Below are 56,758 nucleotides of genomic sequence, written 5' to 3' on the forward strand. Positions count from 1 at the left end.
CTGGGCCGCAGCCATTTACCGGCCGAATTGGCCAGCGTGGTCTGGACTGAAGTCGAGCATCAACCGATTTACTCCATTCTCGAGTCGATCACTGGCATGGCGGTCACCCGAGCCGATCTGGCGATCCGCGCGCAAGAAGCCGATAAACACCTGGCCAGTGCCTTGCACATCAAACGTGGCGCGGCACTGCTGGTCATGGAGCGCACCTCCTGGTTTGCCGACGGCCGCTGCTGCGACCGTACGACCTTCTACATCCGCCCGGAACGTTATGCCTTTGTCTTGAGTGGTGTCTTCAAGTCCAGACCCGCCAGCTGAATCAGTGCACCCGCAGGAATGCCCGCCTCAATCGCCAATTCAACCCGACGCATGGCGGTCAATGGGGTTTCCATCGCCGGTTTGATTCTCACCGTGCCGTGGGTTTCATTGGCCCGGGAGCTCAAGGTTTTTGAGAAAGCCTGCGACCAGCGCGTTGAACGCCTCGCCTTGATCATCGTGTACATAGTGACTGGCGCCTGCGACCTCCACCGTCTGGACGTACGGATTGCTGGCGCTCATCGCCTGCAGCATCGCGGGTGGCAGAAAGTCCGAGCGGCCGCCGCGAATGAACAGGGTCGGGCAATCCAGCGCGCGCACCGCCGGCCATAGGTCCGTCGGCTCGATACTCAGGCGCGCCTCGGCAATACCCTGCTGATCATGGCGCCAGGTGATCACGCCATCGCTCTCTTTCATCGAATGAGTGAGCCTTGATGCCAGGCCCTGTTCCGACAACCCAGGGCGCGAAGCCTGCCAGAATGTGCGGGCCGCCTCCCAGCTATCGAACTGCAAAGGCGTCTGGCTCATTTCGCGGCGAATACGCGCGGCGCCATCGCCCTGGATTGAGGAGCCGGGGCCGATGTCCTCGATCATCAAGCCAACCAATCGCCCCGGGTTTTGCCGCGCATATTCAAGGGCGTTGGCGCCCCCTAATGAGTGCCCCAGCAATACAAAACGCGACAAGCCAACATGGGCGACCAAGTCCTCGAGGTCCTCGACATACGACTGCGTGTGGTAGCTGCCGGGCGCGGCCCAGTCACTCAGTCCTCGACCGCGCTGGTCCAGGGCATAGACGCAGTAGCCTGCACCCAGAGATTGCACCAGCGATTCCCAGGTTTGGGCGTAGGCCCGCAAGCCATGTAATAGCACCAGGGGCACGCCGGTGGATTCACCCCAGCGCAAAAAGTGCAGGCGCAAGCCAGAACGGTTGGTAAAGAAACAGCTGTCAGAAGGCATCGTTTGGTTCCTTATATGCGTGGCTTCGACCGACCTAGAAACGATCGAACCGATAAGGGCTTGGATCAATGATCGGCGCATGACCGCTGACAAGATCCGCGGCGAGGTGACCTGCCGCCGGCGACGTGCCGAAGCCGTGCCCCGAGAAGCCGGTGGCCACGGTCAGCCCCGGAATCTGCGCGACCGGCCCAATGACCGGGTTGGAATCCGGCGTGACGTCAATAGTGCCTGCCCAGGCCTGGGCGATCCGCGCCTGTTCAAACACCGGCCAGGCCGCAATGAGGTTGTTCATCGCATCGTTATTGAGCCGCGGGTTGGCGGCCGGGTCCTGCACCCTGACGCGCTCGAACGGGCTGACACTGTCGGATTTCCAACGCCGGGCAAGCGCCAGGTCATTGAAAAAAGGCTTGCCCAACGACACGTTCAGAACGCTGCGTTGCGCACGGAACTGCGGCATGTATTGCTTGGCAAGCAACAGGTGGTCGAGGGTCAGGAAGGCATCCAGTTTGCCGCGCTGGGTAATGATGAAGCCGCCGTCCTTGTGCTTGCGAAACGAAAAATCCGGTGCGCCGACAGCAATTTCCGTCGGCCCCTCCATTGGGTGAGTACGTAGCACCGAGCAGGTCAAGGGCAAGGTCGGCAACGACACACCGAGGTTGCCCAGAAAACGCCGTGACCACATCCCCCCAGCCAGCAGCACATGATCACAGCGAATCTCACCTTGCTCGGTGACCACGCCACTGACCGTGCCGGCGGACATTTGCAGCGTCCGTACCGCGCACTGCTCGATAATCACCACACCCAGGGCCATGGCGGCCTTGGCGATAGCGCTGCTTGCCAGCGTCGGTTCGGCACGCGCATCGGACGGCGTGAAGATGCCACCGGCCCACTCACCCACGCCGCCCGGAACCAGCGCGTCAATCTCGCGCTTGCTGAGCAGCCGTGAATCCAGCGACAAATGCTCCACCGACTTGAGCCATCCCTCGTGCATCGCCATCTGCGATGGGCTGCGGCCCACGAACATGATGCCTTCCTGGCGATACCCGACATCCGCCCCTACCCGCTCAGGCATCTTTGCCCACAAGCGGTCCGCGGCGAGGGCCAGAGGGATATCGGCCGCGTGGCGGCTGGTCTTGCGTACCCAGCCCAGGTTGCGTGACGACTGCTCGCCGGCGATACGACCTTTTTCCAGCACCACCACCGCAATATTGCGTTCGGCCAATGTCAACGCTGCAGTCAGGCCGATAATCCCGCCGCCAATGATGACGACGGAGGTTGCGGAGGGAAACACGGTAGACGTTTTCACGGGCGCTATAGTGGGTGCCATGATCAAGACTCGGTAAACGAATGAGGTAGGCCACGCCTGCGCATGGCCGCGTGACAGTTACTGCGACAGTCGAATGACTTCAACTTGCGCCTTCGACGCGTTGCGATACGCCGTCACTTCCAGCTCCACCTTGTAGACCGTCGACCCCAAGGGCGGACAGGTGACGGTGCTGGCTGGATCAACGCCGCGAAACTTTTCGCCGATCAGGGCCATCACGGCAGGTACGTCCTTGGGGTCCTGGATGAACACCCGCGAACACACCACATCAGCCAGGCTCGCATCGACCGCCGCCAGGGCCGCCTCGATGTTGGCAAACACTTGATGCGTCTGCTCGAGGATACCTTCCGGAATCAGCTTGGTTTGTGGGTTGCGGCCTGCGGTGTTGGACACGTAGATCCAGTTGTCCACGACCACCAGGCGCGAATAGCTGGCCTGATCTTCAAACGGGGAACCGGTCTTGAGCTTGATGATTTTTGTCATGTGGAATGCCTCGTCAATATTAGTGATGGCTGGCTTAGCGCAGAACCGGGGTTTCCCACAGGTTCAAGGTGACGCCGATGCCTTTTTCGATGGCGTTGCGGTAAACCACCGTGCCCCAGGCCACGTCTTCCACGGGCATTCCGCCCACCGACATGATGATGATTTCTTCATCGTTCTTACGGCCTTGCGCGGCCCCGGCGATGATCTTGCCAATGTCCTCGACGTCTTCGAGCCGCATCTTGCCTTCGACAATCATGTCCATGAAGCGCACGCCAATCACCGGCACGCAGTGATGCGCAGGCTTGGGCAGTTCTTCAAACCAGGCTTGGTAGAGACCGGTGTTGTCCAGCACCTTGCGTACGTCGCGCTGTTCCATCCCGTCGTCAAGGGAGCAAGATGCAGGCATCGCGAGGAAGGCACCTGGCTTGACCCACTCGCGCTTCACAATTGGGTAGGTTGTGGGATCACCCACCTCACCGGAGCTACAATAAGTAACAAGGTCGGAGTCACGAACCACCGCTTCAAGTGTGTCGACCACTTCGATCGTGGTGACCTGCGGATAGGTTTCCTTGACCCAGGCGATAAAGTTATCGAGGCTCTTCTGGCCACGACCCTTGATCTTCAGTGTGTCGATATGCGGGCATACCGCGATGAATGCCGCCAGTGTGGTCTTGCCCATCACACCCGGGCCGAGCAGGCCGACGACTTTCGAGTCCTTGCGTGCCAGGTGGCGCGCGCCCACGCCGGGAATCGCACCGGTGCGGTACGCGGACAGCAGGTTGGCCGACATATGGGCCAGCGGTGCGCCGGTGTCGGGGTCGTTCAAGGTAAACATCAGAATCGAGCGCGGCAGGCCTTTTTCGCGGTTGGCGATATTGGAGCCGTACCATTTCACGCCTGCGGTGCAAAAGCTGCCGCCCAGGTAGGCAGGCATGGCCATCATGCGTCGGTCAGCCGTGGGCTTGGGCATGTTCGGGAAGGGTGAATCCTGCGGGAAGATCACCATCGCGCCATGGGAGTCATTGTTCGGACCGGCCATGCGATAGTCACCGGCATAGAGCAGGCCGAACATCTCCTCCATAGTGTTCACGCACGCCAGCATGTCAGTCACGCCCGCGCGGATCATGTCCTGCTCGGAGAGGTAGATGAAGTCGATTTTTGTATTTGTAGACATAGTTATTCTCGGGCTGAAGGTGATATCGCTGCGGTAGGCGCAGCTCCACGCTGTCGACCTCGAGTATCAGGGCGCGTTTTTCGGCGGTATTGTAAATTTCGGACATGCCCGATTGACCGGCGCGCAACAGTTGGCGTGATTAATGCGTGAAAACTTCCGTATCGCTGCTCATCGAAGGTGCAACCATGATCAAACAGTGCGCGCCGCCTCCCAGGCACCACACTGCGAACGAACAGCCCTGGTTCGTGCTCAACTCTTCACGGTATTCGGTCATGCCCTCCGAACACCCGGCGATCTCGCATTTCTATGCCTTCGATGTGGCTCAGTCAGCCAACCTGCTGGCCGTGCCGGACGGTTGCGTGGATATTGTTTTCGACTGTGATGCAACACGCCCTACCGCCCGGATCTGTGGCACGCCGCTGGCTGCCCAAGCGGTCGAGTTACACCAGAACCATCACTACTTCGGCGTGCGCTTTTCACCGGGCGTCATTCCCGGATTTATCAATGTGCTGGCCGAGGAATTGACCGAACGGGAACTCGACCTGCTGGAGGTCTCGGGGTTCGCCCAGCGCATCTTCGAAAATATCGTTCAAGCACCACTGCTGGGCGATCAGATGCGGCTGTTCAACGACTACCTCGCCCCCCGCCTGATGGGTAGAACGTCAGCACTCACGGCCATGGTCATTCAGCAGGCGCTGCGCCACCGCGGTGATATTCGTATTCAGCAACTGGAAGAGCTCAGCGGGTACACCAGTCGCACGCTGCACCGACAGTTCAGCCAGGACACCGGCATATCACCCAAGACCTTTTGCCGAATCATCCGCTGCCAGGCAGCTCTGGACACCCTCAATACCCAACACGATGTATCGTTTTCGGAGCTGGCCCTCGACCTGGGCTTTTCCGATCAATCGCACTTCCTGCGCGACTTCAAGAAACTGGTCAGTACAACGCCTTGCGACTATCAACGCCAAATGACCCAGAACGCCTACACCGACCGGATCAACTACGCCTGACCCTCCCTTTCAAAAACAAACGCGCGCCTTCATCCCCCCTGGGTAACTCCCTGTGTTTCGAATACGGCAAGGCATATCCAGCGAGCCGAGTTGCCAGCTTCGCGCAGCGAAACCAACAATTCACGAGCGCTTGAATATCAGCCTGGAAAAGGAAATCGGGTGGGAGGACAGCGTCAGCCGCACATGAGGTCTTTAGCGCATAGCCCTGAGCGTTTCAGACGGTGACTCGCCGAACAATTGCCGGTAATGCGCGGCAAAGTGGCTCAGATGAAAAAAGCCCATCGCCATCGCGATCTCACTGATGTTGTGAGTGCAGGCAGAGGTTGTGATCAAGCGGCGTCGCACCGCGTTGAGGCGTAGATTGCGCAGGTATTCGACCGGACGCATTCCGGTCACTGCCTGAAAACTGTTCTGCAGGGTCCGGCGACTCACCCGCAGGTGCTCGCACAGGTCGAGAATGCTCAGTGGTGTATCACCACTGGCATCGATCAGCTCTTGGCAACGCTTCACCAGGTAAGCACTCACGGCGAAATTACCGCGACGACAACGTACCTCATCGGTGGCGTGGCTGAACAAATCGAGGAACGCGCCGAGCAGTTCTTCCTCCAGCATCTTCTCGGCGGTTGAGTTGATAGCGTCCGTCTGTTCCAAAAGGTGATGAAACAGCGGGTGGATACGCTGACGTATTCGCAACAGTAACGCGTCATCCACGCTGAGTTGGGACGTGGTCTTCAGGCGCTTGAGCTGATCGTCAGACAATTCGAAGGCCGCCAGTTTGGCGAAGCGTACCGCGTCGATATTGAGCGCAAAGAAGTGCATGCCTTCAGGGGCGTGCAACACAAACTCCTCGCCGTCACGCAACAGTACCACGCTGTGAGTGCCCACCTGTTGCCCCTGCACCACCGGCGCGCAGCCTAACGACATGGCTGCGCACAGCCGACCTTTGGGCGCATAGCCGCGCTGTACCACGCGTTTGTCCAGCACTTCCTGGAAGATTTGAAAGCGGTCAGAGGACAACTGCCGCAGCTCACTGGTCAGGCAGCCACGGCCGAGTTGGTCATACACTTGTCGCCAGCCCTGGATGGAGCCAGCGTGTTGTTGAGGGTCATTGAAGGTTCGAACTTCAGCAAGCATGGTCGTCGTTCCTCGGTGGCCCCGTTTGTTTATCGGCCTGAAAGGGACTCAGTCATCCGTGACGGCAGCTATCGTTCACACCGGGGCGGCGTCCGCCGTGAAAACCAAAGCCAGTTCCATGCCAAGCATGTGCAGGCAGTACGTGGCGGGCTGGATATTCATCGGCGGCAACAACGCTCCGGACAACACGACCTGCCCAGCCTCCACAGGTTGACCGTCGGCCAACAGACGCCGAATCAGCCAGCACAGATTGGCCAGCGGGCTGTCCTCCCGATCACGCGTATCACCGTTACCGCAGAGCACGCCGTCGCACTCCAGGCGATACGCTAGTTTGACGTGGTGTACAGGATCGAACGGGATACGCGGTCCGAGACAATAAAGCCCCGCCGCCGCGTTGTCGGCAAGAAAGGCGCCCACTCCGAAATCCCAGCCCTGCCAACGGCAGTCGGCGATCTCGAACGCGGGCGCTACGTCGCCGATGGCGGCCAGAATATCCTCGTCACGGTAATCCCCCGGCGCCAGGGTACGCCCCAATACAAACGCCAATTCGATCTCCAGCTTGGGCTGGATCAATCGCGAGAACGCCACCGCCGTACCCGGCTCGACGATCATGCTATCCATCAGGCCGCCATACACCGGCTCGTCAAGGCCAAAGCGTTTTTGCGCGGCGCTGCCGGCGAAGGCGACCTTCCACCCGCTCAGTCGCTCGCCTGCGGCTTGTTGGTGATCCAGCGCCTGGCGTTGCAGCGCATAACCCGCAAGCCGATCTATCGCCTCGGGGGCCAGTGGCGCAATGGCTTGCACCGTGCGCGTTGCCTGATGTAGCCGGTTAAGTAGCGCGTTGCCGCTGTTCATGACAGTTGCTCCGCCAGTTTGCGCAGCACACCTTCAAGCCTCTCTGGTGTGGTAATGGCGGCGACAAACCGGTCAGGACGCACCACCACGATGCAGTCACGCACCCTGGAGAACCATTCACCCAGGCGATTATCCACGTCCTCCACGCTGATGGCGTCCAAGGCCGTCAACGGCTGGCCACGTCCGATGCCGCTGCGCGAACGATTGACCTGAATAAAACGCGTGTCCCAGCGCGCCCAATAAGCGGCCATTTCCTCGCTGAGTTGCTCGCGCGGGTTCACCCGATAACCCAGCACCGCATAGGAATTGCCAAGCACTTCGTCCAGGCGACGACGCTGCCCCTGGGCGTCTTCGATATGCGGCTGTACAAACAGCTGGCCGACCAGGTCGTCCTCGCGCAACTCGGCCCGCTCGTGATAGACCAAGCCCTTGGTGATGGTGGCCTTGGGTTTGAATTTGAACTCCAGCAGGTGCGAGCGCAGGTTGTCGACACTGTTCACCGCTTGGAACAGCCAGTCGCGCACGCCGGCCATCAGCGGGTTGGTCATTCCCAGTACCGCGCCCATGTTGTCGGCCAGGGCTACCAGCTCGGTGGCATGCCCACGGCGCTCCTGGTCGTAGCTGGCGAGGATCGAGTGCGAGGCACGGCCCTGGACGATCGCCGCCAGTTTCCAGGCCACGTTGGCCACGTCCCTCAGCCCGGAATTGAGGCCCTGCCCGGCCCAGGGTGGAGAAATATGCGCGGCATCACCCACCAGCGCCACACGCCCTTCGACAAACCGCACCGCGACCCGGGAGTGGTGGGTATAGGCTCGGATGCGGATGATGTTCAACTGATCGACCGCGTTGCCGATATGCCCACGGATCAAGTCGCGAATGGTGCTTTCCTCACACATCCTCGCTTCATCTTCGCCCTCCAGGAGCATGAATTCCCAGCGGCGTTGCTGGTACGGCAGATAGATGCACACGAAGGGCCGCTCCGGGTCGGCATGCAGTGCGGTGTAGGGTGCATCGAGGGTGTCATTGGCCGTATCGACCACCACCCATTTGCGCGCATGTGTCAGCCCCGACAGCTCGATACCGAGCTTTTTACGCACCGTGGAGCGTCCGCCATCGGCGCCGATGACATAGTCAGCCCGCAGTTGATAAATCTCGCCTTGAGCATCGCGCACCTGCAATGTCACGCCCTGCCCGTCCTGCTCGAGTTCGAGCATTTCGTGGCCTTGGCGCAACACAACGCTGGCACGCTGTCCCAGGGTTTCGCGCAACGTGCCTTCCAGCAACTGCTGCATGAAAATATTACGCATTGGCCAGCCGTAATGTGCGGTACTCGGCTTGACCTCGGCGAAGCACACACCGCGTGCATTGTAATAGCGCAGCGGTACATCACAGATCATGTCGCGTACAGCGAGATCGGCGATGCCGATCCCCTGCAGCACGCGCAGTGCTTCATCATCCATGCCCACCGCGCGCGGGTAAGGCAGTACGCCGTCGGCAAGCTCAAGGACGACGCAGTCGATACCGTACATCCCCATATAGTGTGCGGCCGTGATCCCGTTAGGGCCGCCGCCGACAATGACAACTTGGGTCTTCTCCTGCTTCATCGCTATTCACCGCTTTCTTGTTGTGTTTTTAATCCGACGCCGCTAAAGCCATGCGCCTGAAATCAGTGCAGCCCATCAATACCTTTGACGTCTGCCGCCTGCAGACCGCCCAGCCGCGCATGCAAGCGCCCGCGCGTGGCGAAGGCCCAGATCACGATTACCTCATCCGGCGCGGGGCCGTCGCCAAACATCAGGGACATGCTGTCGTAATGGGAGCGTACATACAGTGCATCCTTGTGGGCCAACGGCACATCGATGGTTGAACCCGGGGCGCCCCGTTTGCCGGTGGACGGCACCCAGGATTTGCCCCCGCCCAGCGCCAGGCGCACCGGATCGGCAGCCGGGTTGGTCAGGAACGCATTGCCGTGTTCGTATTCGCCCTGGCTGCCCACCATGCAAGCTTTACCGTAGCTGACAATATCCCGCGAGCCGGCCAGCGCCTGAATGCGACGACCGAACTCTTCGCCCAGCAGCGGCGACGGTTCTACCAGCTCTGTCAGCGACTCGCTGTAGCGACCGGCATAGGGGTTGGCGATCACGGCGGCGACGGCATATTTGAACAGCGGCTCGCCATCGGCTAACTGGCCACTTTCGTTGGCCAGGGTTTCTTCGACAAAGCTGTACCACTTGCGGATGTGATACGAAGCAAAATTCGCGGTTTTCATCTGGGTGGCCTCAAAGCGGGTCTAGTGGGTCTAGTGGGTCTAGATTGAAATGTCGGCTTGGCGCGCCAGCGGCCTTGAACCGGGCCTTGCCGCGCGCATCGTCGTGTTCGGTCTCAAGGAAAAATTCCATGCGATTACCGTCAGGGTCGTTGAAATACACACCATGGCCGATTTCGTGATCGGTGATCTTCACCACCTCGACGCCCTTGCCCAGCAACATGCCGTAGAGCTGGCGCAAGGTGGTCATGTCCCCGGCGATTTCCAATCCATAGTGTTGCAACCCCAACCCGCCCTGATGGGCGCCGGGCTCTGCACGAAGCAAGGCGATGTCGTGATGTTTGGTGCCAAACGCCATCATGACCCAGCTTTCGCCCCGGGCACTTTCATGCATGCCCAGGATGTCGGCGTACCAGCGTGCCGACACATCAGGATCACTTACCGAGAGCGATAAGTGAGTACGAAGGATTTCGACTTTCATCGCGTGATACCTCAGCTTTTTTTGACCACGGATTGATGCCCTGCCTTGATCTGCGCCACTGCGGGGGTCCAGAGCACGTCAGCGATCTCACTGAATTCGCGCCACTGTTTCTGCCAGCCATCACCGCCATTCCCGGAGGTGAACAAGTGCCCGTACTTGGTTCCCGCAACGATCTGTCGCGGATTTTCCGGGTTGAAGGCAATGGCCCAGACGCAGGAATTGGGTTGTTGCGGCAGGGGCAGCACTTCCCAGCTGAGCGCAGCATCACGGGACACCAGGATCTTGCTGGTGGTACCGGGCGTGCCATCGGAAATACTCAGGTACAGGTCGCTTTGCGTGCCCAACGGCGCGTTCATGGCGCGCATGTAGTACAGGCCGAACGCTTCTCGACCGATAATGCCAGTCCAGGTCAGCCCCTCATCCAGGCTGCGGTAGACGGCGTTGACGCAGACCACCACGATGACTTTCTGACCATGATTGGGCAGTACCAGAATGTTGTGGACATCCGAGTTGTAGTCCCACAGCAGCCGATCATCGACGCGCGTCCAGCTGTCGCCACCGTCACGGGAGTGGAATAACCCACCCTCTTCAAGACCGAACCATAGCTGGTTGCGGTCGGTCGGGTCATAGGTGAAAGCCAGCAGCCGTGGGCGGCTGACTCCGTCGCAGAACTCCGGAATCTCCACCGGCGCACGGTCCCAACTGAGACCACCGTCCAGGGTCCGCCACAGTACGGCGCGCGAAGGTGCACCGGTGCCGACGAAGATCCGTTGCGCGTCCTGCGGATCGACGGCGACTTTCCAGACCGTCTGCCCGTTGAACGGCGAATCGACCCGCTGCCAATGGCCGCCGGTGTCGCGGCTGACACACAAACCTACGTCCGTGCCGGCGTAGATCACCTCAGGCTCGCCGGGGTGCACGCTCAAGGATCGAGTGATCGCGTCGAACTCCAGATCCTGGCCCAGGCCCAGGCGATGCCAGGTCCGACCCTCGTCGGCGCTGCGGATCACCGCCTGCCCTACCGTGGCCACTAACAGGGTTCCGTTACTCATCGCTGGTGCTCCTCAGATGTAGATACCGCGGGTCAAACCGCCGTCGATGCCGATGGATTCTCCGGTCACCGCGCCAGCCTTCGGCGACGCCAGGAAACCAATCAGCCAGCCCATTTCAATCGGTGCCAGGGTGCGGCGAATCGGCGTCGCGTCGATGTAGGCCTGCTCAACCTGTTCCGAAGTCTTGCCTTGCTTGACCGCTTCGCGTTCGTACAGCTCCTGGATGTGCGGGGTATCCACCACGCCGGGATGGATCAGGTTGACCGTGATGCCCGAAGGGCCCAACTGGTCGGAGAGGGTTTTGGTCATGTGGGCGATCGCCAGGTTGCGCATCCCCGAGAGGACTTTGCTGCTGCGCCCGGTGAGGCCGCCGATGTTGATGATGCGACCGAAACCGCCGGCCTTCATGTGCGGGGTCACTGCCTTGGCGCAACGGAAGTAGCCGATCACCTTGGTGTTGAGATCCGACAGCAACTCGTCGTCGCCGGCATGTTCGATGTCATTGCGCACCACGCCGGACGGCGCTGCGGCACCGTTGACCAGGATGTCGATGCGGCCGAAGTGTTTGTGCGCGGCTTCGACCATGTCAGACACGGCCGACATCTGATTGGTGTCGCAGTACAGCGGCAGCACTTCGTTGCCGGTCTGAGCCGTGATCTCTTCGGCAGCCTGTTGGAGAAACTCCATGCGGCGTGCGCAGATCACCACCTTGCAGCCCTCTTCGGACAGAAAACGTGCGACTTCCTTGCCGATACCCATACCGCCGCCGGTGACGATGGCCACGCGGCCTTTCAATTCCAGATCCATAGCATTTCCTCTTGTGATTATTCGGTTCAGGCGAGATCGACGAAGACGCTCTTGGTCTCGGTGTAGGCATCGATCACGTTTTTACCCATTTCCCGGCCCCAGCCAGATTGCTTGTACCCGCCGAACGGCGAAGCCGCGTCGACCACGTTCCAGCAGTTGATCCACACCGAGCCCGCCTTGAGCTGCGCTGCCACGCGATGCGCCGAGCGCAGGTCGCGGGTCCACAGGCCTGCTGCGAGGCCATAAGGCGAATCGTTGGCGCGCAGCACCAGGTCGTCGATTTCGGTCCAGCTCATGACGGTCAGCACCGGACCGAAGATCTCTTCACGGGCGACACAGGCACGTTCGGCGCGATCAAGGAACACGCTGGGCGCAATGAAGTGGCCGCGCTCCAGGTGGGGGGGACGGCCGCCACCGCAGATCAGTTCGGCACCCTCCTCCTGACCACGTTGCAGGTAGCCTTTGACCGTGCTCAATTGGCGGCCCGACACGAGTGGGCCCATGCTGGTAGCCGGGTCCAAACCATTACCGAGCACGTGGGCGGTGGCATGCCGCTCAAGTTCTTCGAGCACCTGATCGAGCACACTGGCGTGTACGTATAAACGTGAGGCAGCCGTGCACACCTGGCCCTGGTTGTAGAAGATGCCATCGGCGGCACCTTTGGCGGCGCGCACGATATCGGCGTCTGGCAAGATGATGTTCGGCGACTTGCCGCCCAATTCCAGCGAGACCTTTTTCATGTTGCTGGTGGCCGCCTGAGCGATCAGCCGACCGACCTGGGTCGAGCCGGTAAAGGCAATTTTGTCCACGTCGGGATGCTGCGCCAGCGGCGCGCCAGTTTCAGCGCCAAGGCCGGTGATCAGGTTGACCACCCCCGGTGGAAACCCGGCGGCCTCGATCAACTGCACCAGTCGAATCGCAACCAGCGGCGTTTGCTCGGCGGGCTTGAGCACCGCGACACAACCTGTCGCCAGCGCCGGGCCAAGCTTCCACACGCACATGTTCAACGGGAAGTTCCACGGTACGATCAGCGCGCACACACCCACCGGTTCACGCAAGGTGTAGTTGAGCATCGGCGCACCGCTGGCCGGCGATACAGGCAACGTGCTGCCTTCGATCTTGGTCGGCCAGCCGGCGAAGTAGCGAATGATGGTCGCCGCACTGGCCGCTTCACCTCGAGCGGCCGAGATGGGCTTGCCGTTCTCCAGCGTGATCAACTGCGCCAGCTCCTCGCGGTGCTGATCCAACAGGTCCGCCAGTCGAAACAGCAGCAGACCGCGCTGGGCGGGAGACTGCAGCGCCCAGGCGCCGTTGAACGCTGCGCGGGCTGCCGCAACGGCCGCATCTACGTCACTCGCGTCACCTTGGGCCACTTCCGTCAGGGTTTCTTCAGTTGCCGGGTTTTCCACGGCAAACCGTCGGCCAGCGGCGGCGTCCTGCCAACTGCCACCGATAAACAGGCGGCCAGGCTGGGACAGAAAATGTTGCACAGCAGGTAGCACTTCGAACTGTTTCATCATCGACTCCTTCACAGCGCCATTTCGATCAGGCAAGGACCACCGTCGGCATTGGCATTGGCCAGCGCCTGTTGCAGTTCGGCATTGGTGTGCACCGTGCAGGCCGGCACACCGTAGCCCTTGGCCAGAGCCTTCCAGTCAATCCGCGGGCTATCGAGCACCGTCAGGCGCAGGGCTTCGGGCCCCATTTCAGTCATGCCGAAGCGGCGCAGTTCGTTCTGCAAAATGGCGTAGCGATGGTTGGCGGCAATCAGGATCACCACCGGCACCTGCTCACGGGCGATGCTCCACAGGGTTTGGATGGTGTACTGGGCACTGCCGTCGGATTGCAGGCAGAACACGCGATTGCCCCGCTCCGCCAAGGCGGCGCCGAACCCCACCGGAATGCCCTGGCCGATCGCGCCACCGGTATTGGTCAACACCCGGTGCCGCGCGGCGCTAGCAGAGGCGGTGAAAAACGGATAGCCACAAGTGCCGCCTTCCACGGAGACAATGCTGTCGTCCGGCAGCGATGCGGCTAAAACCTGGCCGATGGACTGAGGTGTGAGCTCGGCATGGCCTGGCGGCAGTTCGATGCCCATCGGTGTCGGCACGTAGGCCGGTGCATTGAGGGCATCGGCCAGCGCCGTCAGCGCGCCGGCTACATCGTCACCGACATCGGCCAGCGTCAGCAGACGCTCACGCTCGGCGAGGCGCGACGGGATGCCTTCGTAGCCAAAATAACTGATGGGCTCCGGCACCCCGGCACACACGACCTGGTCGTACTGTTCAAGGATTTCAATGGCCACTTCCGGGAAGTACGGCAGGCGATCCAGATCCGGCAAACCACCACCACGGTAGCTGAGCCGTGGAAAGGTCTCGGCAAACAGGCGCACGCCAGGCAGTTGGGCCAGGCGCCCCGCTGCTTCCAGACCCGCAACCGACAACCCCTCATCCCCGACAATAAACACCAGGCGCTGCCCGTCACGCAGTGCCTGTGCCACCGTCTCGACCCGGTCACCGGCAAACCGGCGAATCGGCGCCCGCATCGGAGCGAACACGCCGTTGTGCGTCACTGCGCTGGCTTGCAGGTCCATGGGCAGAATCAGGCTGGCGATCTGCCCTTTGGCCTGCCAGGCCGACCGCACCGCTTCCTGCAAATCTTCGCCGATACCCGACGCTGTGCGCGAGGTGCGCACCCAACCGGAGACAGTCCCGGCCAAGGCCTGGATGTCACTGGCCAGCGGCGGATCGTAGTTGACATGCCATGACGCGTGATCACCGATCACGTTGACGATAGGGGTATTGGCACGACGTGCGTTGTGCAGGTTGGCGATGCCATTGGCAAACCCGGGGCCCAGGTGCGTCAGGGTCATCGCCGGCTTGCCGGCAATCCGGCCATACCCATCCGCCGCCCCCGTGCACACCCCTTCGAACAACGACAACACCGGCTTCAGTGCTGGTGCGCTGGCCATGGCCGCCACCAATGGAATTTCGGTGGTTCCGGGGTTGGCGAAGCAGTATTCGATACCGCTTGCCGCTGCCGCATTCACTATCAGTTGCGCACCATTCATTTTCAGCCCTCTTGCTTGAGCATTTGCAGTGATGAGATTTATCACACACAAATACTCAACCAACAAGCATTAAATTCGTATTTGTCTCGTTTTGTGAGATTTATGCTATTTTATTTGCACCAGAAAGACTGCCGAGATTGCGTTTTTCTCTCACTGAGGTAGTGTTGCGCCAGCGCTTGGCGCTTCTGCGGGATGTCTGGTCTACGCCGGAACGAAGCACGCGCCCTCCCCCCGTCTTTAGGAACAAAATGAGTAGCCTGAGCAAATTGCTGAGTGTCCTGGACCTGTTCGGTCCACAGACATTGAAAATCGACCCCGACACCATTGCCGAGCGCATGGGCCTGTCACGTGCGACCGTGTACCGCTACGTCAAGGATTTGTGCGACGCCGGCCTGCTGACCCGCGTGGACGCCGGCAGTTATGGCTTGGGACCGCGAGTCATCGAACTGGACTGGATGATGCGTCAGTACGACCCTATCCTCGTTGCCGGGCGCGAGTTGATGCACGAGCTGTCCGCGCAAACCGGCCTGGCCGTGTTTGCGAGCGTCTTTTATGACGGTCGCATCATCAACACCTACATCGCCGAACCCACCGACACCTACCACTTTGCGTTCGGGCGCGGGCAACCGCTGCCGTTCTTTCGCGGCGCGCAATCCAAGGTGTTGATCGCCTTTCAGAAAGGTCGCCGTTTGCAACGCTTGTTCGACGAGCATATGGCCAACGACCCGGACTGCCCTTATGACTGGTCAAGCTTCTCCAAGGCCGCGAAAAAGATTCGCAAGGACGGTTACTGCCTCACCCATGATGAACTCAACCTGGGCTTGACCGGCATCGCCGCGCCGATCATCCAGACGGACATCGACGAAGTGGTTGGCAGCCTGTCCGCCGTCGGCAGCACGCAGAGCTTCAAGCTGCTGCGCCAGGAAACCGTGATCGAAATGGTCATGGATACCACTCGGCGCATCGCCGAAAACATGCGTAATCAGTCGAACACCACCACGCCCTAGCCTATGGACAAGCCGCCGGTCCCTTACCGGGGACGCGGCGGATGTGCGGTCAGAACGGAACAGCCACCGTCAATTGGCTGTACAGGTTGGTGCCATTGCCGCCGACTTGATTGCCACCCGTGGTTGAGTCCTGATCGGGTTTGTAGAGGCCAATCAGCGGGGTAATGATCAAGTGCGGGTTGGCTGCCCATTCGGCGTAGATATCCAGCTCACGGGCATTGAGGTTCAGCGCGTTGTTTTTACGCACCGTATCGAAATCGAAATACAGCGCGCCCAAGGTCAGGTTTTCCAGCGGAGTGGCCTTCAGACCGACGTGCTGAATGCTGGTATTGCTGTTGAACGGCCCGGCGTAGTTTCCGGCGACTTCGCCCTGGAACCAGGTGCCGTAGCCCATGCTCAAGCCAGTGAACAGCGGATCCCATTTCTGTGAATAGCGGGTATAGCGATAGGTCACCTTGGGCGCCCAGGCGGTATCGGCGAAGGTGTAGCCCGCTTCGCCGTACCAGGCTTTCTCAGGCCCGGCGTCCTTGTCCTGCCAGGCGTATTCGAACGCCAGGCTGACGTTCTCGATGCCCGCATCGCCTTCACCGCGAACGCTGTAGACGTTCATGCCTTTGCGCTGGCGTTGAAAGTCGGTGGCCCATTGATCGCTCACGTCGATGCCGTGTACCCAGGTCAATCCGATCGTACCCGGCTGGGTGGTGTAATCCAGCGTGCCGGCGGCCAGTTCGGTTTCGGCCTGGACGCGGTTGTCGGATTTGAGCCACACCAGACTGCCGTGCAGGCCATCTTGCCCACCCAGGCGCAACAGCGCGGTTTGATCGAACGCATGCCGTGCAGCCAGGTAATAAGCGCCCCCACGGTTCATAGTGCCATTGGCCGGACCCTCGCCCGGGTTCAGTCCGTCATCGTTGATCAGGAACCCTCGGCCCAGCTTGACCACCTGGCGCCCGCCGGAAATATCAACCCCGTCCTTGCCTAACGCAGGGAACAGGTCGCCGGAGCGCCAGCCCAGGTAGGCGTCTTCGATCTTTGTTGTGCGCTCGGTTCCCAGGGAATTGCCGCCTGGGTCGCCGTCGCCCCAGGTGGCGGAACTGACCAGGGCGAATGCCCCATATGCAGTGCCATTGCCCGCCAGGGACTGGTCGCCACTCAAGCCGTATTTGATAAAGCCTTCGCGCCAGGTAGATCCACCGGGTGTGCCGTCGTAGTTCTTGCGACTGTTGAACTGGCCGAACACGGCGGTCATGTCTGCGTTGAGGTGACGGCCCTCATCACTGTACAACTCATAGGCCTGGGCCTGATTGATGGCGCATAGCACCAATGTGCACACAAGCGTGCTACCAAACACGGGATGGCGTGATGGATTGCGCATGGCTCAAGCTCCTTGTGGTGCGCCTTTAAAAGGGCGGACAAACAGCAGTTGCTGGCCAGTGAACTCCAGCAGCCCCTCAAGGCCGAACTCGACGCCAAACCCGGACATCTTGCTGCCGCCAAACGGTGTGTTCGGCTGAATCTGCGCGTGGCAATTGACCCAGGCAACGCCGCTTTCCAGGCGGCTGGCCAGTGCCTGGGCCCGCTCGACATCCGGCCCCCAGACCGATCCGCCCAGCCCCATGTCGCCGGCATTGGCGCGCCGCAGTACATCCTCGACATCCCGGTACGCGATCAAGGGCAACACGGGACCGAACTGTTCTTCGTCGACCAGGCGCTGGCCATCTGTCACGTCCGCGACCAGGGTCGGCGGATAAAAGAAACCGGGGCGATCCAGACGCGCGCCGCCGCACAGCACGCGTGCGCCTTGTGCCCGCGCGTCAGCGACCAGCGCGTCGACAAGCTCCAATTGCTCAAGGTTTTGCACCGGTCCAAAGGTGACGCCAGCTTCCAGGCCATCGCCCACCACTTGGCGCGTCGCAATCAGGGTCAGCGCATCAGCGAAGGCCTGGTACTGCGATTCATGGATATACAGACGCTTGAGGGCCGCGCAGGTCTGGCCCATGTTGAGAAACGCCGCCTGGAAAATCTCCTCGACCACCGCCTCAACCGGCGTACCGGGCAGAACGATTGCCGCGTCGTTACCACCCAGCTCCAGCGTCAGGCGCTTGAGATTGTTGGCGGCGCCGCGCATGACGCTTTGTCCGGTGGCGGTCGAGCCGGTGAACACAATCTTCTGAATGCCGGTGTGCGAAGTGATTGCGCTGCCGAAACCTTGCTCACCCGTCAGGCAATTGATCACGCCGTGAGGCACATGGCGGGCGATGATCTCCACCAGGCGCAAGGTGCTCAGCGGGGTCAGGCTCGACGGTTTGCTGATCACACAGTTACCGGCTCGCAGCGCCGGCATGATGTGCCAGACGGCGATCATGAATGGCCAGTTCCACGGCGTGATCGACGCCACCACACCCAAAGGCTTGCGATGCAACTCGATCCGCTGGGTGGGGGTTTCCTCCACCAGCTCCACGGCAATCTCCTGCCCGGCCGCATAGCGGGTCCAGGCGGCGGACCCCATGACTTCGGAAAACGCCAGTTCCAGTGGTTTACCTTGTTCCAGCACAATCAGTCGGGCCAGTGACTCTGCCTCCCGCTCGATATCCGCCGCAACCGCCAACAGGCGCTCGCAACGGTCTGCGTGGGTGCTGTGCCGCCAGCTTTTGAACGCCGCTTGTGCAGCGTCGACCGCCTGGTCGAGTTGCGCCAGCGAGCCGGCGGGGCATTGGGCGAATGCAGCACCGGTGGCCGGGTTGATCACATCAAACTGGCCCTGTTCACCGGCGACCTGAACGCCATTGATGAGCATCTTGTAGTTGTGCATTTGAAACCTTCCTTTCACACACTGACGAGCCATGCCGGGCAACGGCAGGCTGGAATTGTCTGGTTAGTCGAGCTGTAACGAGTGCGGCCTTAAAGCTTGTGGCTGCCCAAGGCAAGAAACCGTTGCGGGGAGATCTTTCGCAAGCGCGCGGCGAGCATGACGCCGATGATCAGGGCCGCGGGAATGATGGCGCAGAGTCCGTAGGACAATAGCTGGCTGGCCCCGGTCAACACGTCGAAATGCACCACCGCCAGCCCCAGCACGAGCACCAATGCCAGGGAGGAGAAAACAGGCAGGATGCGCCCGCGCCATATCCCGACGTTAAGCTCGGGATGACGCTGAAAGTAGACGCAGACCGCTACCGACGTCAGCGCCATCAGTAAAATGACGCAGAGGGTGGCGAGGTTGGAGAACCAGGCGAACAGTTGCAAGATCGGGTCCGCATCCAATGCAGCGAAAATCAGTACCACCACAGCAGCAATCAGGCTCTGCAACACCGAACCCATATGGGGGCTCTGATGCACGCGGTGAGTGGTGCCCAACAGACTGTGCAACAGGCCATCACGGCCGATCGCGTAAAAATAACGCGCGGCGGCGTTATGAAAGGCCAGGAGGCCGGCATAGATACTCACCATGAACAGCACCCGGATAATCTGAGTCAGCCAGGGGCCGACAAAGTGATCGGACATGCCGTAGATAAACGTCGTGGGATCCTGCAAGGCCTGCAGCATCGGCACGATCTTGTCCGCACCCACGCCCACCACCATTGACCATACCGACAGCGCGTAGAACCCACCGATCAGCAACACCGAACTGTAGGTGGCAATCGGGATAGTACGTTGCGGGTTCTTGGCCTCTTCGCCGTAAATAGTCGTCGCCTCAAAGCCGATGAATGCCGCAAAACAGAACAGCAGGCCGATGGACGGGGTACCGCCGAGCACATGGGTGCGGTCGAACGCATCAAGGTTGATGCCGCTGTCGCCGCCGGATTTGAGGATGGCAAAATCCAGGATCAGGATCGCCAGGTACTCGGCGATTACCACCACCGACAGCACCCGCGCAGAAAGGTCGATCTTGCGATAGCCCAGAATCGCAATGCTCGCCATCGCCATCAGCGAGTAGGACCACCACGGCAACACCAGCCCAAATACACTTTCCATGGTGCCACTGACGACCCCACCGAACATGCCATACAACCCGACCTGAAGAATGTTATAGGCAAACATCGCCAACACCCCGGCCGCGCCGCCTGCCAGGCCACCCAAACCACGTGAGGTGAACGCATAAAAACCGCCGGCATTGGTCAGGTGCCGGGACATGGTGGTGTAACCCACCGAGAACGCGAGCAGCACCAGCAACGCCAGGATCAGCAACGCCGGCGTGCCGGCGCCATTGCCCAGCATGATGCCAATCGGGAAGCCACCGGCGATCACACTTAAAGGACTCGCCGCCGACACCACAAAGAAGATGATGAACCCGACGCCCAGGGCGCCACGCTTGAGCTCCGTGGAGCTGTTGATCGAGATAGGTACACTCATGTTGTTGACCTTATTGTATGAGGCAGTCGCTGTTGGGGTGGCCCGATTGAATTCCATCGGCACCAATTAGCGTTTTGTTTTAGTTGCGCGCTGAACTCGATCCTATGCCCGCCCCTGAACCGCTCGCTATCCCAAATCGGTAGCATCCGAGGCGCCGCCCCAAAACAGGTCGATGCGGCACCCGCAATCCGGCAGTCCTTGCCGATTCGGGATAACCGGCTGGCCGTTCCCTCCCGCATGCTAGCGTCACCCGCTCTATACCCAGATGCCGGCACCGATAATAAAAGCGAGGGCCTGGTCCACAGCCCATCGCAGCCAAGCCCTCTGCAGGAAGTCCCAGTCATGCGTTTAGCTCATCTCACTATCCAATGGCGGATCACACTCCTGAGCGGACTGTGCCTGCTGGCTGTCGTCGGCGCGCTGGTAGGCACCTCGGTGTACCAGAACCAACAAAGTGCAAAATTGCTGAAGGAGCAGAGCAGTCACCTGCTCGGGCAAGCCGCCGTGGAGCGCTTGCAAGCCCAGGCCGCTGCCCATGGCCAACAGGTCGAACGCTTTTTCAACGAAACGGCGCTGTATAGCGAAGGGTTCGCGCAACAGGTTCTGCAACTGCGCGATCAAACGCTCAATGGACGCCTCACGGCTGGGCAATTGCGCGAAGCGCTGATCAGCGTGACCCGTCAGACACTGCTCAACCGCGAAAAAGTGCTCGGCCTGTACGTCATCCTTCTGCCTGACGCGTTGGCGGGCGCAGACGCTAATTTCGTCGGGCAACGTGCACTGGCGAGCAACGAAAAAGGTCGTTTTGCGCTGTATTGGTCACAGAGCCAGCCGGGACAATTGGTCCAGGATGTGCTCACCGAGGCGCAAATCTTCACCAACACAGCGCCCCCCGGCAGCGAACCGACAAACGTCTGGTACACCTGCCCTCAAGCTCAAAGGCGCACTTGCGTGGTGGAGCCCTACACCAGTGAGGTGGAAGGCCAGAAAGTCCTGATGAGCAGCATTTCTGTCCCTCTGATCGCCAACGGCAAGATCCTCGGCGTGGTCGGCATGGACATTGGCCTCGACACGCTGCAAAAGCTGGCTGCCGACCTCGGCCAGGACCTGTATCAAGGCAACAGCGAAGTGGCCATTGTGTCGGCCTCCGGCCAGGTGGCAGGACGCAGCGGCGAAGTCTCCGGGACCACCCTCGATATACGCCAGGCTCTGCAACCCGTGGCAGGCAATCCACTCTGGCAACTGGAGATCAAGGTTCCCCAAGCCCTGGTGCAGGCACCCGCCCGGCAAATGCAAAGCGAACTGGACGACAAAAGCCGCCAGGCCAACTGGCTCAACCTTTGCCTGGGGGTATTGGCCAGTTGCCTCGGCATGTTGCTGATCTGGCTGGCCGCCTACGGGGTGACACGCCCGCTGCTGAAGGTGGCAGGCCTGCTTGATGCCATCGTCGATGGCGATGGTGACCTTACCCAACGCCTGCCCGCCGGACGACGCGACGAATTGGGCCAATTAGCCAATGGGTTCAACCGTTTTCTGGACAAGTTGCAGCCAATTATTCGCGACATTCAAACCGCCTCCCTGGATACCCGCAACAGCGCCAATACCTCGTCGGGGATTGCCCGGGAAGTCAGCGCAGGGATGCAACGCCAGTACCGCGAAGTGGAGCTGGCCGCGACCGCGCTGCACGAAATGAGTGCCAGTGCCCAGCAAGTGGCGCGCCATTCCCACGGTGCCGCCGACGCAGCGACAGCCGCCGAAAGCGCGAGCCGATCAGGTCAAGCGGTGTTCTCCATCGCCGAAAGCAGCATCGAAAGCCTCGATCAGCGTCTGGACACCACCCTTAAGCAAGTGCATGCCCTCGCCGATAGCAGCACCCAGATCGGCCAGGTGCTGGACGTCATCAGCACCATCGCGCAGCAGACCAACTTGCTGGCGTTGAATGCGGCCATCGAAGCGGCCAGAGCGGGCGAACAGGGGCGCGGCTTCGCGGTGGTAGCCGATGAAGTCAGGCACCTGGCCAGCAACACCCAGAGCTCGGTCGAACAGGTCCGCACGGTGATAGAAATGTTGCAGCAGTTGAGCCAGGAGGTGGTGCACAGTACCCAGCTGAGCCGCGAGCAAGCCGGCAACAGCGTGATCCAGGTGCAACAGACCCGTGCGGCGCTGGAGAATATTTCCCAGGCCGTGGATGTGATCGAGCAGATGAATCAGCAGATCGCCAGCGCAGCCCTGGAGCAAAGCACGGTCGTGGAAGATATCAACCATCGGGTCAGTGGCATTCGCAGCATCAGCGAAACACTGACCAAACGGATGAGCGATGCCTCAACGGCCAGTGACTCACTCCATGAAATGGCCAACCATCAACAGCATCTTGTCGGCCATTTTCGAGTGTAAAGGGGCACGGCAGGCTACCTGCCGGTGCTGACGTCTTGACTGAGTGACAGTTGCCGGCTTTCGACCATCGTTCATCGAGCCCCCCCATGATGCCCCCACGTCGTTGGCTGATCCTGGCCATTATTTCCAGCGCATTGCTGCTGATCGTCATTGATATGACGGTGTTGTACACCGCCCTGCCGACACTGACCCGTGAGCTCGATGCCTCGGCCTCGCAAAAGCTCTGGATCATCAACATCTATGCATTGATCGCTGCCGGGCTGCTGTTGGGCATGGGCACACTCGGTGACCGCCTCGGGCACAAACGCCTGTTTATCGGCGGGCTGAGTGTGTTTGGCCTGTTCTCGCTGATCGCGGCCTTCTCGCCATCGGCCAGCGTATTGATCGGTGCCCGCGGCTTTCTGGCTGTCGGCGCGGCGATGATGATGCCGGCTACGCTGGCCATCGTGCGGTTGACGTTCGCCGACCCGCGCGAGCAGGCGATGGCATTCGGCATCTGGGCATCGGTTGCCTCAGGGGGCGCCGCGTTCGGCCCGGTGGTGGGCGGCCTGCTGCTGGAGCACTTCTGGTGGGGCTCGGTATTTCTGATCAACGTGCCTATTGTGCTGGTGGCATTGGTCCTCGGCGCGGTGTTGATCCCGAATCACCCGGGGGATGCCAAAAAAGCGATGGGACTGGCTGGGCTCGCTGCAGGTCATGATCGGGTTGATCAGCCTGGCGTATGCCGTCAAGGAACTCGGTAAACGGGCGCCCTCCTTCGACGGCATGCTGGTGGCGGTCGTGCTGGGTGCGCTATTTCTGACACTGTTCATTCGACGCCAACGCCGTGCCGCACAGCCGATGCTCGATCTGGCGCTGTTCACTGCACCGGGCTTCAGAAATGCCGTCATTTCAGCAGTCGTGTCGGCCGCTGCGTTGATCGGCATGGAACTGGTGTTCAGCCAGCGCCTGCAACTGGTACTCGGCATGTCGCCGCTGGAGGCGGCATTGTTCATCCTTCCCCTCCCACTGGGCTCCTTCGTCGCAGGGCCGCTTGCCGGTTACTACCTGCCGCGCCTGGGAAACCGGCGGATGCTGTGCTGGACGTTGCTGCTGTCGTCAGCCGCGATGCTGAGTTATCTCTTGCTGTACAACGCTGCGGTTTACCTGCAAGTCGCCAGCCTTGCCCTATTGGGCTTGACGATTGGCGCTGCACTGACCGTTTCGTCCAGCACCATCATGCTCAGCGTGCCCGCCGATAAAGCCGGCATGGCCGCCTCCATCGAGGAAGTGTCCTTTGAACTGGGCGGTGCTGTGGGTGTGACGCTGGCGGGCAGTCTGTCATCGGCGATTTATGCGTATTCGGCGGGCCTGATGATTCCGGCATGGCTGACCCTGAACCCCGCGACATTCGAGAGTCTCGACGACGCGTTGGTCGTCGCCGAGACGTTGTCACCCGAAGGCCGCGCGATGCTGAGCGCATTCGCCCGTGCGGCGTTCGATGCAGGCTTTGTTGCCGTGCTGGCAGCGTCGGCAGTCCTGCTGTTGATCGCCTCACTGCTGGTCAAGTTGAGCAGTCAGGCGCAGCCGCGCGAGGTCGCAGACCATCCTTGGTAAGCAACACGCAGATTTGGTTGAACGGTTCTGCGTGGGGCCTTAAAGCTTGTGGCTACCCAATGCCTGGTACCGCTGCGGCGACGCCTTGCGAAGTCGAGCCGCCAGGAACACGCCACCCAGCAGGGCCGCGGGAATGATCGCGCAGAGACTGTATGACAAGGCCAGGCTGGCGCCCGTCAGTACATCGAAATGCACCACCGCGAGTACCAGGACCGCCAATAGGGCAACGCAAGAGAAACCGGGGAAAATCCGCCCACGCCAGATCCCCACCTTGAGTTCGGGGTGACGCCGGAAAAAGAAGATTACCGCTGCGGACGTGAGCGCCATCAACAAAATCACGCACAGCGTGGCCAAGTTGGACAGCCAGGCAAACAGCTGCAGGATCGGATCGGCATCCATGGCGGCGAAAATCAGTACCACCACCGCCGAGATAAGGCTCTGCAACGCCGACCCCATATGAGGACTCTGGTGCACGCGATGGGTAGTACCCAAGCGGTGCGGCAACAGGCCGTCACGCCCAATCGCGTAGAAGTAACGGGCCGCGGCGTTATGAAACGCCAGCAGGCCGGCATAGATACTGACCATGAACAGCACCCGGATAATCTGAGTCAGCCAGGGGCCGACAAAGTGGTCGGACATGCCGTAGATAAACGTCGTCGGGTCCTGCAAGGACTGCAGCATCGGCACGATTTTGTCCGCACCCACGCCCACCACCATCGACCATACCGACAGTGCGTAGAAACCACCGATCAGCAACACCGAGCAGTAGGTGGCAATCGGGATAGTACGCTGCGGGTTCTTGGCCTCTTCGCCGTAAATAGTCGTCGCCTCGAAGCCGATAAATGCCGCGAAGCAGAACAGCAAGCCGATTGACGGTGTGCCGCTGAACACATGACCGCGATCAAACGCATCAAGGTTGATGCCGCTGTCGCCGCCGGATTTGAGGATGGAAAAATCCAGGATCAGGATCGCCAGGTACTCGGCGATCACCATCACCGACAGCAGCCGCGCCGACAGGTCGATCTTGCGATACCCCAGAATCGCAATGCTCGCCATCGCCATCAGCGAGTAAGACCACCACGGCAGCACCAGTGCGAACATGCTTTCCATGGTGCCACTGACCACCCCGCCGAACATGCCATACAACCCGACCTGAAGAATGTTATAGGCAAACATCGCCAACACCCCGGCCGCCCCGCCTGCCAGGCCACCCAAACCACGTGAGGTGAACGCATAAAAACCGCCGGCATTGGTCAGGTGCCGGGACATGGTGGTGTAACCCACCGAGAACGCGAGCAGCACCAGCAACGCCAGGATCAGCAACGCTGGCGTGCCGGCGCCATTGCCCAGCATGATGCCAATCGGGAAGCCACCGGCGATGACACTTAACGGGCTCGCCGCCGACACCACGAAGAAGATGATGAAACCAACACCCAGGGCACCACGCTTCAACTCCGTCGAACTGTTGATCGGGATAGATACGCTCATGTTCTTGACCTTATTGTATGAGGCAGTCGCTGTAGGATCGGTGCAGCAAGCCGTTCACCATCACCGATAGAGCTTGTCGCTTTTATCGCACGCTGGATTCGATCCTATGCCTCACCGTGAACGCCCCGGTATCCCAAATCGGTAACCTGTTACGCCATCACCTGAACAGCGCCATCCGCCTGCCTGACCTCACTGCGAAGCGAGACGCGCCGTCAGTTCTGACGCCGCGCCGGTCACCAGGTCGCACAGATAGCCTTGCTGAAACGCACCGAACCGCTCACTGCGCCCCACCAGGGTCATGCTCCCTAGGACGCGCTGCTTTTCGTCGAAGATCGGCGCCGCGACGCCACTGCGTCCTGGGTGCAGCTCGCTTTCGCTGATGCAGTAGCCCTGCTTGCGGATGGCGAGCAGGCTCTTGATGAACGGCTTCCACTCCAGCCCCAGATGCTGCAATTCGGATGGGTTCACGTGCGCGTCGTAAACACGTCGGATTTGGCGCGGAAGCAGATAAGCCAGTACGACCCGGGAGGTCGCGCTGTGGAAAAGATCGATCGACCGCCCCCTGCCGCTACCGACCGGTCCAGCATCGGAGCCACGATGGATCAGCACGTTGACCACGGAGTCGCCATGCCACTCGCTGACCAGCGCGTCCAGGCCGGTGTCGACGACCAGGTTGTCGACCAGATCCCGGCTGCATGCCAACAACGGATCGTAGTTCGTCATCAGATGCTCCAGCGTGACGATTCGCGGGCCGAGCGCGTAACCGCGCGGCAATCGCTTCAAAAAGCCCGCGTCGCCCAGTTCGCGCAGATAACGATAGGCGGTGGCGGACGTGTAGCCGAGCTCCCGGCAAATGATGTCCACATCGATGACCGGTTGTTCCGGGCGAAACAGGTCGAAGACCATGAGCAGACGGCGCAGGCTATTCATCTTTCTCTACATCCTTGTGAAGCCAACGGTCACCCCACACTGCTTTCAGCGGGCGGGTGTTCAGGCATGAGCGCAACCGGTGATGGCTGCGCGGGGGGTATGGGACGGCAACTCTGCGAACAACTCCTGGTACTCCGCCGCAAAATGGCTGAGGTGAAAGAAGCCCCATTGGGCAGCGGCATCGCCGATCGAGAGATGCGACGCGCGGGTGGACATCAAGGTCCGGCGTACACCGTTGAGCCTCACAGAGCGCAAGTAATTCAGCGGCGTCGTCTCGGCAACCGAGCGAAAGCTGTTCTGCACGGTACGCCGACTGACCTGGAGTCGCTGGCACAACTCGATCACGCTGGGCACGTCGATCATCTCCGCGGTCGCCAGACGGTGGCATTTCTCGACAATGAAGCTGCGCGTGGAGCTTGCGGAGCGTTGTTGCTTGTCGCATGCCGGGTCGGTCATGAGTTGCAGCAACTCGCCGAGCATCGCCTGTTCCAGCGCCAGCTCCCGCTCCCGATCTCGCGTGCTGTCGAGTTCTTCGTACACCAGGGCCTGGGAGAACATCGCCAGCAATCGGCGACGAGCGTCTGCAAAGCGCGGCGTGGAAACCCTGATCACCGGCTGACGCAGCAACAGGCTGACCTCCTTCGCCGAAGCCGTTTGCGCCAACGCCTGCTCGAACAATTCACGTTCGAAGGTGATCGACAGCAGCTCCATGCCCATCGGCATATGGAACATGAACTCCTCGCCACCGTGAAGAAAGAACAGGCTGCTATCGTCCGCCTCCCGTCCCTGCATCCGAATCGAACCCGGGGTGGTGATCGGCACGGCAAAGCACATCTTGCCTCGGGGAGCCACGCCGTGCTGCACGACACGCTGGTTGATCTGCTCGAGAAAGACGTGGACACCCGCCGTCGACAACTGCATCAGCGAACTCTCAGTCGAGCCTGCCGTTAGCTGACTGTAGTCCTGGCTCCACTCCTGGACGGTGGCCGCATGGACATGGACGTCTCTGAAATGGCTGATAGTCTGATTTTTCATGATGTCGAAAGCCTCTGCCAATATTCTTGTTTTTAGATCGCCTTCCTATGCGATATTCGCACATAGTGAGAATTTTGCACAATTCTTTATGAGATTTTAAATTCACTGGACAGTGCGCTCAGGGCGGTCCACTCATATGCCAATTCGGGCTACCGGCCATACACACACCACGGAGATGATCAGCACACTTAAATCGACATCCAGAGTGAACGTCATGAGTGAAGCCAAACTTGAATCCCTCCATTTCGCGGATGCCCCGCGAATTACCTCCAGCACACTTCCCGGCCCCAAAACCAGCGAGGCCCTGGCGTTGTCGGCGCGTACCGAGTCGATGGCGCGCGGCGGCGGACGCATGCCGGTGGCCATGGATCGTGCCTTTGGCGCTACCTTCAAGGACCCCGATGGCAACACCTACATCGATTTGTCCGCCGGCGTGGGCGTCAGCAGCGTAGGCCGCTGCCATCCGAAGGTGGTGCAGGCGATCCGCGAACAGTCCGAAGTGCTGATGCATGCCCTGGAGGTCAACAGCACCCGGCGCACCGAGCTGGCGGCCAAGCTCTCCGAGATCGCGCCCGACGGCTTGCGTGGCGACTGCATCACCTTCTTCACGCAAAGCGGCAGCGATGCGCTTGAAGCAGCCATCAAGTTCGCCAAACGCATCACCGGGAGGCACCAGATCATCGCCTTTCATGGAGGCTACCACGGCGTGTGGAACGCCTCGGGTTCCCTGACGACAGGTACGGCATACCGCAAGGGTTACGGAGCCCAAATGGGCGGGGTGATTCACGCCCCCTACCCTTACGCCTACCGTTTCCCTTTCGACACCACTCACAAAAGCGCCGAGCAGATCGCCGGCGAATATGTGGACTACCTGTTGAACACCCCCTACACCGCCGCCGATGACGTGGCTGCCGTTATCGTGGAGCCGGTGCAGGGCGAAGGCGGCTACGTGCCTCCTTCACCAGAATTCCTGCAGCTGTTGCGCAAAGCATGCGACCGTAGCGGCACGCTGCTGATCGTCGATGAAGTGCAATCCGGCGCAGGGCGCACCGGCAAGATGTGGGCGGTCGAGCACTCGGGCGTGAAGCCGGACATGCTCACGTTCGGCAAAGGCATCGGCAGCGACCTGCCAATGGCGGGCCTGATCATGCGTTCGGACCTGGCGGCCGCGATTCCTGACGGATCGATGCCCAACACCTTTGCCGCCAACTCGTTGTCCGCGGCGGTGGCGCTGACCAACATCAGCATCCTGCAGGACCCGGAGCTCGATCTGCTCAACCGCGCGCACACCCTGGGGTTGGAGGCGCAGGAACGTATCCGTGGCTTCAACAGCCCGTTCGTCGCTGAAGTCCGCGGCCGCGGCCTGATGATCGGTATCGAACTGGTTGAAGACCCAGCCACCAAGGCTCCCCTGGCGCCCGAAAAAATCGGCCAGCTCATGGGCTACCTGCTGAACCACGGCGTGCTGATGATTCCCTGTGGTCGCTATAGCAACGTGATGCGAGTCATGCCGTCGCTGACGATCTCGCGCTCTCTGTTCTTCAAGGCACTGGACATCTTCGGCGACGCCCTGGCTTCCCTTGAGGCATGACCCGACCACTGCACATCACTTATGGACCGCAAAATGACTGAGCACTTGAATCACTTCATCGAAGGCGCGTCCTTCGAAGCCTCCGACGGTCGTCGCATAAACCTCGTCAACCCCGTGACAGAACAGGTGTACGGCAGTTCCGCACAGGGCACGACTGAGGACGTGGACCGCGCAGTGGGGGCCGCACACCGCCAACTTGAGGGTGGCGCCTGGAGCCAGCTCGACGGCGCCCAGCGCGGTCGACTGCTATCTAAACTCGCTGACCTGGTTGAACGCGACAGCGAATTGCTGGCCGATCTGGACGCCAACGCCATCGGTCGCTCACCCATCGAACCGCGCCGGATGGACTTGCCCAACGCGATCGCCAACCTGCGTGCCGCTGCTGGCTGGGCCAACCAGCTGGAAGGTCGCACCATTCCCACCGGTGGCTACTTCGGCACCAAGACTCTTTCGTACACGGTACGCGAGCCCGTGGGTGTGGTCGGCGCCATCGTTCCCTGGAATTCGCCGTTGATGATCACCGTCTGGAAGCTCGCCGCGTTGCTGGCGGCAGGCTGCACCGTGGTCATCAAACCTTCGGAAGAGACGCCGCAGTCTGCCCTGCACCTGGCGGTGCTGGCTCAGGAAGCGGGCTTCCCTGACGGTGTGATCAACGTGGTCACCGGCTACGGCAATGAGGTGGGTCGCGCCTTGTGCGAACACCCGCTCGTTGCCAAGATCAGCTTCACCGGCAGCCCCGAGGCCGGACGCGAAATCCAGCGCACCGCCGGTGTGCTGTTCAAGCGCGTGGCATTGGAACTGGGCGGCAAAAGCCCCCAGATTGTCTTCGACGATGCCTCTTTCGAAGACGCGCTGCGCGGGTGTGCGCTCGGCCTGTTCGCCAACCAGGGCCAGGTCTGTGCGGCCGGCTCGCGCATCCTGGTGCACCGCAGCATCGCAGATCGCTTCGGCGCAGCGCTGGCCGATGCCGCAGAGGCAGTCAACGTGGGCGACCCTCGCCAGCCCGGTGTACAGATGGGACCGGTGGCCAAGAAAGCGCAATTCGATCGCGTTAACCGATACATCCAACTGGGAATAGACCAAGGCGCCTCGCTGCTGGCCGGTGGTGTATCGACGCCTGAACAGGGCTGGTTTGTCCGGCCGACGATCTTCACCAACGCGAACAACGCCATGGCGATCGCCCAAGACGAAATCTTCGGGCCCGTCGGCACGCTGATCACGTTCGACAGCGAAGAGGAAGCTATCGCACTGGCCAATGACTCCTCCTACGGCCTGGCGGCCACGGTCTGGACGACCGACCTGGTGCGAGCGCACCGCGTAGCCGCTGCGGTGAAGGCCGGTGCCGTGGGTATCAACTGCTGGAGTCCGCTGGACGCCAACCTGCCCTGGGGTGGCGTAAAGACCAGCGGTATCGGCCGTGAAGGCGGGTTTGCCGGCGCGGTGGCCTACACCGAGGAGAAAGTCATCACCGTGCTGCTACCTTCCTGAGCACGATCCCTGTCCTGACCGAATAACCCTCCGGCCCCTGTGCCGCGAGGGTTAGCGTTCAAAAGTGCATCCCTGATGCCGTTGATAATCAATGGAGAGACTGCGATGAACCCGATAGATCAACAAACAACCGATCGGTATCCGACGTCCCTGCGAATGTTGCACTGGGTGCGTGCCGCACTCATCGCAGGCCTCCTCTGGGCAGGCTGGCATATGACCGGTCTGAATGACGAAGTGGCGAGCAAGTACGAGCTCTATTACCCGTGGCACAAATCCTTTGGGCTGTTGGTGTTTCTGGTTGTCCTGACCCAGATCGCCCTGCGCTTTCGGACCCCCGTGCTTCCGCAGCCGCTGGAAACGCTGGCAAGTTATGAAAGGTTCCTGTCAAGGCTTACGCAGCGTGTCATGTATGCGCTCGTCGTGATCGTGCCGTTGATGGGCTACTCAATGTCGAGCACTTACACGATGAGCGACGGGGTGTTCTTTTTTGGGGTCAACCTGCCGGAGCTCCTTCCGAAAAATGACAATTGGTTCGTCGTCTTCCAATGGCTGCACAAAGTGCTCGCCTACACCCTGCTCGGACTGATCCTGTTGCATGTCGTAGGCGCCCTCAAACACCGGTTTTACGACCGGGACCCTCGAAACGACGTCCTGCGCCGCATGCTGTAACTTGATGAGGCGTGGGCGCAAGATGTCCACGCCTTCGTGGCTCTGACCTGAGGGGGCCCGGTACAGTCACTTGCGTACGGGGTTCTTGAAGTTTTCAGTTCTGTTGTGCTTACCTGCTATCAGTTTGGCCCAGGTCTGACGAGGTGAGCCCGCCATGCTGAAATCACTCGCAGTTATCGCCGTTGGTGCGTCACTTGGTGCCTGGTTGCGCTGGCTCCTGGGCATGAAGCTGAACGCCCTGTTCCCCACGATTCCCCCGGGCACGGTGGTCGCGAACATGGTCGGGGGCTACATCATTGGCCTGGCTATCGCGTTTTTGGCCGCCTCCCCCACCTTGAGTCCTGAGTGGCGCCTGCTGATCATCACGGGTTTCTGCGGTGGGCTTACCACCTTTTCTACGTTTTCCGCCGAAACAGTTGCCCTGATCCAGGAAGGCAGACTGCTCTGGGCGCTCGGCTCAATTTCATTGCACGTCGTAGGCTCGTTGGTGATGACCGCTGCCGGGCTTTTGTCCTATCAAATCATTGGCATGCGATGAGGAGATGAAAATGAAAGGTTTTCTGGTGATTTTCTTCACTCAACAGAACCGCCGTTATCAGGGAAAGATGCTTGGCGAATGGATCGTCGATGTGGCCAAGGAGATGGGGCTGCGTGGTGCGACTCTCTCTACGGCTATCGAGGGTTTTGGACACACCGGTCGACTGCACTCTTCGCATTTTTTTGAACTCGCGGATCAGCCTACGGAGATTCGCATGGCTATCACCGAGGACGAATCCGAAAGGTTGCTCAAGAGGCTGGAGGCTGAGGAAATCTCTGTGTTCTACATAAAGACCCCAATCGAGATGGGCTTCGTCGGCAAAAAAACCACCTAGCCTGGCCCCTCCTCGATCGTCTGTTGCCTGGCGACCTCCCATCGGGAATGCGCCACCGCGGGTGGCGCCCCCGATCAAGATACCGGCAACAAACCTTCGTCGTTACGGCGTGAGCGGCGACTCAGAACGTCATCCACACGATGAACTGGAAGTAAGTGTTCGTTGATGCGCTCCCGCTCTGCAGACCACCGTCCCCGAGCCACTTTTCGGGCTTGTAGAAGCCGACCAGAGGCGAGAGTGTGACGTTATCCGTCACCATCCAATCCAGAAAAAGGTCGACCTCACGTGCAGCGAAGTCCTGCTCATGCGTACGGGAGAGCTGGTGGTAGTTGAAGGCCATTGCGTTAAGGGTCAATTTATCGGTCGGCTTGACTGAGAGGAGCACGTCGTTGATCGCCATGTTCGAGGTCACTGAACCTGCGTAATTGGCGGCGACTTCACCCTGGTATCGCTTGCGAAAACCTCCCTGGAACAGAAAGTCGTAACCTTCGGAATAGCGCGAATATCGATAGCTCACCGTCGGTTGCCATTGGGTGTCGGCAAAGGTGTAGCCCGCTTCGAAGAACATCGCCCGCTGTGAGCCCGAGCGTTTTTCCTGACGTGCCACCTCGAACGCAAAGTCGGCATTCTCGATCCCGGCATTGCCCTGCCCACGAATGCTGTAGACGTTCATACCCTTGCGCTCAAGCCGATCGCCAAAGGCATATCGCTCGTCAACATCCAGGCCGTGCACGTACGTCGAACCGATCGAGCCGACGGGCGTCGTGTAGTCGAGGGTGGCGGCAGCCACTTCGGTCTTCGACTGCCCGGGGTTATCGGATTTGAGCCATATCAGGCTACCGTGCAGGCCCTCCTGACCACCCAGTTTCAAGACTGCCGTATTCCCGAACGCCAACCGCGGGCCAAGGTAAAAGGCGCCACCGCGATTGAACCGGCCATCCCTTACGCCCTCGATAGGGCTGAAGGCCTTCCCGGGGGCGAACCCGTCGTCAGTGATCAGGAAGCCGTCCACCGTAACGAGCTGCCGGCCAAAAGAGAAATCAACGCCGTCCTTGCCCAGCGCAGGAATCAGGTCACCTGACTTCCAGCCCAGGTAGGCGTCTTCCACAGCCGTTCTTCTTTCATCCCCGACGGTGAGTCCTCCCGCGTCCCCATCGCCAAATGATCCCGTGCTGATCCAGCTGAGTCCGCCATAGACGGAACCAGCATTGATCTTGTTTGTCGTGCCGTTGAGACCGTACTTGGCGAAGCCTTCTTGCCAGCGCATCCTGCCAGGCTCCCTCTCAGGGTCGCCAATGTAGTTTTTCTCGCTGCCGAACCAGCCAAACGCCGCCGACAGGTCGGCGTTCAGGACGGTTCCGCCATCGTCTTCGTTGTAGAGCTGGTAGGCGTGTACCTGCGGCTCAAATGTACAGAGTGCGACCAGCGAAAGTAATGGGGCGTAACTGAGGGTGCGCATGACGTCTCTCCTGTTTTTATATTTATGAGGCGAGCCATGAGTGTTCCGGCTTGGGTCGCGCAAGCGGTAACCCAAATCAGCACTTTCAAGGGGCTGGCCGCCCATCCCCTCGCGCGATACCTCCCCCGCTGCAAAACATCCTCAGCGCCTCGAATGGTTGCCGTTTTGGGCTACGGCCTCTGAGCGCACTCCCCCTATGCTGGGCCCATAAGAACCATAAGAACCGAGGCACCTGTCATGACCCCTTTGTCACCCTCCCCGCTGTTACGTCAGGGGCTTTGTCTTCTGACCCTCTTCGCCTGCAGTGCCCTGGCACCTGTTGCCAGTGCTCACCATTCGTTCGCGCTTTTCGACCAGACCCAGACCGTCTCGATCAAGGGTGTCGTCGAGCGCTTTGCCTGGAGCAATCCTCACATCACGATTTACCTCGATACACCCGGCCCGCCGGCCCAGCGATTCAAGATCGAAACGGGCAGTGTCAACGCGTTACAGCGCACGGGCTGGACCGCTGAGTCGATCAAGGCCGGCGAGACTGCCGAGGTGTCCTTCAAACCGTTGAAAAACGGTGAGCCAGGAGGGCTGCTCGTGGAGATCAAGATCGGTGACGTCGTACTCACGGGCGGCGGATGAGAAATCCTTCCCTGGCTTCATGACGACCTAACCGACCGGACCAGACCAGCAGCGTGGAGACGTTTCAATGAAACCGACACGAACCTTGAACACGGCAATGATCGTCCTGGGCATCGCCCTCGTGACTGTCGCCGGGATGTGCAACGCCGCTACACCTTCCAAACCTCTAAGCGACAAATACAGCGTCAGCGCACGCCCCGACATCAGCGGCACCTGGGAACGAACCCCGGACGACTGGTTCGGTGAGAACCCCGACAACCCGGTGCACCCAGGCGGACCGATGGACCTGAAGGCGCCCTATGCCGACGAATACGTCGCGCTGAAGAAGAAACAAGCCGCTGCGAACGAGGCTGGAACACCGTTGGCCACAACAAGTTCCAGATGCCTGCCCGAGGGAATGCCAACGTTGATGGCGGCGCTTTTTCCGATCCAGATCATTCACGACGACAAGCAAGTGATTGTCCTCGGTGAGTATCTCCAGCAGGTCCGCCGGATTCTCTTGAACGAAGCGATGCCTGCAAAAGAGACCCTGGACCCTAAATATCAAGGCCATTCACGCGGCCATTGGGAAGGCGACACGCTCGTCGTGGAAACACAACGGGTGCGAACGGACGTGAGTTTCTACGACGTTCCACACGGCAAGGACATGAAGATCACCGAACGCATCAGGCTGACGGCGCCGGATCACCTGGAGAACCAGGTCGTGATCGAGGACCCACAGGTGCTCAAGACCCCGTATCGCTTCACGTTCGAGTACAAACGGTCCAACTACGCCATTCAAGAGTATGTCTGCGAGAACAATCAGATCGTGATCGATAAAGAGGGCAAGGCATCCCTCAGTCTCGAGTGAAGTCGCCATTAATCGCCATCGGAGCTGACCAAATGGAAAGACTGACAACCATCAGCATCCTGCGGCCGACGCTGCAAAGCGCCCTGCTGTTGCTGATCCTCACGTCGAACACATTCGCCGAGGTGCCCCGAATGCCCACGGCCATCGCGGTGCCGCCCTCCGGCAAGCCACCGCTCTCGTCGGCGAAACGCCCGGGCACCGAATACAGCGACCTCGACAAGTACGGCTACATCGAGGAGGAGTTTTACCTGCAAGGCGTTGCCCCGGCCATTACCGCCTCGGGCAAAACCCTGTTGGAGGCGCCTTACACCACACGCATTCTGGTGCGCAAACCGGCTGACCCCGCGCGCTTCAATGGCACGGTCGTGATCGAGCCGTTCAGCTGGTTCGGCGAACGCGCCGCGGGATGGATCCTGACCCGCGACTATTTGCTGCGTCGCGGCTACGCGTACGTCGGGTACACGCTGAATGTGAACAAGCCGCCAGTCGATCCCAAGTTCATCTCGGACACCCCGGCTGCCGAGGCCGAGCAGATCGCCCAGTACGGACGGATCGTGAACTTCGAGTTCATGCGCCGCTTCGACTTTGCACGCTACGCGCCGCTGGGCACCTATTACGACCCGGAACACTTCACCCGCGGTGAAGCTCCCGATCCGTTCGCTCCACAGTCCCAGGGCATCGGGGCGCAACTGGCGTTGCTGCTGAAAACCAATGCAGCGCAAAGCCCGTTGGCCGGTCTCGATGTTCAACGCATCTACGTCAATAGCTGGGCCGTGACTGCGCAAGTCTGGATGGACTACCTCGACCAGGGCCGGCACCAGCAATGGCGTATGCCCGACGCAAGGCCGCTGATCGATGCCTACATGACCGGCCGCATGGCCTACGGAGAAGTGGGCGGCGACGTCATCCGGGTGCCGCGCCATACGCCCGATGGCGTGCCGTTCGTGACCGTCTACAGCCAGTCCGAACTGATGCACGACGTGATCGAAGGCATCAACCTGCCGCCGGACACCGACAGCCCGCAGATTCGCTACTACGAAGTGACCGGCATGCCGCACCTGCGGCTGGCCGACCTCGGTACGGAGCATACCGAAAAGCTCGCTGCCGACATCGGCAAGGGCGACGACCCACGGTGCCGGACGCTGTACGACGAACCGGCGGAGCTGGTCGTCTCGGCGCTCCTGGATCGCATGGACCAATGGGTGCGCCAAGGCAAACCCATGCCGAATGCTCCGCGGGTCGCCCGCGATGGCAAGACCGCCGCGCGCGACCCTGTTACCGGCAACCTGCAAGGGGGCGTACGCCCACCGTGGATCCAGGTGCCCAGTGCGACCTACCTCACGGATCAGGAGACCGGCTGCGGACTGATCTACGACACCAAGGTGCCTTACTCCAGGGAAGTCCTTGGCCAGCGTTATGGAAGCTTCAGCAACTACGAACAGAAATTCGAAGACGCCAAGGCCCTTTCGATCAAGGAAGGCTACCTACTGCCGGAGGATGCGGCGGGTCTGCGCTCGATCGCAAAACCTCAAGACTTCTAACCCATTGGGAAGAACAGCAAATGTCATCATCACTCATCATTGCCTGGATCTATGCGTCACCTTTGAGCACAGCCATCCGGGACATTCTCTGGATCATACCCACCGTCCAGAGCATTCATATCCTCGCTATCACAGTGCTCTTCGGCTCTGCGGTCATCTCCGATCTTCGGCTGGCGGGTGTGTTCGCCACGGACGAGCCCTTGCGTGGCGTCGTTCGCCGGTACTACCCGTGGATGCGCAATGCGCTCCTCGTCCTGCTCTTCACGGGGTTGATCATGATCATCGCCGAGCCTGATCGCGTACTCGTCAACTCGACCTTCTGGCTGAAGATGGCCCTGGTCGTGAGTGCGTTCACGCTGACCTTGCTTTTACGGCGCCCCCTTCTGCGCCCTGCCGACGATGCACAACGTGATGACAAGCCTCCTCTTGTCAAGGCGCTAGCCTGGCTGTCGATTGGCTTGTGGTGCGTCGTCATCATCTGTGGTCGCTGGATCGCCTACGCGATCTAAGCGTTTTCAAACGAAAGCTCCCAGGTATTCGCCATGGACATTCAACCAACACTACAAGCCCTCCAGGACACCTCTGTCGCCACCTTCATCCGAGAGTCGGGCTCCGCTTTTCCAACCCTTGAATCGGTGCATGTGATCGGCATCGCCCTTGTGTTCGGGACCATCGCCGTCGTCGATTTGCGTCTGCTCGGCGTTGCCTCCCATCGCCGCAGCGCGCTACGGCTGATAAAAGATTTGCTGCCGTTCACCTGGGTCGCTTTCGTGGCTTGCGTGATCACCGGCCTGCTCATGTTCGCCGCCAATGCCACGACCTATGCCGAGAACACCGCGTTCTTGTGCAAGATGGGCGTGTTACTGCTGGCGGGGCTCAACATGGGGGTATTCCACTTGGGCGTCTTTCGCCGCATTGCCGAATGGGACACAACGCTAACGCCTCCCAGCCAGGCGCGTGTCGCAGGGTTCAGTTCGTTGGCATTGTGGGCGGGCGTGGTGTTCCTCGGCCGCTGGATCGCGTTTCTCTGATGGCTCGTCTATCGCCGCGTCGCGCATCTGGTGCAGCTATGCCCAGCGATCACGCAAACAGCGCAATCAAGGTGGTGCGCCCGGTATCCGGCCGATGGGAATCGCTGGCACTGTTGCTTGCGGCCCTGGCAGTCATCGCCAGCGTGGCAGGCTATATAACGCTGCGCCCCCAGAAAGTCGGCCCACCGATAACCTTGAGCTGGCAGGTGCGTTCCTTCGATGGCCTGGGTACGGTCGATCAGGCGATTCACAGCGCTCTGCTGCCGGCCGGTGAAGAAATCATCTGGTTCAACAACGATACCGGCGGCTGGATCACGCTGGAGCGTGCGCAGAAAATCTTGCTGCCGCCCTTCTACCGTGACGCCTTCTGGAAGACCAATGGCGAGGTGCAGTGGCAATTGATTCTGCCTGGCACTCACCTGCCGCATGCCGCTTCCGGCGACGTGCACGCCGATGCGCCTGTCACCCCGCCGGACCAGACCGCCAACAAGGTGTCGCAAGCCACCCAGGGCCAGGGCGCTACGGTCTATTACGGCTCGGGCGGCCGCGCGCCGGGCCAGAGCGCCTACCTGCTCGTCATCGGTCACGCGCATGCCGGTGTCATGTGGGCCAACCAAGCGACGATCTGGGTCCACCGCGACCCGAACGCGCCCTACCCTGGCATCGTCAAGCCCGAATCGCTGGTCGGCGATGGCTGGCGCCAGGTCATCCCTTACAACGGTGCCAGCGAAGTCGAACGCGTAAAAGGAACCCAGCCATGACCGTTTCTACGAAACACCGCGCACTGTGGCGCCGATGCATCGCGCTATTGCTGCTGATACCCGCCATCGCACTCGCCAGCCCGGCTCCCTCTTCGGGCAAGAAGCTCAAGATCGGCGTCACACTGCATCCCTACTACAGCTTCGTGGCAAATATCGTTGGAGATCGGGCGGAGGTCGTTGCGCTCATCCCGGCGGAGGCGAATCCGCACAACTACCAGCCGCAGCCCGATGACATCACCCGCGCGATGAATATCGATGTTCTGGTCGTCAACGGCATCGGACACGATGAATGGGCCTTCCAGATCATCAAGGCCGCTGGCCGCGGGGCGACCCTGCCGATCATCCAGGCCAATGCCTCGGTTGCGCTCATTCCAATCGGCGGCGGCCAGGACGGCGTCAAGGTGGTCAATCCGCATACCTTCGTATCCACCACGGCAGCGATACAACAGGTCTTCGAGATCACTCGCCGGTTGGGGGAGCTGGACCCGGACAACGCTGCGGCGTATCGACAAAACGCCCTGGCGTATGCCGCGCGTATCCGGGCGCTAAGGGCCGGCTTCATGACCCGTTTCGCCGCGCTGGATTTGTCTTCCTTCCGGTGCGCGACAACGCACGCTGGCTACGACTACATGATGCAAGAGTTCGGCCTGTTCGTGAGTGCGGTGATCGAGCCGCGTCACGGCGTCGCGCCGACTGCACGCCAGTTGGCCAACACCATCGACGCGATCAAGAAGGCCAATGTGCGTGTGCTTTTTGCCGAGAAGAATTTCTCCCTCGACCTGGCCAAGCCTATCGAGGCAGCCACCGGCGTGAAGGTGTTCGCGCTGTCTCACATCACCGGCAATACCTACAGCCCGGACGAATTCGAGGTAGCAATGCGCGAAAACCTAGAGACCTTGGCCGAAGCCGTTGAGTTTACGCAGCGATGAACGCGATGAAGGAGGAACAAGCGATGCGCGGCCCCGCCATAGTGTTCGATAACGTCTCCCTGCAATTGGGAGGTACGCAAGTGCTCGACAAAGTGAGCTTCCGGGTAGAAGCCGGTGCGCTGCACTGCCTGGTAGGCCCGAACGGCGGCGGCAAGACTTCACTGGTGCGCGCGCTGCTGGGCCAGATGCCGCATTCGGGGACGGTCCGGTTCGAAGGCGAGGTCACGACACCCATGGGGTATGTCCCGCAATTGCCGGACTTCGACCGCAACGTGCCGATGACGGTCAACGACATCATGGCCCTTCTCGGTCAACGCAGGCCGGCCTTCTTTGGCTCAAGCCGATCTGCCAAGGCGGCCAATGCCCAAGCGCTGGAGCGCACCGGCGTGGCCGGAATGGGCGCAAAACCTTTTGGCAGCCTGTCCGGTGGCCAGCGTCAGCGAGTGCTGCTGGCGCAGGCGATCAGCCCGGCGCCCTGGCTACTGATCCTTGACGAACCGACCGCCGGCATCGACGAACCGGGTGTGCGACTGGTGGAGGCGCTGGTGGCCGAGCTGAACGGCCGCGGCGTCACCATCCTCTGGATCAACCATGACCTGGAACAGGTCAGGCGCATCGCGCAATCGGTGACCGTTATCAACCGGCGGGTGCTGTTCCATGGTTCGCCCGACCAGGTCGCCTACCCTCTGGAGGCTACCCAATGAGTGCCCTGTACGAATTGATTCGCAACCAGCTCCAGGCGCTTGCCGCGAGTGGCATCCTGCCGCAACCGTTCGAGTACGAGTTCGTGATCAATGCGCTGCTCTGTGCAGTGCTCATCGGACCGCTACTAGGCGTGCTGGGCTCGATGGTGATGATCAAGCGCATGGCATTCTTCAGTCAGGCCGTCGGTAATGCGGCGATGACCGGCGTTGCCATTGGCGTGCTGATCGGCGAGTCCTACACCTCCCCCTACTTCTCAATGTTCGGCTTCTGCCTGCTGTTCGCCCTGACGCTGAAGTACACGCAGCACCGCACCACGCTGGCCAATGACACGCTGATCGGCGTGTTCTTGTCCATCTCGCTGGCGGTCGGGGCCTCGTTGCTGCTGTTCGTGTCGGCGAAGATCAACACGCACGTAATGGAAAGCGTGCTGTTCGGTTCCATCCTGGCGGTCGACTACACCGACATGAACGTGCTGCTTGTGGTAACGGCGACGTGTGCTCTGCTCGGACTGCCGATGTACAACGGCATGCTGTTGGCCAGCCTCAATCCGAGCCTGGCACATGCTCGCGGCGTGCGCGTGCGAAGCGTCGAGTACCTGTTTGTCGTACTGGTCACCCTGGTGACGGTAGCCTGCCTGAAAATCATCGGCGCAGTACTCGTCGAAGCCCTTCTGCTCATACCGGCCGCGGCAGCACGCAACATCAGCCATTCGCTCCCGGGGCTGGTCGTGCGCGCCATCCTGATCGCGACTTTTTCCTGCGTGGTCGGCATCCTGGCACCCATGCAATTTCACATTCCCGTACCGACAGGCGGCGCAATCGTGATCGTCGCCGCCCTGGTGTTCGTCGTCACCACCGTCATCCGCGCTACCGGGGCCCGGTTCAGAGGTGCCAGCGTATGAAATGGCTTTGCATGTCACGTCGACCCTGGCTAGCGATGCTGGTACTGCTGCTGGGCAATCCGCTTTCTGCCTTCGCGGATACCGGCAGGCAGCAGGTGCTTGTCGCACTGCCGGCGGTGTATGCGCTCACCTCGACGCTCAGCGACGGCACAACCCTCAAGGTCGTCCGCCTTCCGGCAGACGCTGCCGTGCCCATGGAAAGCCAGGCCAACGCGCTGTCGCGCCTGGAGCCCGCCGTGTTCCAGCAGGCCACCGCCGTGGTTACCCTGGGCAACCTCTGGCGCGCGGATCCGCTTTACACCACGGCACGTCGCCACAATCTGCGAATCGTCGAGATCGATGCCTCGCACTCATGGGACACCGTCAAGCCCGGAGTGGCCGTGGCCCGCGTGCAATCGAACGACGTTCCCTGGGCAACCGAACGCGACGTCGATGGCGGACTGTCGCCGTACGCCTGGCTCGGCCCCGTCAACGCCATGCGCATGTCGGCGATTATCGCTACCGACCTGGCACGCCTGTCTCCCCCCGATGCGCCTCGGATAGAGCGCAACCTCGCCGCACTCGAAGGCCGATTGCGCCAGCTCAAGGCCAACTACGGTGCCCGACTGCTGGCAGTGCCGGATCTGCGCGTGCTGTCGCTGGCCGATGAGTTCACCTACTTGTTCGGCGAGTTCGGGATTTTTGTCGACGGCTGGTTCATCCGACAGGACATCGACTGGAGCGACGCCGACTGCACCGCACTGACCCGATACCTGCGCGAGCGTGACATCCACGTGGTGGTCCACAAGTGGGCACCGGACGCCAGGATTGCCAAGGCCATCGAGGACGGCGGCGCACGGTTGTTGATACTGGACGCCGGCAACCCCGGAATGCTCGCCGACGCGGCCGACGGGTACGAAGCACTCCTGAGTTCGAACCTGGATTCCTTACTGACGGCCTTCGCGCCACCTGGCCCGAATACGAGCGGCGATCACAAATCGCCGCTCCAATGATCAACCTCGACCGTGGAGATCGAAGACCTTATGAAACCCCCAGGTTCAGCACATCGGATACTGATCGCCGGCGCCCTGGTGTTCTGCCAGGCAGCCTTCGCTCATGGCCCCGTCTTCGACTGCTACATCGAGAGCGATGATCTGGTGAAGTGCGAGGCGGGTTACACCGACGGCAGCTCCGCCGCTGGCAGAAAAATCCATGTCCAGGACACCAGCAACAAGGTGTTGCTCGAAGGAAGCGTCGATAAAGACAACAGCTACACCTTCCAGCCCCCCGCCGGAAAATACTCCGTTGTGTTCATGGGCGGAGACAACCATCAAGCCACGATTCAGTCATCCGACATTTCCAGGTGAAATCGACAATGCCGATCAAACGACGACTGCTCCAAGCACTTGCCGCCGTAACATTAGGCTGCCTGACAGGCGCTGCACAGGCCCATTTCCAGATGCTCTACGTCGAGGAAACGGCGCTGCCGCGTGCGGATAAACTGGAGTTCGCGCTGGTGTTCACGCATCCCTTCTCCGGCGGCCCCACCATGACCATGGATGAACCCCGCGCCTTTAGCCACATCAGCTCGCACGGCGGGGAAAAAATCGATCTGCGCCAATACTTGCGCCCTGTCCAGTGGCAGAGTCGCGATAACCAAACGACTGCCTATCGTGCGTCGATTCCGCGGGAGTTGGTTCGCTCACTGGGTGACCATATCTTCGTACTCGAGCCCGAGCCCTACCTGGAAACCGAGGAAGACGTCTACATCCAACAGTTCACCAAGCTGATCGTGAACGTGGGCGGCGTACCCGGCAACTGGGCAGAACCACAAGGGTTGCCGGTTGAGATCCAGCCACTGAACAAGCCTTATGCAAACTGGACAGGCGGAGTGTTCCGCGCCTTGGTGCTGGCCGATGGCAAGCCCGTTCCGTTCGCCGAAATCGAAATCGAATACATCAACCATTCCGTCGATATCGAGAAAAACGCCTTCGGCCAGCAAGACTATGTAACGGCACCTCAAGCTTCATTCAAATCCCTGAGCTCCTACACGGACGCCCAGGGCATCGTGACCATCGGCCTGCCCCGGGCCGGCTGGTGGGGTATTGCAGCGCTCGACATCGGTACAACGAAAACCCACAAGGGCAAACCCTTGTCGCAAGACGCGGTGCTGTGGGTGCAGGCCAGGGATATGAAATGAAAAGCGCATAAAGCAACCGCGCCTGACAGGCCTCACGAAAAGCGCCCTACCCCCTCAGAAACGGATAGATATCGCCTCGAATCCGGATAGATGCACCGCACAGAAAGGCTTTCAATCAGGTCGTGCCTAAAACTACAAAAAGGGTGTACCTGATGAACAGCTCTAGAAGCATTGCGCAGTGGCAAGATTACATTCAGGGTTGCCTGGATTTTCGGCCGGCCGAAGGTATTTACCGCGTCGCCCGTGACATGTTCACAGAGCCGGAACTGTTCGACCTGGAGATGGAGCTGATCTTCGAGAAGAACTGGATCTACGCCTGCCACGAGAGTGAAATCGCCAATCCCAATGATTTCCTGACGATGCGCGCAGGTCGTCAGCCGATGATCATCACCCGCGATGGAAGCAATCAGCTCCACGCGCTGATCAACGCTTGCCAGCACCGGGGCGCGACCCTGACTCGCGTCAGCAAAGGTAACCAATCTACCTTCACCTGTCCGTTCCACGCCTGGTGTTACAAAAGTGATGGCCGCCTGGTCAAGGTCAAGGCTCCGGGGGAATACCCGGAAGGTTTCGACAAAGCAACCCGCGGCCTGAAGAAGGCCCGGATCGAGAGCTACAAGGGTTTCGTCTTTATCAGTCTGGACGTCAATGGCAGCGACTCGCTGGAAGACTACCTCGGCGATGCCAAAGTGTTCTTCGACATGATGGTCGCGCAGTCTCCGACCGGCGAACTGGAAGTACTGCCCGGCAAGTCGACCTATAGCTATGACGGCAACTGGAAACTGCAGCACGAAAACGGCCTGGATGGTTATCACGTCAGCACCGTGCACTACAACTACGTCTCCACGGTGCAGCATCGCCAGCAAGTCAATGCGGCCAAGGGCGGTGGTTCCGACACGCTGGACTACAGCAAGTTGGGCGCCGGCGATGCCGAAACCGACGACGGCTGGTTCTCGTTCAAGAATGGCCACAGCCTCTTGTTCAGCGACATGCCCAACCCGACTGTACGCGCCGGGTATGCCAGCGTCATGCCGCGTCTGGTGAAGGAATACGGCCAGCAACAAGCCGAGTGGATGATGCATCGTCTACGCAATCTCAACATCTACCCAAGCCTGTTCTTCATGGATCAGATCAGCTCGCAGCTGCGTATCGTGCGCCCAGTGGCCTGGAACAAGACCGAGATCACCAGCCAGTGCATCGGCGTCAAGGGTGAGTCCGACGCAGATCGGGAAAACCGGATCCGCCAGTTCGAGGACTTCTTCAACGTTTCAGGCATGGGCACTCCCGACGACCTGGTGGAGTTTCGCGAAGCCCAACGCGGATTCCAGGCCCGCCTCGAGCGCTGGAACGAAGTGTCCCGCGGCAGTGAGAAATGGGTCGAAGGCCCCACCCCGAACAGCGAGGTTCTGGGCATCAACCCGGTACTGACCGGCACCGAGTTCACGCATGAGGGGCTCTACATCAATCAGCACGGATCCTGGCAGCGCTTCCTTCTGCAAGGTCTGGCACAAAAAGCCCTGAAGTTGAAGGAGGTGTGAAATGAGCGCACTACAACATTCCGTCGAACAATTCCTCTACCGCAAAGCCGAGCTGTGTGATCAGCAGGATTGGGACGCCTACATCGCCCTGTTTGATGAACAGAGCGAATTCCACCTGCCGCAATGGGAGTCGGAGCATGTGTACACCACCGATCCCAAGCGCGGCATGTCGCTGATTTACTACTCGAACCGCTCCGGTTTGGAAGACCGGGTATTTCGTCTGCGCACAGGCAAGTCGGCGGCTTCAAACCCGATGCCGCGCACCTTGCATCAAATCAGCAATGTGCGAATCAAGGAGATCGATAACGGCTTGCTTGAAGTCAAGGCCGCCTGGGTCACGCTCTACACCCGGCAAGGGCTGTCCGAGCAGTTCTACGGCCATGTGACCTACCACCTCAAAGCGGACGCAGACAGCTGGAAGATCACTCGCAAGCACATCGTGCTGCTCAACGACACGATCAACTCAGTGCTTGATTTCTATCACCTGTGAACTGTGGGGCACGCTGTCATGAACCATAAAGTCGCTTTCAGCTTCGCAGATGGCAAGACCTCGTTCTTCGAGGTCAAGCCCAACGAACTGCTGCTCGACGCCGCGCTACGCAATGGCGTGAACATCCCGCTGGACTGTCGCGAAGGTGTCTGTGGCACTTGCCAGGGTCGCTGCGAATCAGGCCAATTCACTCAAGACTACGTCGATGAAGAGGCTCTTTCCGAGCAGGATCTGGCGCAACGCAAAATGCTCTCTTGCCAGACCCGCGTGCAATCGGATGCGTCGTTCTATTTCGACTTCGATTCGAGCTTGTGCAACGCTGGCGCAACCCGGTTACTGCAAACGGTGATCACCGGTGTAGAACAGGTGTCGGCCACCACGGCGATCCTTCATCTGGACGCTTGCGGCCACCAGCAGCAATTGGACTTTCTTCCGGGGCAATACGCTCGACTGCATGTACCGGGCACCAGTGAGTGGCGCTCCTACTCATTCGCCAACCGCCCCAACCCCACCAACCAATTGCAGTTTCTCATCAGGCTCCTGCCTGATGGCGTGATGAGCAACTTCATCCGTGAGCATTGCCGTCCCGGTCAAGTACTCGAGCTCGAGGCCCCATTGGGAAGCTTTTATCTACGTCAGGTGACCAAACCTCTCGTACTGGTGGCAGGAGGAACCGGCCTGTCGGCCTTCCTCGGGATGCTTGATAACATTGCAGAAAAAGGTGGCTGCGGGCACCCGATCCAACTGTTCTATGGCGTCACGCAGGACAATGACCTGTGCGAAACTCAACGCCTGGCTGCTTATCGCGACCGCATCGCCGACTTCGACTATCACCTTGTGGTTTCGAAACCCTCCGTGGATTGGCAAGGTAAAACCGGGTGGATTCCTGATCACTTCGACCGTCAGTCGTTCGACGCCAACCCATTCGACATCTACCTGTGCGGTCCTCCGCCCATGGTCGACGCGATTAAAACCTGGTTCAACGATCAGAAGATCGAGCAGTTCCAGATGTATTACGAGAAGTTTATCGATAGCAATTCCAAACATTGAGCAACAGGGAAATATCCGGAGAAGCATCCAGATATTTCCCTGTTTTTTTATCTTCTGACTACGTCGCAGCCAATCTCACTTCCTCAAAGAATCTGCGAGGTTTGGCGCGCACTAGACACCATCATCCGCTGTCTTGTCTGTGACGATGAGGGGCTCGATGCCCCAGTCTCCAGACAAATACCAATCTTCTCCGAACATCTCGGCCGGATGCATCGTACGGTCGGAGCCATTGCCGCATGCCAGGGACTTGGCCGGACAATACCGGTCGCACCCCCAACAGATCCGCTCGGGGTGCTTGGGGTTGACGGGGAAGTTCTTGGCCATTTCGATCTCCGGTCATTGAGAGATGTTCTTGCAACCTACAGCCATTGTGCAAAACCATCCTTGATGGATATCAAGAATCGACATCTAGCGACTGCTCTCCCTATCGCGATCCTGGAGCTAAGCTTCTAACGGTTTAATTGATCAAAACTTGATAACAATCATTATTGTTCGCAGCAAAGCTTCCTAGACTCGGGTTCCTACTCGTCAGTGCTCAGGAAGACATTATGCGTACCCACCTCTCACTCGCCCTGCTCTTGCTCGTACCGCTGGCTCACGCAAAGGAATACCCGATCGGGGAACCACAGCTGTGTCAGGGACTGGAAGTCGGGGCGGTGTATCTGCAACCGATCGAGATGGCCCCGGCTGGCATGATGCGGGCTACTGTCGATTCTGATGTTCACCTGGAAGCCGACATTCGGGCCACCGCGGACAATCGACAGGGTTTTCAGGAAGGCAGTTTCGTGCCTTACCTCAATGTCTCGTTCAACTTGAGCAGAGCGGGTAACCCGGACGAAATCAAGGGTGACTTCCATGCCATGGTCGCCAATGACGGCCCGCACTATGGCGACAATGTGAAGCTGCTGGGGCCGGGCAAATATCGGCTGACGTTCACCGTGCTACCACCCACCGGTCACGGCTCCCTCGGGCGTCACACCGATAAGGAAACCGGTGTGGCGCCCTGGTTCGAACGCTGCGAACTGCACTACGAGTTCATCTACGCCGGCATCGGTAAAAAAGGCGGCTATTGAATGAAGCGCCTGCATCTTGCCTGGCTGATCGTGGCCGCAACAGTTGCGCCGTTGACGGCCCATGCCGAGTTGCCGAGCTTTGAGCTGACCCTGCGCGATGGCCACTTCTCCCCTGCCTTGCTTGAGGTCCCGGCCGGACAGCGCTTCAAGATCGTCCTGAAAAATAGCGGTCAGGGGCCGGCCGAGTTCGAGAGCACGCCGTTGCGGGTTGAAAAGGTACTGTCGCCGGGCGTGACAACCTTCGTCGTCATTCACCCGCTCAGGCCCGGCCACTATCCCTTTTTCGACGAGTTCAATCCGCAATTGCCCGAGGGCGGCATCCTCGCGAAATAACCTGTTAGCGCACGGAGCTTCCATGAATCAATCAATGTTCATCGTCTGGCGCGAAAGCGTCGAGGCGTTGCTGGTGATCGGCATTCTCCAGGCCTGGGCCAGCCAGCAAGGCCAACGTCATCGTTTGGTCAAATACCTGTGGGCGGGTGTGGTGCTGGGGTTGATGCTCTCGGGCCTGCTGGCGGTGTTGATTCTGTTTGCCGGTGAGGCCATGAGCGGGTCGGCCAGTGAATGGTTCCAGGCCGCACTCGCACTGTTTGCCAGCCTGTTAATGGTGCAAATGGTCGGCTGGATGCACCGTCACGGGCGCACCCTCAACCACGATTTGCGACGGCACGCCGATAGCCACCTGGCTCGACAAGGAGGCGCAGGTCTACTACTGCTGGCCATGCTCGCGATCAGCCGTGAAGGCAGCGAAACGGTGGTATTTCTCTATGGCGCCGGCGCCCGATTGCGGGGTCCGCAGCTCGGTTTGTTTGCCGTCGGCGGCGTGTTGGGGCTGGTGTTGTCCGCGCTGACCATTACGCTGCTGCACAGCAGTCGCCGCTTCATTTCATGGCAACGATTCTTTGCCCTCAGCGAAGTCATCTTGCTCATGCTCGGCGCGGGGTTGCTGGTCAGCGCCACCGAGCGAATCGGCGGTCAACTGCTCGCCCTGGATGTGCCGGACGTGGTTTACAGCCTCGTAGGCGAATCGCTTTGGGACAGCAGCGCTTGGCTGAGCGACAGCCATGGATTGGGTGGCTTTCTGGCCAGTTTTGTCGGTTATCGCGCAACACCCAGCGGCATGACCTTACTGGTGTGGGTCGGTTACTGGCTGGTCGTCAGCGCCTGGCTCCGCCAACGGACTGCGGAGAAAGTCCCATGCCTGACCTGAGCCGGCACAATCGATGGCTCCAGCGCCTGGGTGACGGGATGCGTCGCCATGCGTCCGTCATCCGTGCGCTGCAGTGGGCTGTCGTAGTGTTTTACGCAGTGCTGTTGGTGACCCCGGCGCTGTTGCCGCTGCCGGACAGCCAGGCACGGATACTCGACAACCTGACCTTGCTCGCGCAGTTTTTATTCTGGGGAATCTGGTGGCCGTTCGTGTTGCTGTCGATGGTGTGCTTCGGTCGACTCTGGTGTGGCGTTCTGTGCCCGGAAGGTTCGCTCAGCGAATGGGCCAGTCATTACGGCAAAGGCCTGGGTGTGCCGCGTTGGTTGCGTTGGGGCGGTTGGCCCACATTGGCGTTCTGCCTGACGACCCTCTACGGCCAATTGATCAGCGTCTATGACTACGCCCAGGCCGCACTGTTGATTCTGGGTGGCTCGACCGTCGCAGCGGTCATCGTCGGGTTGTTGTTTGCCCGGGGCAAGCGGGTCTGGTGCCGTTACCTGTGCCCGGTCAGCGGGGTTTTCGCCCTGCTCGCAAGGCTGGCCCCCGTGCACTTTCAGGTCAATGAGCAACGCTGGATAGAGAATGCCGCGCCACGCCTGCCGCCCCCCAACTGCGCTCCCCTGCTCGATATCCGTCGCCTGCAAGGCGCCAGTGATTGCCACGCCTGCGGACGCTGCAGCGGGCAACGCGGCGCCGTGCAGCTGATCGCCCGCTCCAGCAATCAGGAGATTCTTCACGCAACCGCGCAGGCGCTGTCCCCTTGGGATACACGCTTGCTGCTGTTCGGCGTGATCGGCTTGGCCATGGGCGCGTTTCAGTGGACGGTCAGCCCATGGTTTATCGCCCTCAAACAAACCCTGGCCCAGTGGCTGGTGGAACACAACCAGCTCTGGGCCTTACGGGACAACGCCCCCTGGTGGTTGCTGACCCATTACCCGCAACTCAACGACAGCTTCAGCTGGCTCGACGGCTTCAGCATCGTCGCTTACTTGAGTGTGAGTTCGATCGTGCTCGGCACAGCGTTGATGCTGCTCCTAAGCCTGACGGCCCGACTGGCGCGAGATCGCGCACTGCATGGGCCCCTGGCGCTGACACTCACGCCTGTGGGTGGTGCCGGACTGTTTCTCGGGCTGTCGGCCACCACCGTCAAATTACTGCGTTATGAAGGTCTGCTGCTGGAGTGGGTACAACCCGCCAGGGCCTGCCTGCTATTGGCCGCCATGGGGTGGAGCCTGCTACTGGGTTGGAAACGGCTGAAACACGAAGGTATTCCCCTGCCTCGGCGCGTGTCGGGTGGCGCTTGCCTGTTCCTCGCCAACGGCCTGATCGGGTTTGGCTGGTGGTTGCAGTTCTGGGGCTGGGCTTGAGTTTCCCCAGCCCCCGTTACCCCCGCAGCACGAAGGCTGGGAACAACTCGCGCATGGCCTCCCACAACTCTGGCAACAAGGCTTGTGCCGAAATGCTTGGCAGTAGCGGATCGAACATCCGCTCAGTGCGGACCAGTTGCACGGCGAAGCGTTTGACGCCGAGCGCACTCAAGCGTTTTGCCAGGATCAGCAGACGCGCCGGCTCGAACAGATGCCAATGCACTGTGGTGCGACATTCGTAGTCCACACCACTGGCCAGCAGATGCTCAAGGCTGCGCCAGTTAGCCGTTCCACTGCCCTCGACCCGGGTAATGGCCAGGCAATCTTCGGGCAACGCCTTGACGTCGAAACCGACCCAATCCGCGCCCGTGAGTGCCTTGGCGAAGGCGGCAGGCTTGATGCCGGCGCTGTGCAAGCCGATGCGAAATCCCATCGCCCGCACTTCATCCATGGCGCCGAGCAAGCCGTCCTGCAGGGTCGGCTCACCGCCGCTGAACACCACGGCATCGAGCAGGTCCTGACGACGTTGCAGAAACACCAACACCCGCCGCCAATCCACTTCCTCACTGCCACGAGGCGGAATCAGCTGCGGGTTATGACAGTAACGACAACGCCAGGCGCAACCCTGGCAAAACAGCACGCAGGCGAGCTGTCCCGGATAGTCGATAGTGGTCAGGGGCACCATGCCCCCGACCCGAAGCATTCGACTCATTGGCGCCCGGCCAGTGCCGCGCTTTCAGTGAAGTGCAGCCGCTCGCGGTGCTCCGACTGTTTGCCCGGATTGAACGCCGACACAGGACGGTGATAGCCCATCACGCGGGTCCAGATTTCGCAGCGTTGGCGTTGAGCCTGGGGCAGAGTTTGCGATGCAGTCATGGTGAAGCTCCTTGCGGTTGAGTGGATCAAAATCAATGAACGGTGCCAGCCTTCTGTTCTTGCAACAGCAGGACCTCGTCACATTTGGGGCAGAACTCATGTTCGCCATCGAGGTAGCCATGCACCGGGCAGATGGAGAAGGTCGGGGTCACGGTCAGGTACGGCAGGCGGAAACGTCCAAGGGCCTTGCGCACCAGTTGCTTGCAGGCCTGCACCGAGGAAATCCGCTCGGCCATGTACAGGTGCAAGACCGTGCCACCGGTGTATTTGCATTGCAGTTCGTCTTGAAGTTCCAGGGCCTCGAAGGGGTCTTCGGTGTAGCCCACGGGCAGCTGCGAGGAGTTGGTGTAATACGGCGCCTGAGTACTGCCCGCCTGGAGAATGTCCGGATAGCGCTTGAGGTCTTCCTTGGCGAAGCGGTAGGTGGTGCCCTCCGCCGGTGTCGCTTCCAGGTTGTAGAGATGACCGGTTTCCTCCTGGAAACGCAGCAAGGTGGCGCGCACATGGTCCAGCAGATTCAGGGCAAACTGTCGGCCATGTTCGGTGTGCATGCCCTCCTCGTCGCCAGTGAAATTGCGCAGCATTTCATGCAGGCCGTTGAGGCCGACGGTGGAAAAATGGTTACGCAAGGTGCCCAGGTAGCGCTTGGTGTAAGGGTACAAACCGGCATCCATGTGATGCTGAATGACCTTGCGCTTGACCTCCAGGCTCTCCATTGCCAGCTCCATCAGCGTGTCCAGGCGTCGCAACAAGCCACTGGTGTTGCCCTTGAACACATAGCCCAGGCGTGCACAGTTGATGGTCACCACGCCGAGCGATCCGGTCTGTTCCGCCGAACCAAACAAGCCACCGCCGCGCTTGAGCAACTCGCGCACATCGAGCTGCAACCGGCAGCACATCGAACGCACCTGATTGGGCTGCATGTCCGAATTGAGGAAGTTCTGGAAGTACGGCAAACCGTAACGCGCCGTCATCTCGAACAGACGGTCGGCGTTGTCACTGTCCCATGGAAAGTCATGGGTGATGTTGTAGGTCGGGATCGGAAAGGTGAACACTCGCCCTTTCGCGTCGCCAGCCTGCATCACCTCGATGTACGCGCGGTTGAGCAGGTCCATTTCGACTTGCAGATCACCATAGGCAAACGGCATCTCCTCACCGTCGATGACGGGTATCTGCTCACGCAAATCCTGCGGGCAAACCCAGTCGAAGGTCAGGTTGGTGAACGGCGTCTGGGTGCCCCAGCGCGACGGCACATTGAGGTTGTAGATGAACTCCTGGATCGCCTGGCGCACCTCCTGGTAACTCAGCTGGTCCTTGCGCACGTAAGGCGCCAGGTAGGTGTCGAATGAACTGAACGCCTGGGCACCGGCCCATTCGTTCTGCAGGGTGCCGAGAAAATTCACCATTTGCCCCAGGGCACTGCTCAAGTGCTTTGGCGGACCGGCTTCGACACGCCCCGGCACACCGTTGAGCCCCTCATGCAACAGAGTGCGCAGCGACCAACCGGCACAGTAACCGGCGAGCATATCCAGGTCGTGCACATGCAAATCCGCCTCGCGATGGGCCTGGCCGATGGCCTCGCTGTACACCTCGTCCAGCCAGTAGTTGGCGGTGACCTTGCCCGACACGTTCAACACCAGCCCGCCCAGGGAGTAGCCCTGATTGGCGTTGGCCTGGACCCGCCAGTCTTCACGGTCGAGGTATTCGTTCATCGAAGTCGCCACCTCGACCATGGTCCGGCGGTCGCGGCGCAAACGCCCGTGCTGTTCGCGGTAGACGATGTAGGCGCGCATGGCGAAGAAGTAACCGGCATCCATCAATACCCGTTCGACCCGATCCTGAATCTGCTCGACGTGCAACCTTGGCAGCCCTTCCAGTCGGGCGAGTACCGCCTGAAGCAAGCCTTCAACCTCAACCTCGGTGTACTCCCCAGTCGCCTTGCCGGCGGCGATCAATGCCTGGCGGATCTTGTCCGCATCGAAGGCGACCAGACTGCCATCGCGTTTGTGCAAGCGGTTACATCCCACTGAGATCAGCGTGCTCTGCATTTGGCCTCCAGATACTACATATAGATGTTCATACACAGACAAACACAACATGCAGTGAAGACTACGGACAAAGTGCTGTTCTGCAATTGATCGACATCAAGATTTGCCGGTGAAAAAAACCGCCCGAAGGCGGTGAAGGAAAAATCGGTGCGAACACTGTGGCGAGGGGGCGTGCTCAACCGCCACTCATGTTCATGAACCGCACAATCTGCACCTCCCCTTCGGGGTTGAAGTCGTGGCGCAATGGCTTGCCGCGCAAAGCCTTTTGCACCGCATTGATCAGCGGCTGGTCGTCCAGCGGATAACGCCGCAGCAATCCACGCAAATCCAGCGCGTCGTCCTGGCCCAGACAGAGCAACAGCTTCCCTTCAACGGTCATCCGCACCCGGTTGCAGGTGCCGCAGAAGTTATGGCTGTTGGGTGAAATGAAACCGATCCGGGTATCGGGATGGCGTTCCAGACGCACATAGCGCGCCGGTCCGCCGCTGTTTTCCGTACTGTCGAGCAACCGATGTTGAGCGGCGATCGATGCCCGCACTTCATCGCTGGAACAAAACGATTCACCCCGTGACCTGCCGACATCGCCCAACGGCATTTCTTCGATGAAACTGATATCGATGCGCTGATCGATGGCGTACTGCACCAACGCCGGGACTTCATCGAAGTTGCGCCCCTTCATCACCACACAGTTCAGCTTGATCCGCTCAAACCCCGCGCCCCGCGCGGCTTCAATGCCGCCCAGCACCTGATCGAGATCGCCGTTGCGGGTGATCGCGCGAAACTTCTGCCCGTCCAGGCTATCGAGGCTGATGTTCATCCGCTTGACGCCTGCCTCCGCCAACGGCCGGGCCAGACGGCCCAGCTGCGAGCCGTTGCTGGTCATCACCAGTTCGCGCAAACCGGGCAATGCGGCGATGTTGCGGCACAGTTCGACAATGCCCGGACGAATCAGCGGCTCGCCGCCGGTGAGGCGGATTTTGCGGACGCCCAACCCGACGAACAGCGTTGCCAGGCGCTGCAACTCCTCCAGCGTCAGGACCTGCTGACGCGGCAGGAAGGTCATGTTTTTCGCCATGCAATACACACAACGAAAATCACAACGGTCCGTCACCGACATCCGCAGATAATCGATCTGCCGTCCAAAACCATCCTGCATGACAGCGTTCATCACATCTCCCGGTTTGTCTCGATGCTCACTGCACCAGCGGTGAGTCGGCGCCCTGCAAGTGGATGCCACGAATATCCGCCGCTCCGATCAGGGTTTGCAGGTACTGCACCAGCGCTTTTTGCCAGACGCCCTGCTGCAACTGCGTGCGGATCGCCGTCGACACCACTTCATAAGGCAACGGCATGCCTTCAATCCGCTGATCGACACTCACCACATGCCAGCCGTAGCGACTTTCCAGCGGTTTACTGGCCAGGCCGGGCGCCAGCGTGAACAGCTGACGCTCCAGTTCCGGCACGGTCTGGCCCTTGCTGATCTGCCCCAGAGAACCGCCTTGAGCCTTCGACGGGCAGGCCGAATATTTCACCGCCAGCTCGGCGAAACTGCCGGGGAAATCCTCCAGACGTTGCAGCAATATCTCGGCCTGAGCATGCGCAAGGCTGCGAGCCTCGACATCATCCGGCGCGCACTCGAGCAGGATGTGTCGCACCGCCAGCAACGGCGCGCTGTGAAAGCGCCCGCGATTGTTTTCGTAGTAGCGCAGGCTGGTTTCCTCGTCGCACTGCGGCACGTGCACCTCGCGTTCGAGCAACAAACGCGTGGCCGCTTCTTCTTCGTTCTCACCAGCGCCGATCTCCAGCGCCAGGCCGAGTTCGGCAATGCGCTGCTGCAACAATTCGCGGATCACCAGTGCCCTGGCGGCCAGATAGACCGCCTCTTCACGGCTTTCGGCCGGGTGATATTGCAGCTCCTGGGCCATTGCCTCAGGCGTGATCGACACCCCGTTGACGTTGATGATCGGCCACTCCTGTTCGCTGCTGGCGATCAACTGCACCGGGGCGTCCTCGGCCGCCGCCGGCTCGACCGGCAGTGCTTCAAACTGCGCGATGTCGACAACTTCCGGTACCGAAAGCTCTGCATTTTTAGAAGAACCGCAGCCACCGCTGCCGCCGTTACCGCCGCCACATCCACATCCACCTGACATGATGTTCTCCTCAGACTTTCTGCCGAACGATTTGATAACGACGCCCCAGGTACCAGATCGGTGCACTGACGATGTGTACGAGACGGGTGAAGGGGAACAACACGAACAGGGTCAAGCCGAGAAACACATGCAGCTTGTAGGTCAGCCCGACCGGCGCAATGGACGCCGCCGCTTCCATCGGCCGCAACAGCACGGTGTTCTGCGCCCAGTCGGCGAGCATCACCATCACCGAGCCGTCCATGTGCGCGGTGGACGCTGCAATCGTCAGCAAACCGAGCAGCAACTGCACCAGCAGCACCAGCAGAATCAAAATGTCTGAAGCGCTGGAGGCGGCACGTACCCGAGGATCGGAGAGCCGCCGATTGACCAGCATCAGCAAGCCGATCAGGCACAACAGGCCGAAGAGCCCGCCGGACACCATCGCCAGCAACTGCTTGTTCTCAGTGCTGATCACATGGTGATAAACCGACGCCGGGGTCAGCAGGCCGACGAAATGCCCGGCCAGTACAAACAGCACACCGATGTGGAAGAGGTTGCTCGCCACGCGCATACCGCGCTGGTTGAGCATCTGGCTGGAGCCAGCCTTCCAGGTGTACTGCGACAGATCGAAACGGGCCCAACTGCCAATCAGGCAAATCGCCAAAGCGACATAGGGATAGATCCCGAACAACAACAGGTTCCATTTAGACATTGCCTACCTCCTTGGCTGGCACGGTGGCCAACCCTTCATGCTGAAAATCCACCCAGTGCAACGGCACGGCGCTTTCTTCCCGGGCCTTGCCCGGGGCGCCAGGCAACGAACTGCAACGGTCTTGCTGTTCGGCCTGGAGAAAGTCCACGGCCTCCTCTTCCCAGATCTTGTCGAGGGCTTCGAGGGAGTCGTCGCGCGGTTCCGCCGCCACCTGCGCCCGCAGGTCGGCCACCGCCTGATGCGGCTCGGCCCCGGCGATTTGCAGCAACGCCCGGAAGCAACTGGCATAGGCGCTTTCGCGCTCTTCCAGACGCGCCGCGAGCAAGGCCAGCAAGTGCGAAACATCCGCCAGGCCCTCGCGGGCCTCGAGGTCTTCGCGGGTGGACAGGAACTCCAGGTACAGCGGGATATAGTCCGGCAGCTCCTTGACGCCGATGGCAAAACCGGCGGCTTCGTATTGCGCCATCATGTCGACCATGGCCTGGCCACGATCGCGGGATTCGCCGTGCACATGCTCGAACAACAGCAACGACAGCGAACGCCCCCGGCCGAACAGCGCGCCGTAGTGCTCCTGCCCGTCCATCAGGTCATTGGCGCAGATCAACTCCAGCAATTCGAACAACGCACCGCGCTGTTTAGGGCTGATTTCCCGTGACTGGATAATCGCTTGCTCCAGTTCGTCGCGCCCGCCAATCAGCGTCTCGGTCGGATAGTCGAGCAGCAGCGAAATCACTTTGAGAATTTGCATGCTCATTCCTCCCACAACTGGACGGTTTTCAGGACGTCGCGGCGGTTGGCTTTCTTCGCACCGAACATGTTGGTGTCGGAGCTGCCGCTGCAACCGCTGCCGAAACTGAAGCCGCAACCGGAGCGCTCGGCAAAGGCGTCGCTCATGGCGTCTTCACGGTGGGCACTCGGTACCACAAAGCGG

At 60.4% G+C, this 56,758-nt stretch carries 57 protein-coding genes and 3 pseudogenes (1 of these 60 cut by a window edge); 30 read left to right on the top strand and 30 right to left on the bottom strand.

All coding sequences use genetic code 11. The annotated features are described in order from the left end of the window. Nucleotides 1-315, top strand: a 315-nt coding sequence (locus tag F475_RS19625; RefSeq protein ID WP_146602941.1) for a UTRA domain-containing protein, incomplete at its 5' end; no start/stop codon positions are given. On the opposite strand, the pseudogene F475_RS31145 reads toward F475_RS19625, so the two are convergent. From F475_RS31145 to F475_RS19645, 5 genes and pseudogenes are all read right to left on the bottom strand, one after another. Next, a pseudogene (locus F475_RS31145) lies at nt 303-410 on the bottom strand (aldehyde dehydrogenase family protein); the annotation flags it as partial. The gene F475_RS19625 and the pseudogene F475_RS31145 sit on opposite strands and share 13 nt — an antisense overlap. Nucleotides 411-420: 10 nt before the next feature. Further along, nucleotides 421-1,269, bottom strand: coding sequence for an alpha/beta fold hydrolase (locus F475_RS19630; protein WP_111454528.1), 849 nt, complete (start codon nt 1,267-1,269; stop codon nt 421-423). Between the two features lie 34 nt (nt 1,270-1,303). After that, entirely contained in the window at nt 1,304-2,596 is a 1,293-nt protein-coding gene (locus F475_RS19635; RefSeq protein ID WP_111454529.1) for an FAD-binding oxidoreductase, read from the bottom strand. 57 nt (nt 2,597-2,653) lie between these two features. Then, nucleotides 2,654-3,076 carry a RidA family protein gene (locus F475_RS19640; RefSeq protein ID WP_111454530.1) on the bottom strand — a complete coding sequence of 141 codons (423 nt, stop codon included), beginning with the start codon at nt 3,074-3,076 and terminating at the stop codon, nt 2,654-2,656. A gap of 34 nt (nt 3,077-3,110) precedes the next feature. Then, nucleotides 3,111-4,250 carry a tyramine oxidase subunit B gene (locus tag F475_RS19645; protein WP_111454531.1) on the bottom strand — a complete coding sequence of 380 codons (1,140 nt, stop codon included), beginning with the start codon at nt 4,248-4,250 and terminating at the stop codon, nt 3,111-3,113. 185 nt (nt 4,251-4,435) lie between these two features. Here F475_RS19645 and F475_RS19650 point away from each other — a divergent pair, with 185 nt between their 5' ends. Then, a complete protein-coding gene (locus F475_RS19650; RefSeq protein ID WP_111454532.1) occupies nt 4,436-5,263 on the top strand; it encodes a helix-turn-helix domain-containing protein in 828 nt (275 codons plus the stop codon). Between the two features lie 192 nt (nt 5,264-5,455). Here F475_RS19650 and F475_RS19655 read toward each other — a convergent pair whose 3' ends face one another. The 9 genes from F475_RS19655 to F475_RS19695 all read right to left on the bottom strand — a co-directional run bounded on the left by F475_RS19655 (nt 5,456) and on the right by F475_RS19695 (nt 14,928). Next, nucleotides 5,456-6,397 (bottom strand): helix-turn-helix domain-containing protein, encoded by a 942-nt coding sequence (locus F475_RS19655; protein WP_018927862.1) that lies wholly within the window; start codon nt 6,395-6,397, stop codon nt 5,456-5,458. A 75-nt stretch (nt 6,398-6,472) separates the two neighbouring features. After that, complete coding sequence (locus F475_RS19660) at nt 6,473-7,252, bottom strand: 2-keto-4-pentenoate hydratase (protein WP_111454533.1); 780 nt, start codon at nt 7,250-7,252, stop codon at nt 6,473-6,475. Beyond that, a complete protein-coding gene (locus F475_RS19665; RefSeq protein ID WP_111454534.1) occupies nt 7,249-8,856 on the bottom strand; it encodes a bifunctional 3-(3-hydroxy-phenyl)propionate/3-hydroxycinnamic acid hydroxylase in 1,608 nt (535 codons plus the stop codon). Before F475_RS19665 ends, F475_RS19660 begins: the two co-directional genes overlap by 4 nt. Before the next feature lie 62 nt (nt 8,857-8,918). Continuing rightward, entirely contained in the window at nt 8,919-9,521 is a 603-nt protein-coding gene (locus F475_RS19670; RefSeq protein ID WP_018927859.1) for an amino acid synthesis family protein, read from the bottom strand. 10 nt (nt 9,522-9,531) lie between these two features. Continuing rightward, nucleotides 9,532-9,999 (bottom strand): VOC family protein, encoded by a 468-nt coding sequence (locus tag F475_RS19675; protein WP_064617305.1) that lies wholly within the window; start codon nt 9,997-9,999, stop codon nt 9,532-9,534. A gap of 11 nt (nt 10,000-10,010) precedes the next feature. Next, nucleotides 10,011-11,051 carry a YCF48-related protein gene (locus F475_RS19680; RefSeq protein ID WP_111454535.1) on the bottom strand — a complete coding sequence of 347 codons (1,041 nt, stop codon included), beginning with the start codon at nt 11,049-11,051 and terminating at the stop codon, nt 10,011-10,013. Nucleotides 11,052-11,063: 12 nt separating this feature from the next. Continuing rightward, the gene (locus F475_RS19685) at nt 11,064-11,858 is read right to left on the bottom strand and encodes an SDR family NAD(P)-dependent oxidoreductase (RefSeq protein ID WP_019578593.1); all 795 of its coding nucleotides are present in this window, start codon (nt 11,856-11,858) and stop codon (nt 11,064-11,066) included. A gap of 26 nt (nt 11,859-11,884) precedes the next feature. Next, nucleotides 11,885-13,375: an aldehyde dehydrogenase family protein gene (locus F475_RS19690; protein WP_111454536.1), complete on the bottom strand. Its 1,491-nt coding sequence runs from the start codon at nt 13,373-13,375 to the stop codon at nt 11,885-11,887. 11 nt (nt 13,376-13,386) lie between these two features. Beyond that, nucleotides 13,387-14,928, bottom strand: a complete 1,542-nt coding sequence (locus F475_RS19695) for an acetolactate synthase large subunit (RefSeq protein ID WP_111454537.1) — start codon at nt 14,926-14,928, stop codon at nt 13,387-13,389. 248 nt (nt 14,929-15,176) lie between these two features. Between F475_RS19695 and F475_RS19700 the strand changes: the two genes are divergently transcribed. Continuing rightward, nucleotides 15,177-15,935 (top strand): IclR family transcriptional regulator, encoded by a 759-nt coding sequence (locus tag F475_RS19700; RefSeq protein WP_018927853.1) that lies wholly within the window; start codon nt 15,177-15,179, stop codon nt 15,933-15,935. Between the two features lie 49 nt (nt 15,936-15,984). On the opposite strand, the gene F475_RS19705 is transcribed toward F475_RS19700, so the two are convergent. The 3 genes from F475_RS19705 to F475_RS19715 form a co-directional block, all read right to left on the bottom strand. Further along, complete coding sequence (locus tag F475_RS19705) at nt 15,985-17,310, bottom strand: hypothetical protein (protein WP_177431119.1); 1,326 nt, start codon at nt 17,308-17,310, stop codon at nt 15,985-15,987. 3 nt (nt 17,311-17,313) lie between these two features. Continuing rightward, a complete protein-coding gene (locus F475_RS19710) occupies nt 17,314-18,747 on the bottom strand; it encodes an aldehyde dehydrogenase family protein (protein WP_111454538.1) in 1,434 nt (477 codons plus the stop codon). A gap of 89 nt (nt 18,748-18,836) precedes the next feature. Beyond that, on the bottom strand, nt 18,837-20,285 hold the full coding sequence (locus F475_RS19715) for an APC family permease (RefSeq protein WP_018927850.1): 1,449 nt from the start codon (nt 20,283-20,285) through the stop codon (nt 18,837-18,839). A gap of 342 nt (nt 20,286-20,627) precedes the next feature. Between F475_RS19715 and F475_RS31150 the strand changes: the two are divergent. From F475_RS31150 to F475_RS19725, 3 genes and pseudogenes are all read left to right on the top strand, one after another. After that, nucleotides 20,628-21,821 (top strand): annotated as a pseudogene (locus tag F475_RS31150) (HAMP domain-containing protein); the annotation flags it as partial. Nucleotides 21,822-21,923: 102 nt separating this feature from the next. Then, on the top strand, nt 21,924-22,679 hold the full coding sequence (locus F475_RS31155) for a methyl-accepting chemotaxis protein (RefSeq protein ID WP_371924372.1): 756 nt from the start codon (nt 21,924-21,926) through the stop codon (nt 22,677-22,679). Nucleotides 22,680-22,765: 86 nt separating this feature from the next. Continuing rightward, nucleotides 22,766-24,275: pseudogene (locus F475_RS19725) on the top strand (MFS transporter). 39 nt (nt 24,276-24,314) lie between these two features. Here the strand turns inward: F475_RS19725 and F475_RS19730 are convergent. The 3 genes from F475_RS19730 to F475_RS19740 form a co-directional block, all read right to left on the bottom strand. Then, nucleotides 24,315-25,763: an APC family permease gene (locus tag F475_RS19730; protein WP_111454540.1), complete on the bottom strand. Its 1,449-nt coding sequence runs from the start codon at nt 25,761-25,763 to the stop codon at nt 24,315-24,317. A gap of 189 nt (nt 25,764-25,952) precedes the next feature. Next, the gene (locus F475_RS19735; protein WP_018927846.1) at nt 25,953-26,693 is read right to left on the bottom strand and encodes an IclR family transcriptional regulator; all 741 of its coding nucleotides are present in this window, start codon (nt 26,691-26,693) and stop codon (nt 25,953-25,955) included. A 60-nt stretch (nt 26,694-26,753) separates the two neighbouring features. Beyond that, nucleotides 26,754-27,728 carry a helix-turn-helix domain-containing protein gene (locus F475_RS19740; RefSeq protein ID WP_064617295.1) on the bottom strand — a complete coding sequence of 325 codons (975 nt, stop codon included), beginning with the start codon at nt 27,726-27,728 and terminating at the stop codon, nt 26,754-26,756. Between the two features lie 214 nt (nt 27,729-27,942). On the opposite strand from F475_RS19740, the gene F475_RS19745 reads away from it, so the two are divergent. The 5 genes from F475_RS19745 to F475_RS19765 all read left to right on the top strand — a co-directional run bounded on the left by F475_RS19745 (nt 27,943) and on the right by F475_RS19765 (nt 32,348). Beyond that, the gene (locus F475_RS19745; RefSeq protein ID WP_018927844.1) at nt 27,943-29,319 is read left to right on the top strand and encodes an aspartate aminotransferase family protein; all 1,377 of its coding nucleotides are present in this window, start codon (nt 27,943-27,945) and stop codon (nt 29,317-29,319) included. Nucleotides 29,320-29,352: 33 nt separating this feature from the next. After that, nucleotides 29,353-30,807, top strand: coding sequence for an aldehyde dehydrogenase (locus tag F475_RS19750; RefSeq protein ID WP_026286552.1), 1,455 nt, complete (start codon nt 29,353-29,355; stop codon nt 30,805-30,807). Nucleotides 30,808-30,912: 105 nt separating this feature from the next. Beyond that, on the top strand, nt 30,913-31,476 hold the full coding sequence (locus F475_RS19755; protein WP_018927842.1) for a cytochrome b: 564 nt from the start codon (nt 30,913-30,915) through the stop codon (nt 31,474-31,476). A gap of 154 nt (nt 31,477-31,630) precedes the next feature. After that, nucleotides 31,631-32,014, top strand: a complete 384-nt coding sequence (gene crcB / locus F475_RS19760; RefSeq protein ID WP_064617293.1) for a fluoride efflux transporter CrcB — start codon at nt 31,631-31,633, stop codon at nt 32,012-32,014. 10 nt (nt 32,015-32,024) lie between these two features. After that, nucleotides 32,025-32,348, top strand: a complete 324-nt coding sequence (locus F475_RS19765) for a DUF190 domain-containing protein (protein ID WP_019578582.1) — start codon at nt 32,025-32,027, stop codon at nt 32,346-32,348. A 121-nt stretch (nt 32,349-32,469) separates the two neighbouring features. On the opposite strand, the gene F475_RS19770 is transcribed toward F475_RS19765, so the two are convergent. Further along, nucleotides 32,470-33,807, bottom strand: a complete 1,338-nt coding sequence (locus F475_RS19770; RefSeq protein WP_018927839.1) for a hypothetical protein — start codon at nt 33,805-33,807, stop codon at nt 32,470-32,472. A 237-nt stretch (nt 33,808-34,044) separates the two neighbouring features. Here F475_RS19770 and F475_RS19775 point away from each other — a divergent pair, with 237 nt between their 5' ends. The 15 genes from F475_RS19775 (at nt 34,045) to antC (ending at nt 46,412) form a co-directional block, all read left to right on the top strand. Next, entirely contained in the window at nt 34,045-34,437 is a 393-nt protein-coding gene (locus F475_RS19775; RefSeq protein WP_019649037.1) for a DUF6152 family protein, read from the top strand. Between the two features lie 67 nt (nt 34,438-34,504). Then, on the top strand, nt 34,505-35,287 hold the full coding sequence (locus tag F475_RS19780) for a hypothetical protein (protein ID WP_111454541.1): 783 nt from the start codon (nt 34,505-34,507) through the stop codon (nt 35,285-35,287). Nucleotides 35,288-35,319: 32 nt separating this feature from the next. Then, on the top strand, nt 35,320-36,828 hold the full coding sequence (locus tag F475_RS19785; protein WP_111454542.1) for an alpha/beta hydrolase domain-containing protein: 1,509 nt from the start codon (nt 35,320-35,322) through the stop codon (nt 36,826-36,828). A 20-nt stretch (nt 36,829-36,848) separates the two neighbouring features. Then, nucleotides 36,849-37,337, top strand: a complete 489-nt coding sequence (locus F475_RS19790; protein ID WP_019578577.1) for a DUF6644 family protein — start codon at nt 36,849-36,851, stop codon at nt 37,335-37,337. A gap of 33 nt (nt 37,338-37,370) precedes the next feature. Next, nucleotides 37,371-37,859 (top strand): DUF6644 family protein, encoded by a 489-nt coding sequence (locus tag F475_RS19795; protein ID WP_018927834.1) that lies wholly within the window; start codon nt 37,371-37,373, stop codon nt 37,857-37,859. Between the two features lie 38 nt (nt 37,860-37,897). Further along, the gene (locus F475_RS19800) at nt 37,898-38,620 is read left to right on the top strand and encodes a DUF6162 family protein (RefSeq protein ID WP_111454543.1); all 723 of its coding nucleotides are present in this window, start codon (nt 37,898-37,900) and stop codon (nt 38,618-38,620) included. Then, complete coding sequence (locus tag F475_RS19805) at nt 38,617-39,549, top strand: metal ABC transporter solute-binding protein, Zn/Mn family (protein ID WP_018927832.1); 933 nt, start codon at nt 38,617-38,619, stop codon at nt 39,547-39,549. Before F475_RS19800 ends, F475_RS19805 begins: the two co-directional genes overlap by 4 nt. After that, complete coding sequence (locus F475_RS19810) at nt 39,546-40,253, top strand: metal ABC transporter ATP-binding protein (protein ID WP_111454544.1); 708 nt, start codon at nt 39,546-39,548, stop codon at nt 40,251-40,253. Before F475_RS19805 ends, F475_RS19810 begins: the two co-directional genes overlap by 4 nt. Next, entirely contained in the window at nt 40,250-41,155 is a 906-nt protein-coding gene (locus F475_RS19815) for a metal ABC transporter permease (RefSeq protein ID WP_018927830.1), read from the top strand. Before F475_RS19810 ends, F475_RS19815 begins: the two co-directional genes overlap by 4 nt. 35 nt (nt 41,156-41,190) lie before the next feature. Beyond that, nucleotides 41,191-42,147 carry a metal ABC transporter solute-binding protein, Zn/Mn family gene (locus F475_RS19820; protein WP_111454545.1) on the top strand — a complete coding sequence of 319 codons (957 nt, stop codon included), beginning with the start codon at nt 41,191-41,193 and terminating at the stop codon, nt 42,145-42,147. Between the two features lie 30 nt (nt 42,148-42,177). Further along, nucleotides 42,178-42,501, top strand: a complete 324-nt coding sequence (locus F475_RS19825; protein ID WP_177431120.1) for a hypothetical protein — start codon at nt 42,178-42,180, stop codon at nt 42,499-42,501. Between the two features lie 8 nt (nt 42,502-42,509). Continuing rightward, entirely contained in the window at nt 42,510-43,334 is an 825-nt protein-coding gene (locus F475_RS19830; RefSeq protein ID WP_019649044.1) for a DUF4198 domain-containing protein, read from the top strand. A 152-nt stretch (nt 43,335-43,486) separates the two neighbouring features. Then, complete coding sequence (antA, locus tag F475_RS19835; RefSeq protein WP_018927826.1) at nt 43,487-44,872, top strand: anthranilate 1,2-dioxygenase large subunit; 1,386 nt, start codon at nt 43,487-43,489, stop codon at nt 44,870-44,872. 1 nt (nt 44,873) lies between these two features. Beyond that, on the top strand, nt 44,874-45,362 hold the full coding sequence (gene antB / locus F475_RS19840; protein ID WP_018927825.1) for an anthranilate 1,2-dioxygenase small subunit: 489 nt from the start codon (nt 44,874-44,876) through the stop codon (nt 45,360-45,362). Between the two features lie 18 nt (nt 45,363-45,380). After that, entirely contained in the window at nt 45,381-46,412 is a 1,032-nt protein-coding gene (antC, locus tag F475_RS19845) for an anthranilate 1,2-dioxygenase electron transfer component AntC (RefSeq protein WP_111454546.1), read from the top strand. A 111-nt stretch (nt 46,413-46,523) separates the two neighbouring features. Here antC and F475_RS19850 read toward each other — a convergent pair whose 3' ends face one another. Next, the gene (locus tag F475_RS19850) at nt 46,524-46,736 is read right to left on the bottom strand and encodes a DUF3079 domain-containing protein (protein ID WP_018927823.1); all 213 of its coding nucleotides are present in this window, start codon (nt 46,734-46,736) and stop codon (nt 46,524-46,526) included. Between the two features lie 224 nt (nt 46,737-46,960). On the opposite strand from F475_RS19850, the gene F475_RS19855 reads away from it, so the two are divergent. Genes F475_RS19855 through F475_RS19870 form a run of 4 tightly spaced genes read left to right on the top strand, consistent with a single transcriptional unit; the run spans nt 46,961 to nt 50,062 of the window. Beyond that, on the top strand, nt 46,961-47,485 hold the full coding sequence (locus tag F475_RS19855) for an iron transporter (RefSeq protein ID WP_018927822.1): 525 nt from the start codon (nt 46,961-46,963) through the stop codon (nt 47,483-47,485). After that, nucleotides 47,486-47,818 (top strand): cupredoxin domain-containing protein, encoded by a 333-nt coding sequence (locus F475_RS19860; protein WP_018927821.1) that lies wholly within the window; start codon nt 47,486-47,488, stop codon nt 47,816-47,818. A gap of 22 nt (nt 47,819-47,840) precedes the next feature. After that, a complete protein-coding gene (locus tag F475_RS19865) occupies nt 47,841-48,695 on the top strand; it encodes an FTR1 family protein (RefSeq protein WP_111454547.1) in 855 nt (284 codons plus the stop codon). Continuing rightward, nucleotides 48,683-50,062: a 4Fe-4S binding protein gene (locus F475_RS19870; protein ID WP_111454548.1), complete on the top strand. Its 1,380-nt coding sequence runs from the start codon at nt 48,683-48,685 to the stop codon at nt 50,060-50,062. The genes F475_RS19865 and F475_RS19870 overlap by 13 nt, the downstream gene beginning before the upstream one ends. 16 nt (nt 50,063-50,078) lie before the next feature. Here the strand turns inward: F475_RS19870 and F475_RS19875 are convergent, their stop codons facing one another. The 8 genes from F475_RS19875 to narH form a co-directional block, all read right to left on the bottom strand. Further along, on the bottom strand, nt 50,079-50,774 hold the full coding sequence (locus F475_RS19875) for an anaerobic ribonucleoside-triphosphate reductase activating protein (RefSeq protein WP_173861141.1): 696 nt from the start codon (nt 50,772-50,774) through the stop codon (nt 50,079-50,081). Continuing rightward, a complete protein-coding gene (gene nrdD, locus F475_RS19880) occupies nt 50,771-50,938 on the bottom strand; it encodes an anaerobic ribonucleoside-triphosphate reductase (RefSeq protein ID WP_111454549.1) in 168 nt (55 codons plus the stop codon). The genes F475_RS19875 and nrdD overlap by 4 nt, the downstream gene beginning before the upstream one ends. A 32-nt stretch (nt 50,939-50,970) precedes the next feature. Next, nucleotides 50,971-52,986: a ribonucleoside triphosphate reductase gene (locus tag F475_RS19885; RefSeq protein ID WP_111454550.1), complete on the bottom strand. Its 2,016-nt coding sequence runs from the start codon at nt 52,984-52,986 to the stop codon at nt 50,971-50,973. Between the two features lie 175 nt (nt 52,987-53,161). After that, nucleotides 53,162-54,154, bottom strand: coding sequence for a GTP 3',8-cyclase MoaA (moaA, locus tag F475_RS19890; protein ID WP_111454551.1), 993 nt, complete (start codon nt 54,152-54,154; stop codon nt 53,162-53,164). A gap of 25 nt (nt 54,155-54,179) precedes the next feature. After that, nucleotides 54,180-55,136, bottom strand: coding sequence for a peptidylprolyl isomerase (locus tag F475_RS19895; protein ID WP_111454552.1), 957 nt, complete (start codon nt 55,134-55,136; stop codon nt 54,180-54,182). Nucleotides 55,137-55,146: 10 nt separating this feature from the next. Further along, on the bottom strand, nt 55,147-55,827 hold the full coding sequence (narI, locus tag F475_RS19900; protein ID WP_111454553.1) for a respiratory nitrate reductase subunit gamma: 681 nt from the start codon (nt 55,825-55,827) through the stop codon (nt 55,147-55,149). Beyond that, complete coding sequence (gene narJ, locus F475_RS19905; protein ID WP_018927812.1) at nt 55,820-56,575, bottom strand: nitrate reductase molybdenum cofactor assembly chaperone; 756 nt, start codon at nt 56,573-56,575, stop codon at nt 55,820-55,822. The genes narI and narJ overlap by 8 nt, the downstream gene beginning before the upstream one ends. 2 nt (nt 56,576-56,577) lie before the next feature. Beyond that, nucleotides 56,578-56,758, bottom strand: partial view of a nitrate reductase subunit beta gene (gene narH / locus F475_RS19910; protein ID WP_018927811.1) — the 3' end only. The gene runs 1,358 nt beyond the window's last position; only the last 181 of its 1,539 coding nucleotides appear in the window; the start codon falls outside the window, past its right edge; it ends in the stop codon at nt 56,578-56,580.

Source organism: Pseudomonas sp. URMO17WK12:I6, assembly GCF_003253625.1.
Taxonomy (GTDB): domain Bacteria; phylum Pseudomonadota; class Gammaproteobacteria; order Pseudomonadales; family Pseudomonadaceae; genus Aquipseudomonas.

Coding starts and splice junctions, on each gene's coding strand:
- F475_RS19815 (WP_018927830.1), top strand. CDS start 40,250: ATGAGTGCCCTGTACGAATTGATTCGCAACCAGCTCCAGGCGCTTGCC.
- F475_RS19730 (WP_111454540.1), bottom strand. CDS start 25,763: ATGAGCGTATCTATCCCGATCAACAGTTCGACGGAGTTGAAGCGTGGT.
- F475_RS19675 (WP_064617305.1), bottom strand. CDS start 9,999: ATGAAAGTCGAAATCCTTCGTACTCACTTATCGCTCTCGGTAAGTGAT.
- F475_RS19690 (WP_111454536.1), bottom strand. CDS start 13,375: ATGAAACAGTTCGAAGTGCTACCTGCTGTGCAACATTTTCTGTCCCAG.
- F475_RS19875 (WP_173861141.1), bottom strand. CDS start 50,774: ATGAGTCGAATGCTTCGGGTCGGGGGCATGGTGCCCCTGACCACTATC.
- F475_RS19850 (WP_018927823.1), bottom strand. CDS start 46,736: ATGGCCAAGAACTTCCCCGTCAACCCCAAGCACCCCGAGCGGATCTGT.
- F475_RS19780 (WP_111454541.1), top strand. CDS start 34,505: ATGAAACCGACACGAACCTTGAACACGGCAATGATCGTCCTGGGCATC.
- F475_RS19810 (WP_111454544.1), top strand. CDS start 39,546: ATGAACGCGATGAAGGAGGAACAAGCGATGCGCGGCCCCGCCATAGTG.
- F475_RS19790 (WP_019578577.1), top strand. CDS start 36,849: ATGTCATCATCACTCATCATTGCCTGGATCTATGCGTCACCTTTGAGC.
- F475_RS19650 (WP_111454532.1), top strand. CDS start 4,436: ATGATCAAACAGTGCGCGCCGCCTCCCAGGCACCACACTGCGAACGAA.
- F475_RS19805 (WP_018927832.1), top strand. CDS start 38,617: ATGACCGTTTCTACGAAACACCGCGCACTGTGGCGCCGATGCATCGCG.
- F475_RS19665 (WP_111454534.1), bottom strand. CDS start 8,856: ATGAAGCAGGAGAAGACCCAAGTTGTCATTGTCGGCGGCGGCCCTAAC.
- F475_RS19825 (WP_177431120.1), top strand. CDS start 42,178: ATGAAACCCCCAGGTTCAGCACATCGGATACTGATCGCCGGCGCCCTG.
- F475_RS19630 (WP_111454528.1), bottom strand. CDS start 1,269: ATGCCTTCTGACAGCTGTTTCTTTACCAACCGTTCTGGCTTGCGCCTG.
- F475_RS19775 (WP_019649037.1), top strand. CDS start 34,045: ATGACCCCTTTGTCACCCTCCCCGCTGTTACGTCAGGGGCTTTGTCTT.
- F475_RS19865 (WP_111454547.1), top strand. CDS start 47,841: ATGAATCAATCAATGTTCATCGTCTGGCGCGAAAGCGTCGAGGCGTTG.
- F475_RS19820 (WP_111454545.1), top strand. CDS start 41,191: ATGCTGGTACTGCTGCTGGGCAATCCGCTTTCTGCCTTCGCGGATACC.
- narJ (WP_018927812.1), bottom strand. CDS start 56,575: ATGCAAATTCTCAAAGTGATTTCGCTGCTGCTCGACTATCCGACCGAG.
- F475_RS19740 (WP_064617295.1), bottom strand. CDS start 27,728: ATGAAAAATCAGACTATCAGCCATTTCAGAGACGTCCATGTCCATGCG.
- F475_RS19870 (WP_111454548.1), top strand. CDS start 48,683: ATGCCTGACCTGAGCCGGCACAATCGATGGCTCCAGCGCCTGGGTGAC.
- F475_RS19895 (WP_111454552.1), bottom strand. CDS start 55,136: ATGTCAGGTGGATGTGGATGTGGCGGCGGTAACGGCGGCAGCGGTGGC.
- F475_RS19645 (WP_111454531.1), bottom strand. CDS start 4,250: ATGTCTACAAATACAAAAATCGACTTCATCTACCTCTCCGAGCAGGAC.
- narI (WP_111454553.1), bottom strand. CDS start 55,827: ATGTCTAAATGGAACCTGTTGTTGTTCGGGATCTATCCCTATGTCGCT.
- F475_RS19785 (WP_111454542.1), top strand. CDS start 35,320: ATGGAAAGACTGACAACCATCAGCATCCTGCGGCCGACGCTGCAAAGC.
- F475_RS19860 (WP_018927821.1), top strand. CDS start 47,486: ATGAAGCGCCTGCATCTTGCCTGGCTGATCGTGGCCGCAACAGTTGCG.
- F475_RS19685 (WP_019578593.1), bottom strand. CDS start 11,858: ATGGATCTGGAATTGAAAGGCCGCGTGGCCATCGTCACCGGCGGCGGT.
- F475_RS19710 (WP_111454538.1), bottom strand. CDS start 18,747: ATGCACAACTACAAGATGCTCATCAATGGCGTTCAGGTCGCCGGTGAA.
- antC (WP_111454546.1), top strand. CDS start 45,381: ATGAACCATAAAGTCGCTTTCAGCTTCGCAGATGGCAAGACCTCGTTC.
- F475_RS19670 (WP_018927859.1), bottom strand. CDS start 9,521: ATGAAAACCGCGAATTTTGCTTCGTATCACATCCGCAAGTGGTACAGC.
- F475_RS19695 (WP_111454537.1), bottom strand. CDS start 14,928: ATGAATGGTGCGCAACTGATAGTGAATGCGGCAGCGGCAAGCGGTATC.
- F475_RS19715 (WP_018927850.1), bottom strand. CDS start 20,285: ATGAGTGTACCTATCTCGATCAACAGCTCCACGGAGCTCAAGCGTGGC.
- F475_RS19640 (WP_111454530.1), bottom strand. CDS start 3,076: ATGACAAAAATCATCAAGCTCAAGACCGGTTCCCCGTTTGAAGATCAG.
- crcB (WP_064617293.1), top strand. CDS start 31,631: ATGCTGAAATCACTCGCAGTTATCGCCGTTGGTGCGTCACTTGGTGCC.
- F475_RS19830 (WP_019649044.1), top strand. CDS start 42,510: ATGCCGATCAAACGACGACTGCTCCAAGCACTTGCCGCCGTAACATTA.
- F475_RS19765 (WP_019578582.1), top strand. CDS start 32,025: ATGAAAGGTTTTCTGGTGATTTTCTTCACTCAACAGAACCGCCGTTAT.
- F475_RS19655 (WP_018927862.1), bottom strand. CDS start 6,397: ATGCTTGCTGAAGTTCGAACCTTCAATGACCCTCAACAACACGCTGGC.
- F475_RS19745 (WP_018927844.1), top strand. CDS start 27,943: ATGAGTGAAGCCAAACTTGAATCCCTCCATTTCGCGGATGCCCCGCGA.
- F475_RS19800 (WP_111454543.1), top strand. CDS start 37,898: ATGCCCAGCGATCACGCAAACAGCGCAATCAAGGTGGTGCGCCCGGTA.
- F475_RS19680 (WP_111454535.1), bottom strand. CDS start 11,051: ATGAGTAACGGAACCCTGTTAGTGGCCACGGTAGGGCAGGCGGTGATC.
- antB (WP_018927825.1), top strand. CDS start 44,874: ATGAGCGCACTACAACATTCCGTCGAACAATTCCTCTACCGCAAAGCC.
- F475_RS31155 (WP_371924372.1), top strand. CDS start 21,924: ATGCAACGCCAGTACCGCGAAGTGGAGCTGGCCGCGACCGCGCTGCAC.
- F475_RS19770 (WP_018927839.1), bottom strand. CDS start 33,807: ATGCGCACCCTCAGTTACGCCCCATTACTTTCGCTGGTCGCACTCTGT.
- nrdD (WP_111454549.1), bottom strand. CDS start 50,938: ATGACTGCATCGCAAACTCTGCCCCAGGCTCAACGCCAACGCTGCGAA.
- F475_RS19700 (WP_018927853.1), top strand. CDS start 15,177: ATGAGTAGCCTGAGCAAATTGCTGAGTGTCCTGGACCTGTTCGGTCCA.
- F475_RS19705 (WP_177431119.1), bottom strand. CDS start 17,310: ATGCGCAATCCATCACGCCATCCCGTGTTTGGTAGCACGCTTGTGTGC.
- F475_RS19755 (WP_018927842.1), top strand. CDS start 30,913: ATGAACCCGATAGATCAACAAACAACCGATCGGTATCCGACGTCCCTG.
- F475_RS19735 (WP_018927846.1), bottom strand. CDS start 26,693: ATGAATAGCCTGCGCCGTCTGCTCATGGTCTTCGACCTGTTTCGCCCG.
- F475_RS19885 (WP_111454550.1), bottom strand. CDS start 52,986: ATGCAGAGCACGCTGATCTCAGTGGGATGTAACCGCTTGCACAAACGC.
- F475_RS19635 (WP_111454529.1), bottom strand. CDS start 2,596: ATGGCACCCACTATAGCGCCCGTGAAAACGTCTACCGTGTTTCCCTCC.
- F475_RS19855 (WP_018927822.1), top strand. CDS start 46,961: ATGCGTACCCACCTCTCACTCGCCCTGCTCTTGCTCGTACCGCTGGCT.
- F475_RS19660 (WP_111454533.1), bottom strand. CDS start 7,252: ATGAACAGCGGCAACGCGCTACTTAACCGGCTACATCAGGCAACGCGC.
- F475_RS19795 (WP_018927834.1), top strand. CDS start 37,371: ATGGACATTCAACCAACACTACAAGCCCTCCAGGACACCTCTGTCGCC.
- antA (WP_018927826.1), top strand. CDS start 43,487: ATGAACAGCTCTAGAAGCATTGCGCAGTGGCAAGATTACATTCAGGGT.
- moaA (WP_111454551.1), bottom strand. CDS start 54,154: ATGAACGCTGTCATGCAGGATGGTTTTGGACGGCAGATCGATTATCTG.
- F475_RS19750 (WP_026286552.1), top strand. CDS start 29,353: ATGACTGAGCACTTGAATCACTTCATCGAAGGCGCGTCCTTCGAAGCC.